This window comes from Rathayibacter sp. AY2B7 (assembly GCF_002931635.1).
GTDB lineage: Bacteria > Actinomycetota > Actinomycetes > Actinomycetales > Microbacteriaceae > Rathayibacter.
This window is the reverse complement of sequence record NZ_PSUC01000004.1, coordinates 1-55,921: the sequence shown is the minus strand read 5'-3', so window position 1 is coordinate 55,921 and position 55,921 is coordinate 1. Positions and strand designations below refer to the sequence as shown.

The following is a 55,921-nucleotide window of genomic DNA, read 5'->3' as shown; positions in this document are numbered from 1 at the left end:
GAAGGCGGGGGACCGTCTGGGGTCGCTCTCGCGCTGACCGTGCGGCCCCGCGGTCGCTGTCAAGCCGACGGCCCGGTCACACGGACGAAATCCACGGCGGATAATGTGAATCATGCCTTCCGTCCGTGCTCTTCCGTCACCGCTCCTGCGCCCGCGCCATTTCGACCGCGACGACGTCGTGGTCCATGCCGGCCTGTTCTCGCTGGTGAACTCGAGTACGACGCCCCGCGCGGCCTGGACCGAGGACCTGATCGCCATCGGCGACGTCCTCGACGCCGCCGAATTCCCCTACCGCCTCATCCGCGGCACCGACGGCTCGCCCTTCCTCGCGGTGGACCGCGTGCTCGGCGCCGAGCTGGCGACGCTGCTGGCGCGCGCCTTCGCGACCGAGCCCTTCTACGCCAAGACGGTCGACAAGCGGGGCACCCCGCCGCAGCTCCTGGCCGAGGGCGTGCTCGCGCCGTATCCGCGCGCCTCCGTCTTCAAGCTCTTCCGCCCGCGCGTCTCCTCCACGGGATCGCTGCGCTACGGCGCCCGCAGCGGCGTCCGCCTCGAGCTGTGGAAGGTGGGCGAGGAGGAGATCATCACTCCCGCCGAGAACGCGCTCATGCGCAACAGCCTCCCCGTCGCCGAAGCCATCGACGCCCACGTCGAGGCGTACGGCCGCACCTGGCCGACGTTCGAGGGCATGTTCGAGCCGCTCGTCAGCGACATCCGCTTCGCGGTCGACATCGTCTTCTCGTGGGTCGACGGCACCGACCTGGAGTTCCAGCGCGCCCGTGCGGCCCGCATGGCGAGCTACGTGGTGGGCGAGGGCGACGACGCTCCGGCGCGCTTCCGTCAGATCGACGAGCTCAAGTACGCCCTGCGCAGCGTCTACATGTACGCGCCGTGGATCCGGCACATCTACATCGTCACCGACTCCCCGCGCCCGCGCTGGCTGGACGAGCACCCGGACGTCACCCTCGTGCGCAGCGAGGACCACTTCCGCGACCTCTCGGTGCTGCCGACGCACAACTCCCACGCGGTCGAGAGCCAGCTGCACCGCATCCCGGGGCTGGCGGAGCACTTCCTCTACTCCAACGACGACATGTTCTTCGGGCGCCCGGTCGACCCGTCGATCTTCTTCTCGCCCGGGGGCATCACGAAGTTCATCGAGGCGACGACCCGCATCGGCATGGGCGACTCCAACGCCTCCCGCAGCGGCTTCGAGAACGCGGCTCGCGTCAACCGGCGCCTGCTCCGCGAGCGCTTCGGCGCGATGACGACCCGTCACCTCGAGCACGCCGCCACGCCGCTCCGCAAGACCGTGATGGCCGAGCTCGAGGCCGAGTTCGAGCCGGAGTTCACCGCGACCGCCGCGAGCCGCTTCCGCTCCGCGAGCGACGTCTCCGTCACCAACTCGCTCTACCACTACTACGCGCTGATGACCGGGCGCGCGGTCGTGCAGGAGAACGCCTCGGTGAAGTACGTCGACACGACGATGCATCAGGGGCTGAAGGACATGCGCAAGCTCCTCAAGAACCGCGGAGTCGACTTCTTCTGCCTCAACGACGGCAGCTTCCCCGAGATCTCGGCGGAGGCGCGCACCAAGGCCGTCATCGGATTCCTCGAGGAGTACTACCCGATCCCGGCTCCGTGGGAGCGCGAGGACTGACCGTGGGCTGGGCCGTCGGGGGAGCGGTGGCCGGGCTGCTGCTCGGCCTGGCGAGCTCGCTCGTGTTCCCGGGCATCGGAGTGGGAGCGGGCGTCGGCGTGGGCGTCGCGCTGGCCGCGGCGCTGGCGTTCGCCGGATGGCTGTTCGCACGGGACCGCGCCGGCGGGCGCTGACACCGCCGGCCGTGTCCGAGGACGCGGTCGACGCGGCGCCCGGAGGCGTGGGAGCGACCCCGACGCCCCGCCGCGCCGCTACGCGCTGACGCCCACCCGCTCCACGAGCGGCGGGTAGAGCTCCTCGTCCCGGGCGACGGGGGCCGCCGTCGCCGCGGCGATCTCGACGCCGTGGTCCGCGAGGATCCGCTGCGTCTCGTTCGCCGAGACGTAGGACACCTCGGTCGAGGCGCCGATCGGCACCACCGAGTGCAGCACCGTGCCGTCGTAGACGTGGATCAGGTTGAACGCCTGGGCGCCGTTGCGGGCGCGGGTCGCTCCCACCGGCACGTTGAGGTCCTGGGTGTAGCAGGTGGCCGACGCGACCGAGACCGGGATGCCGGCGAACATCGCCGTCGACGAGTAGTGCAGGTGGCCCGCGATGATGCTGCGGACGTCGGAGCCCTCGAGCACCTCCGCGAGGGCGGGCTGGTCGCGCAGCTCCACGAGGACCGACAGGTCGAGCACGCTCGGCACCGGCGGGTGGTGCAGCGCGAGGATCGTGCCGTGCGGGGCCGGGCTGGAGAGCTCCTCCGCCAGCCAGTCGAGCTGCGCGTCCGAGATCTCGCCGTAGTGGGCGCCGGGCACGGTGGAGTCCAGCGCGATGATCCGGAGCCCGTTGACGTCGTGCACGCGGTCGACCGGCTGCGTGGTCGGGAGCTGGTCGAGCAGCCCCGAGCGGAACGCGCCGCGGTCGTCGTGGTTGCCCATCACCCAGATCACCTCGGCGCCGAGGCGTGCGGCCGCGGGCTCGACGACGGCGCGCAGCTTCGCGTACGCCTCCGGCTCGCCCTTGTCGGCGAGATCACCCGTGATGACGACGGCCTCCGGACGTCCGCCGGACGCCTCCAGCTCGTCGAACAGGAGCCGCAGCTGGGCCTCGCTGTCGACGTCGGAGCCGTACAGGCCGCCGTCTCCGGCGATGAAGTGGGTGTCGCTCAGGTGAAGGATGAAGTGGTTGGGCCGGGGGTACTCGGCCTGGCGGAGGGACATGATCCTCGGGTTCCACGATCGGCGGGAGCCGGATCACGCGACCCGGCGTCGGCACTTGCGCACTGCTCCAGCGGAGGCGAGCCCGCTGCGATCAGTCCATCATCGCGGGGTGAACTCCGGGCCAACACCGGTCGGCGCGTCATCGAACGGTTCTCCCAGGTTGTCGGTCGCTGCGCGGTCCTTCCGGGCCCCTGAGGACCGCCGCGATCAGAGCCGGGCGAGCAGCCGCGCGTAGAACTCGATGGCGCGCTCGAACTGGTCGGCCTCGACCGACTCGTCGACCCCGTGGATCCCGAGCTGCTGCCGAGGGCTGATCTCGAACGGGATGAAGCGGTAGACGTGGTCGCTGATGGCGTGGAAGTGCCGGGCGTCGCTGCCGCCGGTCTGTACGTAGGGGGCGACGACCGCGTCCGGGAACGACTCCTGCACGACCGCGCGGAGCAGGTCGTACGGCCCGCCGTCGCCGGGCTCGCCGGTGGGGGAGACGGGGGAGGGCTCGTGGGCGACCTTCACCTCGACCTCGACCTCCGGGTCGTCGATGACGGCGCGGATGCGCTCGACCACGCCCGCCACGGTGCCGCCCGGGTTGATCCGCACGTTCGCGGTGGCGCTGGCGCTGGAGGCGAGGACGTTCGCTCCGGTGCTGCCGCGCAGCTCGGTGATCGCGACCGTCGTCCGCAGCATCGCGGCCGAGCGGTTGGAGTGGGCGGCGAGCGCGCCGACGACGGCGTCCGGGTGCTCGTGCGGTCGTGCGTACCAGACAGCGTGGGCCGCGTCCGCGTGGTCGGCCGCCGCGCGCACCAGCTGGGCGATCGGCTCCGGGAGGGTCGAGGGGAACGGGTTCTCGGTCAGGCGGTGGATCGCCCTCGCGAGCCGCTGGGTGGCGAGCAGCCCGGGCGGGGGCGGCGGAGCGGAGGCGTGGCCGCCGACGTCGCGGCAGGTCAGCTCGAGGTTCATGATCCCGCGCTCGGTGACGCCGATCACGGCGATCGGGGTGGTGACGCCGGGCAGGATGCCGCGCCGCACGTTCCCGCCCTCGTCGAGCACGAGGCGCGGGCGGACCCCGCGCGCGCCGAGCAGGGCGACGACCGAGGGGGCGCCGTCGCCCGCCGTCTCCTCGTTGTGCGTGGAGAGGAGGTACACGTCGTGCCGGGGCCGCTCGCCCCGCAGGACCGCCGCCTCGACCGCCTCGAGGAGGGCGACGAGCGAGCCCTTGTCGTCGAGTGCGCCGCGCGCCACGACGGAGGTGCGGCCGTCCGCGGCGACGACCGTCTCGGCCGCGAACGGGTCGTGCGACCACTCCGCCGCCGTCACGCTGACCACGTCGTAGTGGGCCATCAGCACGGCCGGCTCGCCCGGCTCCTCGCCGCGCCAGCGCCAGAGGAGGGAGTGGCCGGCGACGGTCTCGGACTCCAGCGCCGCGTGCAGCGCCGGGTAGAGCTCGGCGACGAGCTCCCGGAAGGCGTGGAAGCGGCTCCAGTCGGTCGCCGACTCGTCCGAGTGGGACACGGTGTCGACGCGCAGCAGGGCCTGGAAGCGCTCGAGCGCGGTCGTCGTCACCGGGCTAGCCTACGACGGCGGTGCCGGGCCCCCGGCCCGCCGGAGCGGAGGTGCGCGGTGGGGCTGCCCGAGGTCTGCGTCGTCTACGTCCTCCGCGACGGCCCGCGGGGTGCGGAGGTGCTCCTCGGCCGCAAGCGCAGGGGCCTCGGCGAGGGCCGCGTGGTCGCCCCCGGCGGCAAGCTCGAGCCCGGGGAGTCGCCCGTCGACGCGGCCGTCCGCGAGCTGCAGGAGGAGGCGGGGCTGGTCGCCCTTCCGGCCGACCTGGAGCCGCGCGGCGTGCTCGACTACTCCTTCCCCCACCGGCCGGCGTGGAGTCAGCGCTCGCACGTCTTCCTCTGCCGCCGGGTCGCCGGCGAGGTCACCGAGTCGAGCGAGCTCGCCGCCGCCTTCGTCCCGGTCGACGAGGTGCCGTTCGACCGCATGTGGGACGACGCTCGCCTGTGGCTGCCGGACGTGCTGCGCGGCGGCCCGCCCGTCCGCCTCCGCGTCGAGTTCGGCGCCGACCTCGCGAACGTGACCTCCTGGGGCCCGGGAGCAGGGCCCGCAGCGGGGTCGTGACCATCTGCACGAGCACCCGGCGGAGCGCACTCCGGCCGGGCCGCTCCCGCCGTGGGACGGGAGGTCCGCCGCGCCTGCCGCCGCGGGGCCATCCGCTAGGCTTCCGCTCGGCCGGGGCCCCGCCCATGGCGTCTCTGGACACCACGAAAGGGAAAGAATGACCAGCACGACGGTGATCGAATGGCGTGAGCAGGCTCCTGCCGAGGCAGTGGACGCGCTCGCCGCTCCCGGTGGACTGGTCGTCTGCGCGACCAAGGTCGGCTACATCCTCATGACGACCGACGGTGCGGGCCTCGAGCGCAAGTTCTCGGCCAAGCAGCGCAACCGCAACAAGCCCGGCGTCGTGCTCTGCTCCAGCATCGAGCAGCTCGTCGAGCTCGCGGAGCTCAACGACGAGGTCCTCGCCTTCTACCGGAAGCACTGGGACCAGGACGTCCTGCTCGGCTGCATCCTCCCGTGGAAGGCCGAGGCGGTCGAGCTCATCGACGAGGACGCCCGCGAGCTGGTCCGCGACGGACGAGGCACGAGCTGCTTCGTCATCCGCTTCGGCCGCCCCGCCGAGCAGCTGGTCGCCACCCTGTGGGAGCGCGACCGCACCCTCACCTTCGCCAGCTCGGCCAACCCCTCGGGCGTGGGCAACCGCGGCCGGGTCGCGAACATCGGCGAGCGGATCGAGAACGAGGCGGACGTCATCGTCTCGGCCGACTCGTACGTCTCCTCCATCCAGCCGGACAAGGACGAGGACTCCCGCCACGAGCAGGGCGTCATGGTCTCGATGGTGGACGCCTCGGGCGCCCTCATCCCCGTGCAGGGCAGCGAGCGCTCGATCACCCCGGGCCCCGTGCTGATCCGCCGCGGCCTCGACTACGAGCGCATCATGCTGAACCTCGCCGAGCAGTTCAACTCCTGGGACTACCGCCAGGGCGAGTACTACTGATCCGCTAGCGGATCGCCGCGACGGCCGGGCCGGGGCTCACCCCCGACCCGGCCGTCGTCGTCCCCGGCGTCAGAGCTCGAGCACGTCGCCGGGCTCGAGCGCGTGGTACTCCCCGCCGCCCTCGCGCACGGCCCAGCCGAGCCGGTCGTGGCCGAGCGCGCGTCCCGCCTCCGAGAGGACCTGCTCGTGGGTCGCGAAGGCGTGCCGCGGCGCGATCTCGAGCACGTAGTCCATCGCCTCGGCGATCTTCATCCACGGCGCGCCCGACGGGGCCGCGAGGACCTCGACGTCGACGCCCTCGGGGACGGTGAAGGAGTCGCCGGCGTAGTAGACGCGGCCGCTGACGAGGACGCCGACGTTGTCGATGACGGGGATGCTCCGGTGGATCACCGCGTGGCGGGCGCCGAAGAAGCGCAGCTCGAACGGGCCGACCGTCACCACGTCGCCGTCGGCGACCGTCTCGACGTCGAAGCCCTCGGCGGCGGCGGAGACCCCGGCCGGGCCGAGGATCCGCAGCGACGGGGCCGCGTCGCGCAGGCGCTGCAGCTGCTCCGGGGTCCAGTGGTCGGCGTGCTCGTGGGTGAGCACCACGGCGACGGTGTCGGCCGTCCCCTCGACGGGCCGGGTGAAGGACCCCGGATCGATCACCAGCCGGGCGCCGTCCTCCTCGATCAGGACGGCGGCGTGCTCGAGTTTCGTCAGTCTCATGACCCGAGCCAACCGCTTCGGCGAGCGGCGGGCAAGGCCCGGGCCGAGCGGAGACGGGGTGGGCCGGGCGCTCGATTTGCATCGATGCGGATCCGTGTGCAACACTCTTCGAGTTGCAAAAACGCGGCCCCATCGTTTAGCGGCCTAGGACGTCGCCCTCTCACGGCGGTAACGCGGGTTCAAATCCCGCTGGGGTCACCACGGCAACACGAGAAGAACCCCCGGTCTGACCGGGGGTTCTTCTCGTTTAACACCCGGGTGCTCGCCACGCGGCACCCGCTCGACGCATCGCGCCGATCGCCTCGTTCCCGCTCCGCCGCCCCGGAGCCGCATCCGGCCGGATCGGCGCTAGGATCGCATCCGCGAAGGGGAGTATCCCGCCTTTCCGCTCCCGTCAGTACGCACCGCCCCTGCGCGGCGCCGGGGGCGGGACGGGTGACGCGGACCGGCACGGCCGTCCGCTCCCCGGGGAGAGACTTTCGGCCCCCCACCCACTCGGAAGGCCCTCATGCTCGATCTGCCCGTCTGGTTCGTGATCGGCTCGTTCGTCGTCCTGAGCCTGATCCTCGCCGCCGACCTGCTGCTGGTCTACAAGCGCCCGCACGTGCCGAGCCTGAAGGAGTCCGGCCTCTGGGTCGGCTTCTACGTCACGCTCGCGCTGATCTTCGCGCTGGCGATGCTGATCCTCGGCGGCGGCGAGCTCGCGGGCCAGTTCGTCGCGGGCTGGCTGACCGAGTACAGCCTCTCGATCGACAACCTGTTCGTCTTCGTCATCATCATGGGCCGCTTCGCGGTGCCGGCGAAGCTGCAGCAGGAGGTGCTGATGGTGGGCATCATCATCGCGCTGGTCTTCCGCGGGATCTTCATCCTCCTCGGCGCGCAGCTCATCGAGAGCTTCAGCTGGATCTTCTACCTGTTCGGCGCGTTCCTGGTCTACACGGCGTGGAACCAGGCGTTTGGCAAGGAGGACGAGGACGAGGGCACGGACAACCTGCTCATCCGCCTCCTGCGCAAGCGCGTGAGGATCTCGGACGAGTTCGACGGCTCGAAGATCCGCACGGTCAAGAACGGCACGACGTTCTTCACCCCGATGCTGATCGTCTTCCTGGCGATCGGCTCGACCGACCTGCTCTTCGCGCTCGACTCGATCCCCGCGATCTTCGGCATCACGGAGAGCCCGTTCATCGTCTTCACCGCGAACATCTTCGCCCTGATGGGGCTCCGCCAGCTCTACTTCCTGCTCGGCGGCCTCATCGACAAGCTCGAGTACCTCAAGTACGGCATCGCGTTCATCCTCGCCTTCATCGGCGTGAAGCTCGTCCTGCACGCCCTGCACGAGAACGACCTGCCCTTCATCAACGGCGGCGAGCCCGTGCCGGTGTGGGACATCGACACGATCACCTCGCTGGTGGTCATCGTCCTGAGCATGACCGTCGCGACGCTCGCGAGCCTGGCGAAGATGCGCCGCGAGCACCGCCACATCGAAATGCACGACGGGCACCCCGAGGTCGTCTCGGACGACGCCCGCTCGGCCGCCGAGGAGAAGTGACCCCGCGATGACGACCACCACCGTCGACCTGCCCCAGGGGGCGCTGCGGCTCGCCGTCAGCAGCAGCACCGACGTCGGAGCCGTCCGCCGGGTCAACGAGGACTCCCTCCTCGCCGACGAGCTGCTGCTCGCGGTCGCCGACGGGATGGGCGGGCACGCCCGCGGCGACCTCGCGAGCGCCGCGGCGGTCGGGGCTCTGCACGAGAACCGGCCGACGGCCCTCGGACCGGTCGACGCGGTGTTCGACCTGGTCGAGGGCGCCAACACGGCGGTGCGCGCGCTGGACGTGGGCGGTGCGCTCTGCGGCACGACGCTCACGGGGCTGATGCTCGTCCTGCCCGAGCCCTCCGGGCCCGCCCGCTGGGCGCTCTTCAACGTCGGCGACTCCCGCGTCTACCGCTGGGACGGGACGGAGCTCGAGCAGCTGACCGTGGACCACTCGGCCGTGCAGGAGCTCGTCTCGGCGGGCCTGCTCACGCGGGAGTCCGCCGAGTCGCACCCGGACCGCAACATCGTCACCCGCGCCCTCGGCGCCGACGAGGAGGTCGAGACGGACGTCTGGACGCTGCCCGTCGTGCCGCGCGCCAGCTACCTGCTCTGCTCCGACGGGCTCACCAAGGAGCTCTCGGACGAGCGGATCGCGGCGCTGTTCGCGCGCCGCGACTCCGGCGACCCGGCCGACCTCGCCCAGGCGCTCGTGGGAGCGGCGGTCGACGCCGGCGGGCGGGACAACGTGACCGTGGTCGTCGTCGACGCGGTGCTCGACGCCCGCGCCTGAGCCCGTCGACCGTGCGCCGCCGGCTCCCGGGAGCGGGGGAGCGCGGTGCTATTCTCGGTCCATGCTGAGCGGCCCGCACCTCCTTCCGTGCCGCGACGAGACCTCGATCTGACGGCCTCCCTCGTCGCGGTGCCTCGCCCGGCCGAGCAGCGACTCCTGAAGGAGAAGGACCCGTCATGACCGAGAAGTCACCCGGCGCAGCCGCGCCCGCGTCGAGCGGAGCGGAACCCCGCTCGCTCGCGGACACGATCCGCACCCCGAGGCCCCGCACCCTCGCCGAGAAGGTCTGGGACGACCACGTCGTCGTCAAGGGCGAGAACGGCGCTCCGGACCTCGTCTACATCGACCTCCACCTCCTCCACGAGGTGACGAGCCCCCAGCCGTTCGACGGGCTGCGCGCGGCCGGGCGCCCCCTCCGCCGCCCCGACCTCACCATCGCGACCGAGGACCACAACACGCCGACCCTGCAGATCGGCCGGCCCATCGAGGACCCGACCAGCCGGGCCCAGATCGACGCTCTGCGCCGGAACGCCGGCGAGTTCGGCGTCCGCCTGCACTCCCTCGGCGACGTGGAGCAGGGCATCGTGCACGTCGTCGGCCCGCAGCTCGGCCTGACGATGCCGGGGATCACCGTCGTCTGCGGCGACTCGCACACCTCGACGCACGGCGCGTTCGGCGCGATCGCCTTCGGCATCGGCACGAGCGAGGTCGAGCACGTGATGGCCACGCAGACGCTGCCGCTGCAGCCCTTCAAGACGATGGCGATCACCGTCGAGGGGACGCTGAAGGAGGGGGTCACGGCTAAGGACGTCATCCTCGCGGTCATCGCCCGCATCGGCACCGGCGGCGGCCAGGGCTACATCCTCGAGTACCGCGGCTCCGCGATCCGGGCGCTCTCGATGGAGGGCCGGATGACGATCTGCAACATGTCGATCGAGGCGGGCGCGCGCGCCGGCATGGTCGCGCCCGACGAGACCACGTTCGCCTACCTGCAGGGCCGTCCGCACGCCCCCGCGGGCGAGGACTGGGACTCCGCCGTCGCCTACTGGCGGACGCTGCCGAGCGACGAGGGCGCGGTGTTCGACGCCGAGGTCGTGATCGACGCCGACGCGCTCGAGCCGTTCGTCACCTGGGGCACCAACCCCGGCCAGGGCGTGTCGCTCTCGCAGTCCGTCCCCGACCCCGAGGCCATCGACGACCTGAACGAGCGCACCAGCGCCCTGCGCGCGCTCGAGTACATGGCGCTCGAGCCCGGGACGCCGATGAAGGAGATCCCGGTCGACGTCGTCTTCATGGGCTCCTGCACCAACTCCCGGATCGAGGACCTGCGGGCCTTCGCCGCGATCGTCGAGGGGCGCACCAAGGCGCCGGGCGTCCGCGTGATGGTCGTCCCCGGCTCCGCCCGCGTGCGGCTCGAGGCGGAGGCCGAGGGCATCGACCGGATCGTCACGGCGTTCGGGGCGGAGTGGCGCTTCGCCGGCTGCTCGATGTGCCTCGGCATGAACACCGACCAGCTGCTCGAGGGGGAGCGCGTCGCCTCCACCTCCAATCGCAACTTCGAGGGCCGTCAGGGCAAGGGGGCGAAGACCCACCTCGTCTCGCCGCTCGTCGCTGCCGCCACGGCCGTGCGCGGCACGCTCTCGAGCCCCTCCGACCTGGAGCCGGCGCGCGAGAGAGCAGGAGTCTGACCGTGCAGAAGTTCGAGACCGTCACCGCGATCGCCGCGCCCCTGAAGCGCGCCAACGTCGACACCGACCAGATCCTCCCCGGCGTGTACCTCCGCCGCATCACGAAGACCGGATTCGAGGACGCCCTGTTCCACGGCTGGCGCCAGGAGGAGGACTTCGTCCTCAACCAGGAGCGGTACCGCGGGGCCGGCATCCTCGTGGCCGGACCGGACTTCGGCACGGGCTCCAGCCGCGAGCACGCCGTCTGGGCCCTGCGCGACTACGGCTTCCGGGTCGTGATCTCGCCCCGCTTCGGCGACATCTTCCGCGGCAACGCCGGCAAGCAGGGACTCCTGGCCGCCGTCGTGTCCGAGGCCGACGTCGAGCGCCTGTGGGAGATCATCGAGAGCACCCCGGGAATAGAACCGACGGTGGATCTGGTTGCGCGTACGGTCACCGCCGGTGACGAGGCCTTCGACTTCGAGATCGACGACTACACTCGATGGCGCCTGATCGAGGGCCTGGACGACATCGGCCTGACCCTGCGCGACGAAGCGCTCATTTCCGAATTCGAGACCCGCCGCGAGAGCTGGCGGCCCAAGACATTGCCGGTGAAATAGCGTGAACACACTTCTTCAGGACGCCAAGGCCCTCCAGGACGCCAAGGCCTCGGGAGCCCGCGTGGGGATGACGACGGAGCGGATCACCATCAAGGGCGGTCGGCCGCTGGTGGGGCGCATCGAGCTCAAGGGAGCGAAGAACCTCGTCACCAAGGCGATGGTCGCGGCGCTCCTCGGCGAGACCGCGTCCACCCTCCGCGACGTGCCCGACATCAGCGACGTCCGCGTCGTGAAGGGCCTCCTCGAGGTGCACGGCGTCAAGGTGAAGCAGGGCGCCGAGGTCGGCGAGCTGATCCTCGACCCCTCGAACGTCGAGTCCGCGCACTTCGCCGACATCGACGCGCACGCCGGCTCCAGCCGCATCCCGATCCTCTTCTGCGGCCCGCTCCTGCACCGCCTGGGCGAGGCGTTCATCCCCGACCTCGGCGGCTGCCGCATCGGCGACCGCCCGATCGACTACCACCTCGAGGTCCTCCGCAACTTCGGCGCGGTGATCGAGAAGCTTCCCTCCGGGATCCGGATGTCGGCCCCCGAGGGCCTGCACGGCGCCAAGGTGTCGCTGCCCTACCCGAGCGTCGGAGCGACCGAGCAGGTCCTCCTGACCGCGGTGCGCGCCTCCGGCATCACCGAGCTCTCGGGCGCGGCGATCGAGCCCGAGATCATGGACCTGATCAACATCCTGCAGAAGATGGGCGCCATCATCTCGGTCGACACCGACCGCGTGATCCGCATCGAGGGCGTGGACCGGCTCACCGGCTACTCCCACCGCGCGCTCTTCGACCGCAACGAGGCGGCCTCCTGGGCGGCCGCGGCCCTCGCGACCGACGGCGACATCTTCGTCGGCGGCGCCCGCCAGCAGGAGATGACCACCTTCCTCAACGTCTTCCGCAAGGTCGGCGGCGCGTTCGAGATCGCCGAGGACGGCATCCGCTTCTACCACCCGGGCGGCGAGCTCAAGCCGGTCATCATCGAGACCGACGTGCACCCCGGCTTCATGACCGACTGGCAGCAGCCGCTGGTCGTGGCGCTCACGAAGGCCAAGGGCGTCTCGATCGTGCACGAGACCGTCTACGAGCAGCGCTTCGGCTTCGTCGACGCGCTCGTCGAGATGGGCGCGACCATTCAGATCCACCGCGAGTGCCTCGGCGGGCAGGCCTGCCGCTTCGGGCAGCGCAACTTCATGCACTCGGCCGTGATCTCGGGACCCTCGAAGCTGCACGGCGCCGACATCGTCGTGCCGGATCTGCGCGGCGGCTTCTCGCACCTGATCGCGGCGCTCTCGGCCGAGGGCACCTCGACGGTCTCGAACGTCGGCATCATCAGCCGCGGCTACGAGAACTTCCTCACCAAGCTCGAGCTGCTGGGCGCCGACTTCTCGCTCGACGCGTAGCCGCCCACCGGGACCCCGGAGCCGCGGAGGACGACCGTCCTCATCGGCCCGGGGTCCTGTCGCGTCCGGGCGCGCCCCACGCGGGCGGTTCCGCGGCCTCCTCCAGGCGTCCCCGGATCCGCTTCTCGAGGAGCGCGAGCGTCGTGTCCGGCGCGGGCCGGAGGCCCAGCGGTCCGGGCGACTCGACCAGGACCAGCGTCAGGCGTCCGCGCCGCGTCCCGGCCAGGACGACCTCGAGGGCCTCGCGCGGACGCAGGCCCACCAGCACCCACCGCCGCTCCAGTCGCGCGATCCGCGCCCAGGGCACGACGACGCCCCAGTCGCCGAAGGAGACGGTCAGTCCCCGGCGGCGCGGCACGACGACCGCGTAGGGCCGCAGCGTCGGCAGCGGGAACCGCGGCTCGATGCGACGGAGGCCCGCTCCGAGCCGGCCGCGTCCGAGGACCGCGACGCCGCCGGTCGCCTCCGCCTCGACGTGGGCGAGCGGTGCCACCGCGACGCGCCAGAGGGCGTCGACCCCGCCGATCACGAGGGCGACTGACGCCGAGCCGCCGACGAGGACCGCGAGCGTCAGCAGGAGGCCGTCGCCGAGCGCGGCCGCATCGCGTCCGGACTGCGTGGCGAGCAGCACGACTCCCCACACGAGCAGGAGCACCAGGCCGGACAGCGCGATCGGCGAGTCGGCGAGGCGGCCGAGGGCCCTGCCGACGGCGTCCCACGGCGACGGGCGGCGACGCGGACGGGGCATGCCGGTACCGTACCCGGCGGCCGGGCCGCTCCTCCCACCGCGGGGCCCCGCTGCTCCCGGGCGTGGGGACGCGGCCCCTCCGACGCGGGATGCGAGGATGGGCGGGTGTCTGAGCGAAGCCGTCCGTCCATCTTCTGGTTCCTCGCGGCGGCGGTGATCCCCGTGATGACCGCCTCGGTCGACCTGCGGATCCGGAACGGCGACAGGATCCCGAGCACCGGGGCCTTCGTGTTCGCGCCGAACCACTACAGCGAGATCGACCCGATCATCACGGGCTGGACCCTGTGGCGCGCCGGCCGCGCACCGCGCTTCCTCGCCAAGGCCTCGCTGTTCTCGGTGCCCGTGCTCGGCTCGATCCTGCGCGGCTCCGGGCAGATCCCTGTCGAGCGCTCGGGCTCGGTCCGCGGCAGCGAGCCGCTGAAGACCGCCAAGGCTCTCGTGGACGAGGGCCGCTCGGTCATCATCTACCCCGAGGGCACCCTCACCCGCGACCCCGAGCTCTGGCCGATGCGCGGCAAGACGGGAGCGGTGCGGATGGCGCTGCAGTACGGGCTGCCCGTCGTCCCGGTCGCGCACTGGGGTGCGCAGCAGCTGATGGGCCGCTACTCCAAGCGGATCACCCTCTTCCGCCGCAAGCGCGTCGACGTGATCGTCGGCGACCCCGTCGACCTGTCCGCCTTCCGCGGACGCAGCCTCGACTCCGCCACACTCAACGAGGCCTCCGCGGTCGTGATGGCGGCGATCACCGCCCTGCTCGAGGAGCTGCGCGGCGAGGCGGCGCCCGAGAAGCGCTGGAACCCCTCCGAGCACAACCAGAAGGGCACGGGTCGCTTTGAGTCCGAGCAGTAGGAAGGCGCCCATCCCCGTGCCCCGCCGCGTCGCCGTCCTCGGCGCCGGCAGCTGGGGCACCACCTTCGCGAAGATCCTCGCCGACGGCGGCTCCGACGTCGTGATGTGGGCGCGCCGCGCCGAGCTGGCCCGCGAGATCACCGAGGCCAAGCGCAACAGCGACTACCTCCCCGGCATCAACCTCCCGCGCAACATCCGGGCCACGCCGCGCATCGAGGAGGCGCTGGAGGGCGCGGACCACGTCTACCTCTCCATCCCGTCGCAGTCGCTGCGGAGCAACCTCGAGGCGATCACGCCGTTCCTCACCGAGCGCACGGTGCTGGTGAGCCTGATGAAGGGCGTCGAGAAGGGCACCGGCCAGCGGATGAGCGAGGTGATCGCGCAGATGCTGCCGGTCTCTCCCGACCGGATCGCCGTCGCCTCCGGGCCCAACCTCGCCCTCGAGATCGCCAAGGAGCAGCCGACCGCGGCGGTCATCGCCTCCGAGAGCCTCGTCACCGCGCAGGAGGTGGCCCTCGCGGCGACCAACCGCTACTTCCGCTCCTACGTCAACACCGACGTGATCGGCACCGAGTTCGGCGGCGTGCTGAAGAACCTCATCGCCGTGGCGATCGGCATCGTCGACGGTGTCGGCTACGGCGAGAACACGAAGGCGTCGATCATCACGCGCGGTCTCGCCGAGATGACCGACTTCGCGGTCGCGTACGGCGGACGGGCCGAGACCATGGCCGGACTGGCGGGGCTCGGCGACCTCATCGCGACGTCGAGCTCGTCCCTCTCGCGCAACAACACGGCCGGGCGCCTGCTCGGCCAGGGCTACAGCTTCACCGACGTGGTGAAGTCGATGCAGCAGACGGCGGAGGGGCTCGCCTCCGTCGCGCCGGTCCTCGAGCTGGCGCGCGCGAGGGGAGTCGACATGCCCATCGTCGAGCAGGTGTCGCAGGTGCTCGCCGGTACGCTCGATCCGAAGGACATCGCGCCGCACCTGACCACGGATTCGGACGAGCCACAGGGTGAGAGGAACCTCGATGACCAGCAAGCTCCGCGTGGCCGTTCTGTTCGGGGGGCGCTCCAGCGAGCACTCGATCAGCTGCGCAACGGCGGCCGGGGTGCTGCGGGCGATCGACCGTGACCGCTTCGAGGTGATCCCCGTCGGGATCACCTCCGACGGCGCCTTCGTGCTCGAGGAGGACCGTCCCGAGAAGTTCGCTCTCGACGCCGCGTCTCTGCCCCGCGTCGAGGACGACGGCTCCCGCGTGCGCTGGCCGGAGTCGGCCCTCTCGCGTGAGCTCACCGTGACCCGCGAGGACGGCGCGACGCGCTCGCTCGGCGAGGTCGACGTGGTGCTGCCGATCCTGCACGGCCCGTGGGGCGAGGACGGCACCGTCCAGGGGATGCTCGAGCTCGTCGGGCTGCCCTACGTCGGCTCGGGCGTGCTCGCGTCGGCGCTCGGCATGGACAAGCACTTCACCAAGACGGTGCTGCAGGCCGCGGGCCTCGCGGTGGCGCCCTGGTACCTCGTGACGGAGGCGGAGTGGCGCGCCGACCCGGGCGACGCCTCCTCGGCCCTCGACGAGCTGGGCCTGCCCGCGTTCGTGAAGCCGGCGCGGGCCGGCTCGAGCGTGGGCGTCAGCCGGATCGACGAGCGCGAGCAGCTCGAGGCCGCGCTGGAGGAGGCGTTCGCGCACGACTCGCGGGTGCTGATCGAGTCGGGCATCGTCGGCCGCGAGGTCGAGATCGGCGTGCTCGGCGGCCGCCGCGGTGCTCCGGCCCGCGCCTCCGTCGCCGGCGAGGTGGTCGTCTCCGGCCGCGGCTTCTACGACTTCGAGGCGAAGTACCTCGGTGCGTCCGGCATCGAGCTGGTCTGCCCGGCCGACCTCACGGACGGCGAGCTCTCCGAGATGCGGTCCCTCGCGATCCGCGCCTTCGACGCGATCGGAGCCGAGGGCCTCGCCCGGGTCGACTTCTTCCTCACCGCCGACGGCTTCGTCGTCAACGAGATCAACACCATGCCCGGCTTCACGCCGGTCTCGATGTTCCCGCGCATGTGGGGCGCGAGCGGCGTGGACTACCCGGACCTGATCAGCGAGCTGCTCGACTCGGCGCTCGGCCGCGTCCCGGTCGCCGCCCGATGACGCCGGCGCTCGCGCTCCGCGTCGAGGCGGGCGCGGCCGCGGCGCCCTTCGAGCAGATCCGCGAGCAGATCACCACTCTGATCGCGGCGGGCGAGCTGCCGGTCGGCACGCGGCTGCCGCCGGTGCGCGCGCTGGCCGAGACGCTGGGCGTCGCCGCGGGGACGGTCGCCCGCTCCTACCGGGAGCTGGAGTCGGCGGGCCTGGTCGAGACGCGCGGCCGGGCGGGCACGGTCGTCGCGGGAGGCGTGGACGCGCTGGAGCGCGAGCTGCAGGCCGCGGCCGCCGTGTTCGCGTCCCGCGCGCGCGAGCTGGGGGCGACCTCCGATGGTGCGCTCACCGCAGCGAGTCGAGCCCTCGGCGTCTGACCGCTGAGACTCAGCCGGTGGGCGTGTCCGTCGGATCGAGGGTGTCGGCGTCCGAGACGTCGGTGCACTCGCGCGTCTGCGGGACGTAGGAGACGGCGTTCGCGAGGTCGAGCGCGGCGGAGGATCCGGACGCGCGGCTCTGGTCGACGGTGATCTCCACCGCGGGATCGCGCCCGTAGGTGGTCAGCGTGTAGATGTCCTCGTCCTTCTGCGTCTCGTCGATGATCCAGTCGACTCCGCTGACGTTCACGCAGAGGTCCGTCGTCGGGCCGGGCACCTCGACTCCGCAGTGGAGGATGACGGCGGCCGGGGTGCCCCAGGCGGCGGTGCCCTGAGCGTTCGTCTCGCGCTCGGGCTGCTCCGCGACCACATCGGGCAGGCGCACCGAGACCTCCGCGCAGCCGGTGCTCGTCGCATCGGCGGCGGGCTCGAGGGCGACGCTGGCCGAGCAGCCCGAGAGCAGCAGGACGGCGGCGGCGGCGAGGAGGGGGGAGCGGAGTCGGCGGGAGGACATCGCCGTCAACGCTAGCGTGTGAACCATGGCAGAGGATCGGAGTCCCACCCCGGCCGAGCTCAGCGAGGGCGAGGTGCTCGCGAGGGTGCTGGCCCGGCTCGGCGGCCCGGGCGCGGAGACCCTGGTCGGGCCCGGCGACGACTGCGCGGTGCTGCGCGCTCCCGACGGCCGCTTCGTGGTGACCACGGACATGATGGTGCACGGCCCCGACTTCCGGCTGGCCTGGTCGAGCCCGGCGGACCTGGGCTGGAAGGCGGCGGCCTCGAACCTCGCCGACGTCGCGGCGATGGGGGCCCGTCCCACCGGGCTCGTCGTCGCGCTCGCGGCGCCCCAGTCGCTCGGCGTCGACGTGCTGGAGGGGATCGCGGGCGGGCTCGCCGCCGGCTGCGCCGCGATGGCGCCGGGTTGCGGAGTCGTCGGGGGGGACCTGTCCGCCTCCGCGACGCTGACGCTCTCGATCACGGCGTTCGGCTCGCTCGACGGACGACCGCCGGTGCTCCGCAGCGGTGCGAGGCCGGGGCACGTGCTCGCCGTGGCCGGCCCGCTGGGACGAGCGGGGCTCGGGCTGCGCCTGCTGTTCGAGCAGGCGCGGCGGGACGGGGAGCCGTCGGCCGACCTCGCCGCCCGGCTCCGCGAGCGGCATCCGTCCCTCCTCGAGGCGCAGCTGCGCCCGACCGCGCCGATCTCCGCGGGCGAGGCCGCGGGCGGAACCGCCACCGCGATGATGGACGTCTCGGACGGCGTGGTGCTCGACGCCCGTCGGATGGCGCGTGCGAGCGGAGTGGCGATCGACCTCGATCCCGCGGCGGTCGACGTGCACGCGCGCGGGCTCACGGGAGTGGAGGGCGTGGACCTCGACCTGGCGAGGGCGCTGGTGCTGGGAGGCGGCGAGGACCACGCGATGCTCGCGTGCTTCCCGCCCGCCGCGGCGCTGCCGGAGGGCTTCGTCCCGCTCGGGGTCGTCCGCGAGGGGGACCCGGAGGTGCGCCTGGGCGGGGTCGCGCTCGAGGGGCGCGGGGGCTGGGACCCGTACCTCGGCTGGGACGGCGCGGCGGGCTGAGGCCGGTCAGCCGGCCGCGGAGGAAGCCGGCGACGCCCACCAGATCGTGGTCTCGCCGTAGTCCTTCCTCCTCTCCCGCTCCAGGCCTGCGGGCCAGCGCGGCTCCGGGCTGCGGGAGCTCCGCTCCACGACGACCACCGCGTCCTCGCGCAGCAGTGGCAGCACGCCGGCGAGGTCGGCGGCCAGATCGTCCTCGCCGAGGTCGTAGGGCGGGTCGAGGAACACCGTGTCCGTGTTGAGGGCCGGGGAGCCGTCGAGGAAGGAGCGGACCGAGCCGGTCACCACCTCGATCCGCGGGGCGGGCCGCTTGTTCTTGGCAGCCGCGGTCGCGATCGCCCGTGCGTTCTCGCCCGCGGTCCGCGCGGCCTTCGGGTCGCGCTCGACCAGGACGACCGCGCTCGCTCCGCGGCTGGCCGACTCGAGCCCGAGGGCGCCGGAGCCCGCGTAGAGGTCGACCACCGTCGCGCCGTCGAGGGCGTCCCGGGCCTCGAGGGCCGAGAAGACGGCCTCGCGCACGCGGTCGCTGGTGGGGCGGGTGCCCGCGCGCGGGACCCGGAGGGTGAGCGAGCCGGCGAATCCGGCGATGATCCTGGTCACCGGACCGAGCATAGGGCGGCACCCCTGCCCGCGGCGTCCGGCGGCCGCTGCGCGCTCCCGCCTGGCGGCACACTGCGAACTCGCGGAACCTGGACCCTTTTCCCGTCAGGACTGCGAGAATCCGTAGCTATGACGTCGCTCGAAGACACCCGCTCCGCTGTCGGCCGCCGAGCGGCACCCGAGACGCCGCTGACCCGCGAGGAGTTCACGGCGCACTGCGGCGCCGTCCTCGGGAACCTCACCAGCGTGATCGACGGCAAATCGGCCGAGGTCTCGATGGCGCTGACGGTGTTCCTCGCCGGTGGGCACCTCCTGATGGAGGACGTCCCCGGCACCGGCAAGACGGTCCTGGCGAAGTCGCTGGCGGCCTCGGTTGGCGGCAGCGTCGCGCGCATCCAGTTCACGCCCGACCTGCTCCCCTCCGACGTCACGGGGGTCTCGGTCTACAACCAGGCGACCCGCGACTTCGAGTTCAAGCCGGGCCCGGTCTTCGCGAACATCCTGATCGGCGACGAGATCAACCGGGCCTCGCCCAAGACGCAGTCGGCGCTGCTGGAGTGCATGGAGGAGCGCCAGGTCTCGGTCGACGGCACCACCCACCTCCTCCCGCGCCCCTTCGCCGTGATCGCGACGCAGAACCCGGTCGAGATGGAGGGCACCTACTCGCTGCCCGAGGCCCAGCGCGACCGCTTCATGGCCCGCCTCTCGCTCGGCTACCCCGATGAGCGCGCCGAGCTCGAGATGATCCGCACCCGCGACTCGGCCAGCCCGCTCGAGGAGCTGCGGCCCGTCGTGGGCCTCGCCGAGCTCGAGCGGATGATGGCCTACGTGCGCTCCGTGTACGTGGCACCGCCCGTGCAGGAGTACGTGGTGGCGATCATGCAGGCCACGCGGGTGGACCCCGAGCTGCGGCTCGGGGGGAGCCCGCGAGCCACGCTCCAGCTGATCGCCGCCGCGAAGGCGCTCGCCGCCCTCAGCGACCGCGACTTCGTGGTGCCGGACGACGTGGACGCGCTCGCCGTCCCGGTGCTCGGCCACCGCCTCCTGCCCGCCACGCGCCTCCCCGGCCGCTCCGGCGCCGGATCCTCGCACTCGGTCACCGAGATCGTGCAGCGCATCGTCGCGGCCACCCCCGTCCCCTTCGGCAACCGTGGCGACTGAGGCCCGCCCGGCCGAGACGCCGTCGTCCCGTCTCGGCGGTCTGCCCGCGCTCCGCGGGGTCGCGCTGACGCTGCGCGGCTGGGCGCTCGTTCTGCTGGGCGTCGCGGGAGTGGTGATCGCGCCGCTGTCGGAGTTCCGCGAGCTGCTGTTCGTCGGCCTGGTGCTGCTGGGCCTGCCCCTGGGCGCGCTCGTCTCCCTGCTCCTGGCGCCGGCGTCGTTCCGGGTGCAGCGCCGCTTCGCTCCTCAGACCGTCGCGGCCGGCGACGTGGTGGAGGTCGACGTGCTGCTCGAGAACCGCGGCCGCGCCGTCCGCAGCGGGGCCCGCGCCCACGACCGGCTCGAGCGCGTGGAGCGCGGGGTCGTCGTCGGCCGGCCGGTCGCCGAGGGCGTCTTCGGGCTGCCGGGCGTCCCGTCGGGCGGCCGCGTGCGCGCCCGCTACCGTCTGCCCGCCGAGCGGCGCGGGATCCACCGCATCGGCCCGCTGCGCCTGGTGCGCGGCGACGGCCTCGGGCTCGCGCTCCGCGAGAGCGTCGTGGGGGCTGCGCAGCCGTTCGTCGTGACTCCGCGGGTCGTGCCCCTCCAGAGCGACGTCCTGGACGCGCACGGAGCAGGCGGATCGAGCCCGGTCGCGCACGCGACGGCCGGCGCCGGCACGGACGACGTGATCCCGCGCGACTACCGCCCGGGGGACGCCATGCGCCGGGTGCACTGGCGGGCGAGCGCCCGCTCCGGTGAGCTCATGGTCCGCCAGGACGAGCAGAACACCGATCCGCACGCGTGGATCCTCCTCGAGACCCGGGCCGAGCGCGTGCTCGAGCGGCGCGGCGACGATCGGCTCGACTGGGCGGTGTCGATGACGGCCTCCCTCGCCGTGCACCTGCTCGACCGCGGCTTCGAGACCCACCTCGTCGAGACGGGTGCGGACGGCGAGCCGGAGCACTCGGAGGACGAGCGCGAGGTGGCGCACGACGTGCTGCTGCGCCTCGCCGAGCTGGCGCCCTCGCGCGACTCGGTCGACGCGGTGACCCGGATCTCGGCCGACATGCGCGACACCGGGGGAGTGCGACCGGTCTTCGCCGTGCTCACGCGACTCCTCGAGTCGGACCTCGACGCCCTCGGCTCCCTGGCCGCGCAGTCGCGCCCCGCGATCGCCTTCGTCGTCGCCGGCACCGCTGAGGAGGAGGCGGCTCTCGCCTCGCTCGGCTGGTACGCGGTGTCCGTCGACCCGAGCGCCTCCGTCGAGGAGGCGTGGGCGCAGGCCCTCGCCCTGCGGGTGGTGGCGTGAGCCGCCGCGTCGAGAGCGATCCGCGCGCCGGGTCGGCTCCTCTGAGCGGTCTGCTCTTCCTCGCGATCACCGCCGCCGCCGCCGGGATCGGGCGGCTCCTCGTCGGCGTCGACTGGCTGGTGCTCCTCGCGAGCGCGGTCGCCGTGGTGCTCGGCGTCCCGGCCGCCGCCCGGGCTCTGCGCGTGCACCCCGTCGTCCCGCCGATCCTCGGCACGCTGACGATGGTCGGCGTGCTGACCGCGATGTTCGTGCCCGGTCGGGCCCTGCTGTTCGTGGTCCCCACACCCGGCGCCGTCGCGCAGGCGGAGGCGCTCGCGCAGGGCGGCTTCCAGTCCATCGCGCAGCAGGGGCTTCCGGCGGTCGCCGACGACGGCATCTCGTTCCTCCTGATCGGCGGGGTGGTCGTGCTCGCCTGGGCGGCCGACCTGTTCGCCTTCTCCGTCCGCCTCCCCGCCCTGGCCGGTCTGTTCCCCGCGGCGCTGCTCGCGGTGCCGGCGATCGTGGACCCCTCCGAGGTGTCCTGGGCGAGCCTCGTCGTCACCGCGCTCGCCTACGCGGGCGTGCTCGCCGCCACGGCCGCCCCCCGCCGCCCGAGCGGCCCGAGCGCGGCCTCGGCCGTGCTGCCCGCCTTCGCGGCCGTGACCGTCGTCGTCCTGGGCGCGGGAGTCGTCGCCGGCTCGGCGGCAGGCTACGCGCGCACTACCGCCCCCTCGGGCGTCTCCGGCAGCCTCTTCAACGGCGCGATCGACCCGGTGGTCGCTCTCGGCGCGGACCTGCGCCGCCCGAACCCCGTGACCGTGCTGCGCTACGCCACCGACTCCGACCTGCCCGTCTACCTCCGCGTGCTGACCGTCTCGGACTTCGACGGCGACGACTGGGCGCCGAGCGAGACGGAGCAGACCGCTCCGATCGACGCGCCGATCGCGCCCGAGGGGCTCTCCGAGAGCGTGCCGCGCGAGGCGGAGGAGGTCGACGTCTCGGTGGAGACGCTGCGGAGCCAGTGGCTCCCCGTGCCGTATCCGGTCTCGTCGCTGACGGGCGTCGGCGACGGCTGGCTCCAGGACGTGCAGGACGGCTCGATCCGCGGCGACGCGACGACCCGCTCCGGAGACGACTACCAGGTGCAGGCGCTGCGGCTCGAGCCCGACCCGCAGCAGCTGCTCGCCGCTCCCGCGCCGTCCGGCGTCGACCGGTACCTCTCGCTCCCCGACGACGTGCCCGAGATCGTCGGCACCACCGCCGAGGAGGTCACGGCCGAGGCTCCGACCGCCTACGACCGGGCGCGCGCGCTGCAGACGTACTTCCGCTCGTCCGAGTTCCGCTACTCCGAGGACACCCCCGCGGAGGAGGGCTACGACGGCGACGGAGTCGGCGTGCTCTCGGCGTTCCTGACGACGAAGGAGGGCTACTGCGTCCACTTCGCCTCGGCGATGGCGGTGATGGCGCGCGAGCTCGGGATCCCGTCGCGGCTCGCCATCGGCTACCAGCCCGGCTCCGTCGTGCCCTCCGGCGGCAGCGACCTGACCACCTACCGCGTCCTCTCCTCCGACCTGCACGCCTGGCCGGAGCTGTACTTCGAGGGGGTCGGCTGGCTGCCCTTCGAGCCGACGCCCAGCCGCGGCGCTCCGGCCTCGTACACCCTGCCGAGCGCGACGGCGTCCTCGGGCCCCACCGCCCCGGGCTCGACCGCGACCACCGCGCCCGGTGCGACCAGCGCTCCCGCCGCGACGCCCACTCCGACGGCCGCGTCGGCGACGCCGACCCCCGGTGCCGTCGGCGCCTCGAGCACCACGGCGGCTCCCGCGGCGACGCTCTGGGTGCTGCTCCTGCTGCTCGTGCTCGTCCCCTGGCTGATGCGCGCCGTCCAGCGCGTGCTGCGGCGCCGGTCCGCGCGCTCCGGCTCCGTCGAGGCCGCGTGGGCCGAGCTGCTGGCGACCGCCCGCGACCTGGGCGTCCCCGTGGAGGACACGGAGTCGCCGCGCGCGCAGGAGGCCCGCATGGCTCCCGCCCTCGACCCCGGAGCGGCGGCACGTCTGCAGGGGCTCCGGGAGCGCGTCGAGCGCCGGCGCTACTCGCCGTCCGGGAGCGAGTCGGAGGCGTGGGACGACGCGACCGCCGTGGCCGCCGCGCTCCGCGGCTCCGCGGGTGCCGGTCGTCGGGTGCTCGCGTCGGTCGTGCCCCGCTCGGCGCTGGACCCGGTCGCCCGGCTCGCGCGTCCGAGGTCCGACCTATGATCGCTAGGTGATCCCGGACCCCCTCGACGCCTCGCTCGCGCCGCTGATCGGGCCGCGCACGGCGAGTGCGGTCGAGAAGGCCTTCGGGTACCGCACGGTCGGCGAGCTCCTGGGCCACTACCCGCGCCGCTACGCGAAGCGGGGCGAGCTGACGGCGCTCTCGCGCCTCCCCGTGGGAGAGAGCGTGACGATCGTGGCGGAGGTGCGCGAGGTGCGCGAGCGGCCGATGCGCAACCGGCGCGGCACCCTGCTCGAGGTCGTCATCTCGGACGGCTCGGGCACGCTCTCGCTGACGTTCTTCGGACAGCCCTGGCGCGCGGCGAAGCTCCACCGCGGCGTGCGCGGGATCTTCGCGGGCACGGTCTCGATGTTCCGCGACACCCCGCAGCTCACGCATCCCGACTACCGCCTGTTCGACGACGAGGAGGCCGCCGCGACGGAGACGGGAGGCGGTGAGCTCGCGAAGGACTGGGCCGAGCGGCCGATCCCGATCTACCCGGCGACCAGCGCGATCTCGAGCTGGCAGCTCCAGGCCGCGATCGGCGTGCTGCTGGACGGCCTGCGCGACGTGCCCGACCCGATGCCCGAGCAGGTGCGCGCCGGCCGCTCGCTGCTGGGCCTCGGCGAGGCGCTGGAGCTGATCCACCGCCCGCAGCGGGAGGGCGAGGAGGCGCAGGCGCGCGAGACGCTGCGCTTCCACGAGGCGTTCCTCCTGCAGCTCGCCCTGCTCGAGCGCCGGGCCTCGGCGCGCAGCAGCCCCGCGACCGCCCGCGTGCCCGGCCCCGGCGGGCTGCTCGAGCGCTTCGACGCCGCGCTGCCCTTCGCCCTCACCGGCGACCAGACCGCGGTGGGGCACGAGATCGCCGCCGATCTGGCCGCCGAGAGCCCGATGACCCGGCTGGTGCAGGGCGAGGTCGGCTCCGGCAAGACCCTCGTCGCGCTCCGGGCGATGCTCGCCACGGCCGAGAGCGGCGGGCAGGCGGCTCTGCTCGCTCCCACAGAGGTGCTCGCGGGGCAGCACCTCCGCTCGATCGCGAGGACCCTCGGCCCGGAGCTCGCGGCCGAGCTGGTGCCGACCCTCCTCACCGGCGGGCTGGGGGCGGCGCAGCGCCGTGCGGCCCTCCTCCGGATCGTCTCGGGCACGGCGAAGATCGTCGTCGGCACGCACGCCCTCCTCGGCGACGCGGTCTCCTTCTACGACCTGGGCCTCGTCGTGATCGACGAGCAGCACCGCTTCGGCGTGGACCAGCGGGACGCCCTGCGCCGGAAGGGCGCCACCCCGCCGCACGTGCTGGTGCTGACGGCCACGCCCATCCCGCGGACCGTCGCCATGACGGTCTTCGGCGATCTCGACACCTCGACCATCCGCGAGCTGCCCGCCGGGCGCCCCGGCATCACGAGCCACGTGGTCCCGCTCGCCGACCACCCCGCGTGGATCGCGCGGGCCTGGGAGCGCGCCGAGGAGGAGATCCGCTCGGGGCACCAGGTCTACCTCGTCTGCCCGGCGATCGAGCCGGGGGAGCCCGCCGAGGGCGCGCAGCCGCCCGAGGAGGACGCCGCCGCGCCGCTCACGACCGTCGCGGCGACGCTGGAGGGCGTGCGCGCGCATCCGCTGCTCGGGAAGCGGCGGTCGGCCGCGCTGCACGGGCGGATGACGACGGAGGAGAAGGACGCCGTGATGCGCTCCTTCGCCGCGGGGGAGATCGACGTCCTGGTGTCGACGACGGTCATCGAGGTCGGCGTGGACGTGCCGAACGCCTCGATGATGGTCGTGCTCGACGCGGAGCGGTTCGGGGTCTCCCAGCTGCACCAGCTCCGCGGGCGCATCGGGCGCGGCGGCGTCGCGGGGGTGTGCCTGTTCGTGACGGCGGCGGAGGCGGGGACGGTCGCGCGCGAGCGTGTGGAGGCGGTCGCCGCGACGCTCGACGGCTTCGCGCTGGCCGAGGTCGACCTGGAGCTGCGCCGCGAGGGCGACGTGCTGGGCGACTCGCAGTCCGGCGGGCGCTCGTCGCTCCGCCTGCTGCGGGTGGTGCAGGACGCGGACGTGATCGTGGAGGCGCGGGCGCTGGCCGAGCGGCTCCTCGCGGAGGATCCGTCGCTCGCCGCGCACGACCGGCTCCGTGCCGCGCTCGAGCGCCGCGTGCAGGACCGCGACCGGGAGTTCCTCGCCAAGAGCTAGGCGGTGCCCGCCCGCTACTCTGTCGGCATGGCCCGCATCGCCGTCGTCCCCGGCTCCTTCGACCCCGTGACCCTCGGTCATCTCGACGTGATCGAGCGGGCCGCGCGCCTGGTCGACGAGCTGCACGTCGTGGTGGTGCACAACCCCGCCAAGACGGCGCTGCTGCCGATCGCCCAGCGCGTCTCGCTCATCGAGCAGTCGATCGCGGAGGCGGGGGTCGAGGGGCGGATCGTCGTCGCCTCGTGGAGCATGGGCCTGCTCGTCGACTACTGCACCGACGTCGGCGCGAGCATCCTGGTGAAGGGCATCCGCTCGCAGGTCGACGTGGCCTACGAGACCCCCATGGCGATCGTGAACCGCAACCTCGCGCACGTCGAGACGGTGTTCCTCCTGCCCGATCCCGCGCACGCCCATGTGTCGAGCTCGCTGGTGCGGCAGGTCTCCTCCCTCGGCGGCGACGTCGCCCCCTACGTGCCGCCCGCGGTCGCCGCGTACCTCGCCGCCGGCTGAGGCGCCGCCGATCGTCCACTCGGGTGATCTCGGGCCGTGGACCCGTGCGCCCGCGGCAGCCGGGAGAATGGACCGGTGAGCGAGACGCGCGTGCAGGCCTGGGCCCTCGACGGCATCCCGGAGGTGACTCCCGGTGACGACCTGCTCGAGCTGATCCTCGCGGCCGTCGCCGCCGCCGCCGAGGAGGACCGGCCCGCGGACGGCGACATCCTCGTGGTCACGAGCAAGATCATCTCGAAGGCGGAGGGGCGCGTCGTCGCCGCGACCGACCGCGAGGACGCGATCACGGCCGAGACCGTCCGCGTCGTCGCCACCCGGGCGCACGGCTCCGGCGTCACCCGCATCGTGGAGAACCGCCTCGGGATCGTGCAGGCGGCGGCCGGAGTCGACGCCAGCAACGTCGCGGAGGGGACGGTCCTCCTCCTCCCCGTCGACCCGGACGCCTCGGCGCGGGCCCTCTGCGCGGGCCTCCGGGAGCGGCTCGGCGTGGAGGTGGGCGTGCTCGTCAGCGACACCCTGGGCCGCGCCTGGCGCGTCGGGCAGACCGACGCGGCCATCGGGGCTGCCGGCGTCCTCGTGATCGACGACCTCCGCGGCGGGGTCGACGCCCTGGGGCGCACGCTGGGAGTGACCATGCCGGCCGTGGCGGACGAGATCGCCGCACTCGGCGACCTGGTGAAGGGCAAGGCGAGCGGCCGTCCCGTCGCCGTCGTCCGCGGGCTCGCCCGCCTGGTGACGGGGGTCGAGAGCCCGGGCGCCCGCACGCTGACCCGCACGGGCCCCGACGACATGTTCCGCCTCGGCGCCGACGAGGCCTTCGCCGAGGGCTTCGCGGCCGGAGCCGCCTCGCGCGAGGAGCGCGGGTGACCGGCTGGAGCGCGGTCGTCGTGTTCAAGGGCCGCGGTGGCTCGAAGACGCGCCTCGACGTGCCGGGCCGCGCGGCGCTGGCCGAGGCGTTCCTCCTGGACACGCTCGCCGCCGTGGCCGCTGCGGAGCCGGTGGCGAGCCTTCTCCTGGTCACCTCCGACGCCGGTGCGGCCGACCGCGCACGGGCGGAGCATCCGCAGCTGGTGGTGGTGCCCGACCCGGGGACCCTCGACGCCGCCGTGTCCGGGGGAGCCGAGGCCGCCCTGCACCGCCGGCCGGGCGCCCCGGTGATCGTGCTGACCGGGGACCTGCCCGCCCTGCTGCCGTCGGACCTCTCCGAGGCGCTCGCGACGCGGTCGCTCCCGGCCGTCGTCCCGGACCGCGAGGGGAGCGGCACCACGGCGCTCCTGCTGGCGGCCGGAGCCCTCGTCGCTCCGGCGTTCGGCCCGGGCTCTCTGGCCCGGCACCGCGCCGCGGGCTGCGCCGTCGTCGTGCTGCCCGGCTCGTCGACGCTGAGGCTGGACGTCGACACGCTCGCCGATCTCGGCGACGCGGAGGAGGCCGGCGTCGGCCCGCACACGTCCCGCGCGCTGGCCGAAGCGGCCTGAGGCGCAGGGAGTCCGAGCCGCGGACGCGGTCAGCCGGCGAGCAGCCCCGCCTCGAACGCCACCGTCAGGCCGGCGTCGATCGCGAGCGGTGCGCCGTCGACCGAGCGGACGGGGATCGCCCGCCGGGTGCTCGACACCAGCCACGCCGCATCGGCACCGGTGAGCGCCGAGACCGGCAGCTCGCGGCGCGACGACGCGAGCCCGCGGCGCTCGCCCAGCGCGAGGACCCGCTCGACCGTCGTGCCGGCGAGCACGCTGCCCGAGAGCGGCGTCGCGAGCACCCCGTCGCCGAGGAGCACCAGGCTCGACGTCGCTCCCTCGAGGAGCAGCCCGTCGCTCGTGCGCCAGACCACGTCGTCCGCGCCCCGGGATGCCGCCTCGCGCAGCGCCGCCCGGGTGACGGCGCCTGAGGTGGTCTTGACGCCCGGGAGCAGCCACGGCGCGAGCGGACCGCTCGCGTACCCGCGGTCCAGCACGACGACGGCCGCGCCCTTCTCCCGGAGCGCCCTCGAGTCAGGAGTCGGAGCCGCGCGCACGGTGCACCGGGCGGAGTCGCCCGACCCGTGGGCGGCGATGAATCGGACCGTCAGGTCGTCGACTCGGTCGTGCTCCGCCACGGCGAGGTCGACCGCTCGGGACCAGAGGGGCGCCTCCGGGATCGTCAGCCCGACGGCCCGGGCCGATCCGGCCAGCCGCTCGAGGTGCTCGCCGAGCGCGCGGGGACGTCCGTCGAGGACCGCGACGGTCTCGAAGACCCCGTCGCCGCGGAGGTAGCCCGCCTCGTCGACGCGGACGAGCGGACCCTCCGGGTCGCGGAGGACGACGGCGCCGGAGGTGATCTCGACCAGGACGGGGGTGCTCATCCGCCCATCCTGCCCCCGGCGGAGCCTCAGCGGGGGAGGAGGCCGCTCGCCACGTCGGACGGCTCGACGATCTCGCGCCACGGCTCCGGCCGGAGTCCTGCCGAGCCGAGCACGTCGGCCCCGGCGAGGAGGTCCACGTCGAGGCCTGTCAGCTCGCCGATCGCGGCGACCGGCAGCTGGAACGTCCTGAAGCCGCCGAGCGGCACCAGGCCCTCGCGCACCCGCTCCACGAGCTCGCTCTGGTCGAGCAGGTACGCGCTCGTCGCGAGCGTCGATCCGTCCGGGCTCCAGGCCGCGATCTTCCAGAAGCGGCGGGGGATGCCCGTACCGCGGTAGACCGGGTCGTCGTCCGCGAGCACGGGCCCGGTGAAGACGCTCAGGCGCGTGCGCCAGGTCTGCGCGTACTCGAGCACCAGCGTCTCGAGCCCGAGCCACAGCTCCTGCGACTGGTTGAAGCCGCTCGCCTGGGGCGCGGCGTTCGTGTAGCAGAAGCTGTCGCGGTTGGCCGCGGCGGCCTCGTCCCGGTCGCCCCAGACGGGGTCGCGGCGGCGGACGAGGTGCCCGCGGTCGAGGTCGTTGCGGGCGTACACGTCCGGCCCGGTCTGCTCGGAGGCGGGGATGCGGTCGTCGAGGTGCCAGTCGTCGCCGCGGCCGAGCTCGACCAGGCGCGCGCCGTCGATGTTCACGGCCGTCGAGACGGCCAGGCGCCGCTCCGGATCCAGCAGCACCTCGAAGTGCGTGTACGGCAGGAGCCGCACCGGGCGCTCGACCCTCAGGCGCGGCGCCGCCGCGGGGACGCCGAGGAAGTCCGCGTCGAAGCTCACTCCTCGACCTCCGCCGTCGGAGTCGCCGTGGCTGTCGCTGTCGGGGTCGCCGTGGGCGTCGCCGGGGGAGCCTCGGACGCGGGGACTCCCGTGCCGGTCGGAGCCGGAGCCGGAGCCTGGGTGGCGGGAGCCGGGACCTGCGAGCCGTTGCTGATCAGCAGGGCGATGTCGGAGTAGCGCGCGACGGTCGTGCCGGCGGCCGGGTCGGTGCCCGCCACCACGCCGGCGGGGAGCGACGAGTCGATGGTCGCCCCCTCCTCGACGTCGAATCCGAGGTCCTCCAGCGCCTCCGTGGCGTCGTCGACCGAGCGGCCGGAGACGGTCGGCACGGCGATCTGACGGCCGTTCAGCAGGGCGCTGCTGGGCTCCTCGAAGTCGTCTCCGCCGTACTTCTGGTCGGCGCGGGTCATCACCGAGTTCCAGATGTAGTGGCGGATGTTGGAGGCGTACGGGCGGCTCTCGAGCTCCGAGTTCGGGAAGCGGACCTCGCGCATCGAGGTGTGGCCGTCGATGTTGCCCACCCAGACCACGGTCGCGACGCGCGAGCTCGCCCCGTCCATCCAGGTCGACTCCGCGTTGTCGGTGGTGCCCGTCTTGCCGATGTGCTCGATGCCGTCGTCCGGGTCGGACTGGGCGGCCGTGCCGCCGGTGACGACGCGCTGCAGGGCGTAGTTCGCGACCGCCGTCAGCTCGGGGCTGAGGGCCTGGTTGCAGGTGGAGGTCGGCGGCTGGACGGCGGCGCCGGTCGCGTCGGTGATCGAGTCGATGGCGATCGCGGAGCAGGCGGTGCCGTTGTTGGCGAAGCCGGCGAAGGCGGTGACCATCGAGAGGGGGGAGATGAGCGTGTCCGAGCCGAGGATGGCGGACGGCTTGTAGTCGACCTCGCCGCCGTCGGCCGCCTTCACGCCGAAGCCGACCGCGCGGTCGCGGATCGCGCAGAGGTCGAGCTGCTGCGCCATCGAGACGTAGACGGTGTTGATCGACTGCATCGTGCCGGTCAGCACGCTGTAGCTCCCGTTCTCGCTGTCGTCGTTGTTGACCTCGTACGAGGTGTCGAGCTCGCCGCCCGGGGCGCAGCTGGCGGGGAAGCCCGAGAAGGTGCGCTCGCGGCCGTTGATCGTCTCGTTCAGGGTGCGTCCGCTCGCGAGCCACTGCGCGAGCGTGAACACCTTGTAGGTCGATCCGACCTGGAACCCGGCGGAGCCGCCGTAGGCCGTGTCGGTGTTGAAGTTGACGGCGGAGAAGTTCGCGCCGTTGACGGCGCCGGCCGCGTCGTAGTCCTTGTTCTGCACCATCGCCAGGATCCGGCCGGTGCCGACCTCCATCGAGACGGTCGCGCTGCCGATGTTGGTGTCGAGGGTGGGGACCTTGGGGACGGCGTTGTTCGTCGCGTTGGCCGCGGTGTCCTGCAGGTCGCGGTCGAGCGTCGTGTAGATCTTGTAGCCGCCGCGCTGGAAGTTCGCGAGGCGGGTGTCCGCGTCGTCGCCGAACGCCGGGTCGTTCTGGACGACACGGGTGATGTAGTCGCAGAAGAAGGCCGCGTTGCCGGCGGTCTGGCAGCCGGTGGGCGTCTGCGTGATCGCGGGGACGACCTCCTCGGCGACGGCGGCGTCGTGGTCGGCCTGTGAGATCTTTCCCTCCTTGAGCATCTGGTCGAGGACGTAGTCGCGGCGGATCTTGTTGTCCGGGATGTTCTCGGGCTGGTCGATCCTGAGGCCGTTGGGGTTGTTGACCGTGGCGATCAGGCTCGCGGCCTGCGCGAGGCTCAGGTCGGCCGCGCTGGTCGAGAAGTAGTATTCGGCCGCCGCCTGGATGCCGTAGACCTGGCCGCCGAAGCCGGCGATGTTGAGGTAGCCGAGGAGGATGTCGTCCTTGCTGTACTTCTTCTCGAGGTCGACGGCGAGCTTCATCTCCTTGAGCTTGCGGCTCGGAGTGGTCGCGGTCGCCTCCTCGTAGGCGGCCTCGGAGGCCGCCTCGTCGGTCGCGCTCAGCGACTCCGCCTTCTGCACGAGGACGTTCTTGACGTACTGCTGAGTGATGGAGGATCCGCCCTGGAGGTCCCCGCCGACGATGTTGCTGAGCACCGCGCGGATCGTGCCCTGCAGGTCGACGCCGCCGTGATCGTAGAAGCGCGGATCCTCGGTCGAGACCGCCGCGTCCTTCACGGACTGGCTGACCTGGTCGAAGGCCACCTCCTCGCGGTTCTGCGCGTAGAAGGAGGCGAGTAGCTCGTCCGAGCCGTCGGTGCGCTTGGCGTAGATCTCGGTCTTCTGGGCCAGCTGGCCGAGCTCGAGGTACTCCGGCACCGTCTCGAACAGCCCGATCGGGTTGTTCTCGGCGAGACCGGTGACGGCGAGGGCGGGAGTGACCCCGACCGTGATCAGCAGGCCCCCGGCGAGGCTGGCTCCGACGATCCCGAGGACCCGGGCGAGCACGCCGCCGCGGGCGGTTCCTTGCGCAGACATGGCTACGAGAGTAGGCGACGAGTCTGGATCCGTCGTGCGGCCGCGCTCGGGGGCCCGGATGCCCGCCCTCCCGGCCCCGGGAGCGGCGGCCGCCGGTACGGTGAGCGGGTGACCAGAGCCCGAGCATGACCGCCTCCGCCGACCCCGCCGAGACGCGCCGCCGCGCGGTGCTCGTGGTGGCCGTCCTCGCCTCCTTCGTCGCCTTCCTCGACGGCACCGTCGTCAACGTCGCCCTGCCCGCCATCACCCGCGAGCTCGGCGGCGGGCTCGCGGTGCAGCAGTGGGTGGTCGACGGGTACCTGATCACGCTCGGCGCGCTGATCCTCGTGGCCGGCTCGCTCGCCGACCGCATCGGCCGGGCCCGCAGCATGACCATCGGCCTGATCGGCTTCGGCGTCACCTCGCTGCTGTGCGCGCTGGCCCCCACCGCCGAGGTCCTCATCGTGGCGCGGATGCTCCAGGGCGCCGCCGGCGCGATCCTCGTGCCCAGCTCGCTCGCCCTCATCATCGCGACCGTCCGCGGCGCCGCGCAGGCCCGGACCATCGGCGCGTGGACGGCCTGGACCGGCACGGCGACGATCGCCGGCCCCGTGCTCGGCGGCCTGCTGGTGGACGCGGGCTCGTGGCGGTACGTCTTCGCGCTCAACCTGCTGCCGATCGCGGTGACCCTGGTCCTGCTGCGCAGGCTCGGCGCGGTCGACTCGGGGACCCGGGTGCCGATCGACGGCGTCGGCGCGGTGCTCGGGGTGATCGGCCTGGGAGGGCCGGTGTTCGCGCTGATCGAGCAGGAGCGGCTCGGGATCCAGCATCCGCTCGTGCTGACCGCCCTGATCGGGGGAGTCGCCGCCCTCGTCGCGTTCGTCGTGTGGGAGCGGCGCGCGGCGCATCCGATGCTGCCGCTGTCGCTCTTCGCGTCGCGGAACTTCACCGTCGGCAACGTCTCGACGGCGTTCGTCTACGGCGCGCTCTCCTTCGGCTTCTTCGCGCTGGGCCTGTTCCTGCAGCAGACCCTGGGCTTCTCGGCGACCCTGGCCGGGCTCGCGACGCTCCCGCCGACGATCCTGCTGCTCCTGCTCTCGCAGGTCTCCGGGTCGTTGTCGGCGCGGTTCGGCCCGCGGCTCTTCATGGGCGTCGGACCGCTGATCGCCGCGGCCGGGTTCCTCCTGCTCTCCTTCGTCGACGAGGGCGCCGACTACGCCACGCAGCTGCTCCCGGGGATCCTCCTCTTCGGCTTCGGCCTCGCGGTGACGGTCGCCCCGCTGACCTCGACGATCCTCGGCGCGGTCGAGGACGGGCACAGCGGAGTCGGCTCCGCCGTGAACAACGCCGTCTCGCGCATCGCCGGGCTGGTCGCCATCGCCGCGACCTCGCTCGTGGTCGGCGACTCGCTCGACGTCGAGGGCTTCTCCCGTGCCGCCGTCGCGACCTCCGCCCTCCTGGTCGCCGGCGGCGTCGTCTCCCTCCTCGGCATCCGCAATCCGGCTCCCGCCGACCGCTGACGACTGCTCGGGGAGCGTCTCCGACCCCCGTCCGGGGTGCGGCGCTCCGTGTTCACGCGGTGTCCGCCGATCCTTCGACGGAACGTGGATGAAATAGTTGTCGCTACATGGAATACTGGTCGACGTCGATGCGCTTGCATACATCGGACGGGGACGCTCTCCCCGCGACGACCGTCACACTCGAGGAGAAACCATGACCGACACCGTCACCATCCCCGGCTACAAGGCCGGCACCTGGGTCATCGACCCCACCCACAGCGAGGTCGCGTTCAGCGTCCGCCACCTGATGATCAGCAAGGTCAAGGGCAAGTTCGAGCGCTTCACCGCCACGTTCACCACCGGCGAGAACCCGCTCGACTCCAAGGTCGAGGCCACCGCCGAGGTCGCCTCCGTCAACACCAACGAGCCCAACCGCGACGGCCACCTCCGCACCGGCGACTTCTTCGAGGCCGAGCAGTACCCGGAGATCCACTTCGTTTCGACCGCCGTCCGCCCGAACGGCGACGACTTCCTCGTCGACGGCGAGCTCACCATCAAGGGCACCACCAAGCCCGTCACCTTCGAGGTGGAGTTCGGCGGCTTCGGCACCGACCCCTACGGCAACTACAAGGCCGGCCTCACCGCCAAGGCCACCATCGACCGCACCGACTTCGGTCTGACCTACAACGCGGCCCTCGAGACCGGTGGCGTGCTCATCGGCGAGAAGGTCACCATCACCCTCGACCTGCAGGCCGCCCACCAGGCGTAGTCCGAGCCGATCGACCGGAGCCGTCCCTCCCCCCGGGGAGCGGACGGCTCCGTCGTTCCCGGAGCCGGTGCGGGATCAGAGGATGCCGAGCTCCGTCAGCTGCTCGGAGATGCCCGCGCCGTCGGGCGCGAAGACCCAGGTCGTGCCGCTGGTCAGGGAGCGGTCCTCGGCCTTGGAGCGGCCTCCCGCGAGCACCGCCTCGCCGGTGGAGAGCTGGCGGATCGCGATCGCCGCGACCTTGTCGGGGTGCTCGTCCGCGAAGTCGGAGTAGATCTCCTCGTCGTGCTGCCCGTCGTCGCCGACCAGCAGCCAGCGCACGTCCGGGAACTCGGCCGCGAGTCGGCGGAGGTTCATCTCCTTGTGCTGCTTGCCGCTGCGGAACCAGCGGTCGTGCGTCGGGCCCCAGTCGGTCAGGAGGAGCGCTCCGGCCGGGTACAGGTGCCGCGAGAGGAATCGGGTGAGCGCCGGGGCGACGTTCCACGCGCCGGTGGAGAGGTAGATGACCGGGGAGCCCTCGTACTGCCGGGCGAAGCGGTCGAGGAAGACCGCCATGCCGGGCGTGGGCATCCGGGCGTGCTCGTCGAGCACGAAGGTGTTCCAGGCGGCGACGAAGGGGCGGGGGAGCGCGGTGACCATCACCGTGTCGTCCACGTCCGACACGACGCCCAGCCGCGCCTCCGGACGCACGATGAACACGGGCGCCTCGACGGGCTTCGAGCCCGCGGTCGAGAAGGTGATGGTGTGCCAGCCGGGCTCGAGCGTGATCGGGAGATCCGCGTCGACGACTCCGCCGCGATCGGCCGTCACCCGGTGGGTCTGCCCGTCGGCCTCGACGGTCACGACGGCCCCGCTCACGAAGACGCTGGTGAAGCTCCGCCAGCCGCGCACGCCCTCGACGGGGCGGACCTCCTCGACTCCGGGAGGGGTCGGCCGCGTGTAGAGGACGCGGGCCAGGACGCGCAGCTGCGTCGTCGAGCCGTAGCCGGTGTAGGGGATGACCCTCGGGACGTAGCCCTTGCGCTTCACGCGCCTCATCCGGAAGGAGTGGAGTCGGTCCTCGAGGCGGGCGGCGCGGTGCATGACCTCCGCCTTGCCCGCGCTCAGGGGCTTGCTCTCAGGCGTCAGCGGCATCCGCCCAGTCTGTCAGACCGGATGCCGGACCGCGGATCGCGCTCTCACGCGATCGTCAGGCTCCGGTCGGCTCGATCAGCTCGGGGCCGTTCGCCGAGACGGAGCCCACGGCCGCACCGACGCCGTGCACCTCGAGCTCCTCGGCCAGCTCGGCCGCGCCCTCGGCGGCCGCGCGCAGCAGCTCGCCGTCCCCGGGGGAGGCCGGGTCCAGCCAGTCCTCGATCAGCTCCGGCTGCAGCAGCACGGGCATCCGCTCGTGCACCTCGGCGAGCGGCCCGACGGAGGGGCGGGTGAGGACCGTCGCCGAGAGCAGCCACGGAGAGCCCGGCTGGGCCGAGCGCCACCACTCGTAGAGACCGGCGAAGAGGAGGAGCGAGCCCTCGCCCGGCGAGACGTAGACGGGGGCCTTCGCCCCGTCCGCGCCGACCCGCCACTCGTACCAGCCCGAGGCGGGCACGATCGCGCGCCGGGAGGCGTAGGACTCGCGGAACGACGGCTTCTCGGCGACGGACTCGATCCGCGCGTTGAACAGCGGCGGCCCCGCGGACGGGTCGGCGGCGGAGCGGGGCACCAGGCCCCAGCGGGCTCCGGCGAGCCGGCGCCGCGGCGGGCTGCCCTCCTCGACCCCCTTCATCGACTCCGCGACGACGGCGATCCGCTGGGTCGGCGCGATGTTCCAGGACGGCTCCGGCAGGTCGGCGCCCGGCTCGTCGATGTCGAAGAGCGCCACCAGGTCGGCGGTGGTCTGCGAGAGGACGAAGCGTCCGCACATGGTTTCTCCCGGGTGGATCGGACCCGCGGAGCCGTCGCCCTTCCGGGGGCGCGAAACACGAGGGACTTTCGATGAGACGACCCCGACCGGCGGTCGCCGTGCGTACGATTGTAGGAACCACGACCGAAGGAGCCCGCCGTGCCTCTTGGAAACCTCGTCGATCGACCGTTCGGTGAATCGTCCCAGGTCCGCAACGAGCCGGTGCAGGTGCGCAGCGCCGCCCGTCTCGCCTCGCTGCTCGACGCGGCGGCCGCCGTCGTCGACGAGGTCGGCTTCGACCGCCTGACCACGGCGATGGTCGCCGAGCGCGCGGGAGCCGCGATCGGCACGGTCTACCGCTACTTCCCGGACCGCATCGCCGTCCTCCAGGCGCTGCGCGAGCGGGCCCTCGAGCGCTTCCGCCGCCGCGTCATCACCGAGATCCGCGACACCCACCCGGGCAACTGGTGGGGCGCGGTCGACTGCGCCATCGACGCCTTCTGCGAGATGCACCGCAACGAGCCGGGCTTCCGCTCCATCCGCTTCGTCGACACGATCCACGCCCCCGAGGTCGCGGGCGAGGCGTTCGAGGCCGGCTTCTTCGCCCGCCGCTTCGCCGAGATCCTCGCGTCCGAGTACGGCCTCCCGGGCGGCGCGCAGCTGTCCTTCCGCCTCGAGGTGACCATCGAGGTCGCGGACGCGCTGCTCACGCGCGCGTTCCTCATCGACCCCAACGGCGACCAGCGCTTCATCGACGAGAGCCGCTCGCTGCTGCGCCACTACATGACCTCGCACTACGGAGCCGTCGAGGAGTCCTGACCCGCCCGGGCTGTCAAGGCCCTAGTCGCTCCCGGAACATCCCGCAACACTTCGCGGTCCGGGTTGGCAGGCGGCTGCTATTGGTGTTTTCCTTGCCGCCTGGCCCCGTTCGGGGCCGCGGGCCGTGCAACGGCCGGACGCGCGGAGCGAGAGCGGGCACAGTCGTGGACCAGGGACAGATCGGCGCGCACACCGCCGGACGGCGGGCGGCCTCGTGATCGAGTTCCGCAACGTCAGCAAGCAGTACCCGGACGGCACGCGGGCGGTCGACGACTTCTCGCTCGTGCTGCCCTCCCGGCAGACGACCGTCTTCGTCGGCTCCTCGGGCTGCGGGAAGACCACGATCCTCCGCATGATCAACCGGATGATCGAGCCGACCTCCGGCACCATCGAGATCGACGGCGAGGACATCTCCTCCCTGCCCGCCGTCGCGCTCCGCCGCCGCATCGGCTACGTGATGCAGAACTCCGGCCTGCTGCCGCACCGCAAGGTCATCGACAACATCGCGACCGTGCCGCGGCTGAACGGGGTCGCCAAGAAGCAGGCGCACGCCCGCGCGCTCGAGCTGATGGACACGGTCGGACTGGACCGTGCGCTCGCCGCCCGGTACCCCAGCCAGCTCTCCGGCGGCCAGCAGCAGCGCGTCGGCGTGGCGCGCGGCCTCGCGGTCGACCCGAACATCCTGCTGATGGACGAGCCGTTCGGCGCGGTCGACCCTCTCGTGCGCGCCGACCTGCAGCGCGAGACCCTGCGGCTCCAGGACGAGCTCGACAAGACCGTGGTCTTCGTCACCCACGACATCGACGAGGCGTTCCTCCTCGGCGACCAGGTCGTCATCCTCGAGAAGGGCGGCCGGATCGCGCAGAAGGGCTCGCCCGCCGAGATCCTGGCGAACCCCGCGAGCGAGTTCGTCGCCGGCTTCGTCGGTGCCGACCGCGGCAAGCGCTCGCTCCGGATCGAGGAGCGCGACGGCGCCCGCATCGTGGTCGACGGCGACGGGCGCCCGACCGGAGTGCTGCGCGCGCAGGACGGCCCCGCCGCGTGAACTGGGTCGTCAACAACACGGACGCGATCGTCGCGAACCTGCTGGCGCACCTGGCCCTGTCGGTCCCGCCGATCCTGCTCAGCTTCCTCGTCTCGCTGCCGTTCGGCTGGTTCGCGAACCGCTACCGCTGGAGCCGCGGCACCCTGCTGACAGGGCTCGGCGTGCTCTACGCCATCCCCTCGCTGGCCATGTTCATCCTGCTGCCGGTCCTGCTGGGCATCCCGCTCCGCTCGACCGCCAACGTGATCACGGGCCTCACCCTCTACGGCGTCGCGCTGATGGTCCGCACCACCTCGGACGCACTGGGCGCGGTGTCGGACGACGTCCGCCAGTCGGCGACCGCGATGGGCTACTCCGGCTGGGCGCGCTTCTGGCGGGTCGAGTTCCCGCTGGCCGGTCCGGTCCTGCTCTCGGGCCTGCGCGTGGTCACGGTGAGCACGGTCAGCCTGGTGACGGTCGGCGCGGTGCTCGGGATCCAGAGCCTCGGCCTGCTCTTCACCGACGGCTTCCAGCGCGGCATCACCGGTGAGATCGTCACGGGCATCGTCCTCACGATCGTCCTCGCGCTGGTGCTCGACGGACTGCTGGTGCTGATCGGCCGTCTCCTCATGCCCTGGACGGCTCTGGACCGCGCGCGCCGCTCGCGCAGACCGGGCGCGGTCGAGAGGGCGGTGACGTCGTGAACCTCATCGCCGAGGCCTTCGCCTGGATCGCCGACCCCGCGCACTGGACCGGGGTCTACGCGATCCCGACCCGCGTCGCCCAGCACGTCGGCATCAGCCTGCTGGTGCTCGTGATCGCGGCCGCGATCGCGATCCCGATCGGCTACCTGATCGGGCACACCGGGCGCGGCAAGGGCATCGCCGTGCCGGTCGCAGGCGGCCTGCGCGCCCTGCCGACGCTGGGCGTGCTCGTCCTCGCGGCGATGAGCCTGGGGCTCGGCCTCGGCGCTCCGGTGATCGCCCTCGTCGTGCTCGCGATCCCGTCGGTGCTCGCCGGAGCGTACTCCGGGCTCGAGGCGGTCGACCGCCGCACGGTCGACGCGGCGCGCTCGATGGGCATGACCGAGTGGCAGATCCTGACGAAGGTCGAGATCCCGCTGGGGCTGCCGCTGCTGATCGGCGGGCTCCGCTCGGCGGCGCTGCAGATCATCGCGACCGCCACGCTCGCCGACTACATCGGCGCCGGCGGCCTCGGGCAGTACATCTTCCGCGGAGTGAAGTCGGGGGACTACCCGCAGATGCTCGCCGGCTCGATCCTGGTGATCGTGCTGACGCTCCTCAGCGAGGTCCTCTTCGCCCTCCTCCAGCGGCTCGCCGTGCCGCGCGGAGTCGTGCTCGGCCTGGCCGGCACCGCCGGCCGCACAGGTTCCCGCGCTTCGTCGCCCCGACGACGCGCGGTGATGGGAATCCCCATCGAAGAAGGGAAATAGCAATGTTCACAGCACATTTCACGAAGGGCCGTGTCGCGCTCAGCGCACTCGCGGTCGGTGCCGTCGTGGCACTGGCAGGGTGTTCCTCGAGCGATCCGCTCGATGAGGGATCGGGTGCGACTGCGGGCAGCGAGACCATCGTGGTCGGCTCGCAGGACTACTACTCGAACGAGATCCTCGCCGAGATCTACGCGCAGGCGCTGGAGAACGACGGCTTCACCGTCGACCGCCAGCTGCGCATCGGCCAGCGCGAGATCTACCTGCCCGAGATCGAGAGCGGATCCATCGACGTCTTCCCGGAGTACGACGGCAGCCTCCTGCAGGCGCTCGAGCCCGACGCGACGGCCACCACCGCCGACGACGTGTACTCCGCGCTCGGCGACGCGCTGCCCGACGGCCTCCGCGCCCTCGACGCCGCCGAGGCCAGCGACCAGAACTCGTACACCGTCACCCAGGCCTTCGCCGACAAGTGGGACCTGACCGACATCGCGTCGCTCAAGAACGTCACCGACCCGATCGTGGTCGGCGGCAACTCCGAGCTGCAGACGCGCCCCTACGGGCCCGACACCCTGCAGTCGAAGTACGGCATCACGACCACCTTCCAGGCGATCGAGGACAGCGGCGGATCGACCACCGTCGACGCGCTCACCAGCGACCAGATCCAGCTGGCGAATGTCTACACGGCCGACCCGAACATCCAGAAGAACGACCTCGTCGCTCTCGAGGACCCGGACGGACTGTTCGTGGCCGACAACGTCGTGCCGATCGTCTCGAGCAAGATCACGGACGACGCGGCCGAGGTGCTGAACGCGGTCAGCGCGAAGCTCACGGCGGACGACCTCGTCGCCCTCAACTCCGAGAGCGTCAACGAGCAGAAGTCCGCGTCCGCGATCGCGGGCGAGTGGCTGAAGTCGGCGGGTCTCGTCGACTGATCCTCCCCGGATCCACGCCCGGAGGCGCGTCACTCGTCGAGGTGACGCGCCTCCGCTCTGTTCAGGAGCTTCTTCCCGAGGAGCACGAGCAGGGCGAAGACGACGATGACGCCCACGAAGACGTAGCCGGCGCCGTGCAGGCTCTCCGAGAGCTCCCGGTAGCTGCCGGCCGCGGCCGCGCCGACGCCGACGTAGGCGGACGACCAGAGCACGCACGCCGGGATCGTCCAGGCCATGAAGGTCCGGTAGCGCATCCCGCTCATCCCCACCGTCAGCGGGATCAGCGAGTGCAGCACCGGCAGGAATCGCGAGAGGAACACGGCGAACCCGCCGCGCCGCGCGAGGTAGCGCTCGGCCTTCAGCCAGTTCTTCTCGCCGAGCCGGCGTCCCAGACGCGACGCGCGGATCCGCGGCCCGAACCAGCGGCCGAGGTAGAAGCCGACGGACTCGCCGCAGAGGGCGCCGATGACGACCGTGACGGCCAGCGCCACGAACTGCAGCGGGCTGGTCACGCCGGTCGCGCTGACGATCACGATCGTGTCGCCGGGGACGACGAGGCCCGCCAGGATCGTGGTCTCGAAGAAGATCGCGAGTCCGGCGAGGAGCGTCCGCCAGACCGGGGGGACGCTGACGACGAAGTCCAGGATCCCGGTGAGGGTGTCGTTCACCGGGCGCCCCCGCCCGCCGCGGACTCGATCGGGGGCTGGGGCCGACGGCGGCTCCGGATGCTCGGCATGGCTCGATCGTAGGGGCGCACGGCTGGGCGGCGGCAGGGCTGCGCCCCGGAGGCCGGTGGACGCCGAGCGGTCAGGGGACGGCGACGAGCGCGGAGGCCGCCGGGCCGGTGCCGTTCGCCGTGACCGCCTGCACCGAGAGGGTGTAGCTGCGGCCCGGGACCAGCTTCGTGAAGGTCTGCGAGCGCTTGGTCGCGGCGACCACGGCGCTCCAGGCTCCGGCTCCGCTCGTGTCGGACCCGTCGCGCGACACCCGGTACCCGGTGACCGCCGAGCCACCGGTCCCCGCGGGGGGCGACCACGCGAGCGTCGCCGTGCCGTCCGAGCCCGCCGTGGCGGTGACCGCGGTCGGCGCGCCGGGGAGCCCGGCGGCGACGAGGGTCGCCGTCAGCGTGGTGCTGCTCCCGGGAGTGACGACGCTGTGCGAGGCGGCGCCGCCGTCCGACCAGGACGAGAACCGGTAGGCCGTGCCCGACGCGTCGGTCTGGTCCGGGACCTCCAGCTGGAGGGCCGAGCCCGCCCACGACACGACGGTCGTGCCTCCGGCGACCTCGGTGCCGTTGACGACGACCGTCCGGCCGGCGGGAGCGGTGGCCAGGGTGACGGAGACCTTCTGCGGGGAGAGCGTCCGCGTCGCCGTCGTCGACACTCCGCTCGAGTCCGTCGCCGTGACGCTGATCAGGAGGTCGCTGTCCGCGGCGGCGGCGAGGTCCTCCGGGCCGGGGGCGACGAAGGAGAGGTCGTTCCCCGTCAGCGGCCCGAGGAAGGGATGCGTGTGCTGAGCGTGGCGGCGCTGGACGGTCCAGGTGAGCGCTGAGGCGGGCAGGACGCCGTCCTCGGCGTCGGTCGCCGTGGCGCGGAGGCCGTAGCTCCGGCCCGTGACGAACATCCCTCCGTCGGCGGGTGCGGTGATGCTCACCGTCGGGGCACTGTCGCCCGAGGTGATCCTCGTCGTCGCGGGGGCGGAGACGGCTCCCTTCGGATCGCGGACGCGGAGGGACGCGGTCCAGCTGCCGGCGGCGTAGCTGTGGGTGAAGGTCGGGCCGGTCGTGATGCGGTCGGGGGTGCCGTCGCCGAACGACCATAGGTAGGTCAGGGCACCGCCCTCCGGGTCGCTGCTGCCCGAGCCGTTCAGCCGCGCGGCGAGAGGAGCCGCGCCGGAGGAGGGGGCGGCGGTGAGGGCCGCGGTCGGAGCGCGGTTCGCCGCGGCGGTGTAGGCGAGGCGCCGGACCTCGCCGCCGTTCGCGTAGCTGGTGTAGAAGAGGTCCTGGGTCCCGCGCGAGGGACCGAAGGCCATGGCGACGGCGCTGCTGCCGCCGAGGCCGGTCACGAGGTCGCCGGCCGCGCCGGTGCGGCCGAGGGTCCGGATCTTCCCGCACACGTAGTCGCCGAAGAGGTACGCGCCGTCGTAGGCGGCCGGCCAGACGCCGCGGGGGACGTAGGCGCCGCCCGTGATCGAGGCGCAGCCGCTGCTGTGCGCGTAGTCGTGGACCGGGTCGGTGAGCCCGGCGGGCGCCGCGGCTCCGCAGTTCGAGGCCGAGCCGGTCTTCGCGCAGTGGCCCTCACGGGTGTTCCAGCCGTAGTCGGCGCCGGCGACGCCCTGGTCGATCTCCTCCCAGGCGTCCTGGCCCACGTCGTTGATGCGGAAGACGGTGCCGGTCGCGTTCGGGTCGAAGGCCATCCGGAACGGATTGCGCAGGCCACTCGCGAAGGTCTCGCGGCAGCGCAGGCCCTCGGCGGCCGGGGCGAGCCGGCAGGAGGCGGTCCCGGTGCCCAGGTAGGGGTTGCCGGCCGGGACGCCGCCGGTGAGGGTGATCCGGAGGATCTTGCCGTTCAGGATGTTCGGGTCGCGGGCGGCGTCGTTCCGGCCGCCGCAGCCGCTGCCGCCCGGCGAGCCGACCCCGCCGCGGTAGTCGCAGCCGCCGTCGCCGACGCTGACGTAGAGCAGGCCGTCCTTGCCGATGGCGAGGTCGCCGCCGTTGTGGTTGCTCGCGGGGGAGTAGATGCCGTCGAGGAGGACGCGCTCGGAGGCCGGGTCGATGCGGTCGTCGGTGCCGAGCTGGAACGAGGAGACGCGGTTGCGCGGGGCTCCCGCGGGGTTCACCGTGCCGCCGGCGTTGGTCGGGCAGGAGGAGTCGGAGCCCTTCGCGGTGTAGTAGACGACGACGGTGCGCGAGCCCGGTGCCGGGTCGACCGCGAGGCCGAGCACACCGCGCTCGCCGTTGGCGCAGACCTTCGAGCGCAGGTCGAGGGCCGGGGTGGCGATAAGGCTGCCTCCGCGGATCACCCGGATCGCTCCGGTCTGCGAGGAGACGAGGGTGCGCCCGTCGGTCGTGAAGGCGAGGGCGGTCGGCGCGGGGACGGCCGCCACCCGCGAGTCGGTGAAGCCGGCGGGCACGACGGGAGCGGCGGACGCCGGACCCGCGGGCCCGGCGACGAGCGCGGCGGCCGTGATCGCCAGGACGGTGAGCAGGGCGAGACCGCGGGGGCGGATCCTCGAGCGGGGCATCGGTGACTCCGAGACGGTCGGCGCTGCTGAGCGAGCGGCGGTCTGCGGCGGTGCAGAGGGCGCTGTCGGCGATGACGCGGGGCCAGGATAGGCGCGCGCGGCGGAGGGGCCGTGTCCCCCTTCAGGGTCAACACTGGGGGCTCCGGGCGCGGTGTCCCCGGGCCGCTCACGTCGAGCGGGCCGCAGTGCGCCGGCCCGCCGGCTCACTCCAGAGCGGGCAGGACCACCGCGCGGACCGCCTCCGAGAACCGGGCGTAGCCGGCCTCGTCGAAGTGCAGGCCGTCGTCGACGAAGAGGGAGGGGTCGACAGAGCCGTCGGAGGTGACGAGCGCGTCGGCGGTGGGGACGAAGGTGACGCGGTCGTCCGTCTCGGCGTAGGCGCTGACCGCGGTGTTGGCGGCGCGGACCTCGGCACCGACGGAGGCGCGGGCGGGCGTCTCCGCGATCTCGACGTAGAACAGCTCGGCGTCGGGGGCGACCTCCTCCACACGCTGGAGGTACTCGACGACGGCGCCGGCGGTCTGGGCGCCCGTGCGCGAGCCCTCCTCGCCGCTGATGTCGTTCGCCCCCACGTACACGATCACGGCGCGCGGATCGAAGGGGGCGACCATGCGGTCCAGCCACGCGAGGTGATCGGCGACGGTCGTGCCGCCGATCCCGATGTTGTAGGTCTCGAGCGGGCGCAGGTCCTCCTTGGAGGTCGTCCAGCGGCCGATCGTGGAGCTGCCCGTGAGGACGATGCTGTGCTGCGGGAACCCGGCGGCGAAGCGCTTCTCGAGACCGGCGACGCGCTCGGCCATGTCGACGGAGGAGGTCGGGCCGGGGTCGGGGGAGCTCGCGGCCGGAGCGCCCGCGCCTCCGCTCCGCGAGGCGAGCGAGAGGGCGATGCCCGCGCCGGCGAGGACCAGCGCGAGCACCAGCAGCGCGACCAGGAGGCGGAGTCGGATGCGGCGGGCGCCGGGGGCGGAGCCGGGGGGCGTCGCTCGAGTCATGGCTCGATCTTCGGGCATCGGCGGGGGCGCGTCGTCCACGAGGAGGCCGTCCGAGGACCCGCGCACCTGTTGGCCGTCTCTCCGTCACCGGATCGCCGTGATCGGATCCGTGCAGAACATCACAGAGGATGCACAGCCGTGCGACACTTGCACATCGCCATCGTCATCGTCGCCGCCGGCCGACTTCCGATGGACGATCACGACGAGGACTCATGGCACGCGCACGCATCACCTGGGTGGACACGGCGAAGGGCATCGCGATCATCCTGGTCGCCCTGGCCCACTCCGTGCAGTGGACCACGACGGCCGGGATCGCCCCCGACTCGTGGAACGAGATCAACCTCCTCCTCATCACCTTCCGGATGCCGCTGTTCTTCCTCGCCTCGGGGCTGTTCGCCGGCTCCGTGCTCACCCGGTCGTGGCCGGAGCTCTGGCGTTCGCGGCTGAGCCTGCTGGTCTGGGCCTTCCTGCTCTGGTCCGTGGTGCGGTTCCTCTTCTTCCTGGTGGTGCCCAACCCGGGCGGCACCGACGAGTCCGACCCTCTCGCGCTGCTCCTCCAGCCGGTGATGCCGCACAACGGGCTCTGGTTCCTCTACGCGCTCACGATCTTCTTCGTGGCCGCCAAGCTCGCGCAGGGCCGGATCGACTGGCGGGTGCAGATCGGCATCGCGACCGCGATCGCCGTGGTCTGGTACGCCGTCCGCTCCAGCACCTCCGAGGGCACCGGGAACATCGCCTGGGACGGCATGGCCCGCTACCTGATGTTCTTCCTGCTCGGCCTCTACCTGCGGAACGCGGTGATCGCGTTCGTGGAGCGCCGCGGGATCGTCAGCGGAGTCGGCTTCGGCGTGCTGTTCCTCGTGCTCGCCGGCGTGATCCTCGCCGTCCGCGCCCGCTTCCCGCTGCTGACGATCGGGCTGGTCCTGGTGAGCGTGCTGGCGGTCCTCGCCGGGCTCGTGGTCGCCCGCTTCCTCTCGAACCGGCGCGGCGCGGGCTGGATCACCTTCATCGGCCGCAACACGCTCCCGGTGTACGTGGTGCACGTCCTCTTCGTCTCGCTCGCCACGAGCGCCCTGCTGCTCTTCGACGGAGAGCGCTGGCTCGACGTCATCGGGCCGGTCGTGCCGCTCCTGGTCTGCGCGATCGGTGTCGCGGCGGCGCTGGGCTACTGGCGCCTCACCCGCGACCTGCCCGTGCTGAAGTACGGCTTCCAGGCGCCCGCCTGGTTCTCCGGCTCCCGCTCGCGCGTCGACGCCGGCTGACCGCGGAGCGCCCGCCGACGGCGCCTCGGCATCGGCCCCGGGATTCTCTTCACCGGGCGAGTCCGTCGATGCGTCGCGCGGTGAACGGATTCCCACGGCCGACCTCGCGGATGTGCGCCTGGCAATCAGCTGAAGGCCCGTGAGAGGAAGTCTCCGCGCTCCGTGGCCCGCCTGATCGCTCGGCGTCGAGAGGCCGGCGGCGGCGCGTCCGACGGAGGCGAGCCCCGCTCGGCAGTCGTCGCGCGGTGGACTCCCTCGACGTCGAGAGGGACTGTCTCGACGTCGAGCGACCGGTCGGCGGGAGTGCTCGGAGGGGCGTCCGGGGCCACCCCGGAAAGGGTGCCGCCCAGAGCTCGCGTAAGGCCGCACATCCGCCCCAGTACTGGGATCGGGGGCCGTCGGACCCCTCCCGCCCACCTACTCTCGGAGCTGTGAACGAACTCCTGGACCCGCTCCTGCTGTCGAGATGGCAGTTCGGTCTGACGACGATCTACCACTTCCTGTTCGTGCCGCTCACGATCGGCATGGCGCTCACCGTCGCGATCTTCCAGACCTGCTGGGTGCGCACCGGGAAGGTGCACTACCTGCAGCTGACGAAGTTCTTCGGGAAGCTCTTCCTGATCAACTTCGCGATGGGCGTCGTGACCGGGATCGTCCAGGAGTTCCAGTTCGGGATGAACTGGAGCGACTACTCCCGCTTCGTCGGCGACGTCTTCGGGGCACCGCTGGCGTTCGAGGGCCTGCTCGCCTTCTTCCTCGAGGCGACCTTCATCGGCCTCTGGATCTTCGGCTGGGACAAGCTGCCCGAGAAGCTGCACCTGGCCACCATCTGGCTGACCACGCTGGGCACCACGCTCTCGGCCTACTTCATCATCGCCGCGAACGCGTTCATGCAGAACCCGGTCGGCTTCCGCATCAACGAGACCAAGGGCCGCGCGGAGCTCACCGACATCTGGGCACTCCTGACCAACAAGGTCGCGCTCGCCGCCTTCCCGCACACGATCTTCGCCTGCTTCATGGTCTCGGCCGCCGTCATCATCAGCGTCGCGGCCTACCACCTCTCGCGGAACCAGCACCTCGAGACCATGCGCCCCGCACTGAAGTTCGGCGCCTGGATGATGCTCGTCAGCGGCGGCCTGACCCTGTTCACCGGCGACTCGCTCGGCCTCGCGATGGTCGACACGCAGCCGATGAAGATGGCGGCCGCGGAGGCGCTCTACAGGACCTCCACGGGCGTCGACGCCTCCTTCTCCGTCTTCACCTGGGGCACGCCGGACGGCTCGAGCGAGCTGTTCTCGATCCGCATCCCCTACCTGCTCTCCTTCCTCTCGACGCACACCTTCACCGGCACGGTCGAGGGCATCAACGACCTCCAGGCGCAGTACACCCAGGTCTACGGACCCGGCGACTACACGCCGATCATCTGGGTCACCTACTGGTCGTTCCGCTGGATGATGGCCCTCGGCGTCCTGGCCATCGGCGTCGCCGCGGCCGGCCTCTGGTTCACCCGGAAGGGCCGCGAGCCGAAGCAGTGGATGTGGAAGGTCGCGATCTGGGCCGCCCCGCTGCCGCTGATGGCGATGATCGTGGGCTGGGTCTTCACCGAGATGGGCCGCCAGCCGTGGCTCGTGTTCGGACTGCTGAAGACCGCCGACGGAGTCTCGCCCGGAGTGAGCGGCCTCGAGGTCCTGATCTCGCTGCTCGCCTTCACCGCGATCTACGGCACGCTCGCCGTGGTCGAGTTCCGCCTGATCAAGCGGGCCGCGCAGGCCGGCCCCGACGACGCTCCCGAGGTCGACGAGGAGAGCGGTCGCCCGCAGCTCGTCGGCACCGTCTACTAGGAGGCACCCCTCATGGATCTCGCCGTTCTCTGGTTCTGGATCGTCGCGTTCTTCTTCATCGGCTACTTCGTCCTCGACGGGTTCGACTTCGGTGTCGGCATGTCGCTCCCGTTCCTCGGGCGCGACGACACCGACCGCCGCGTGCTGATCAACACGATCGGCCCGGTGTGGGACCTGAACGAGACGTGGGTGATCGTCGCCGGCGCCGCCCTGTTCGCCGCGTTCCCGGAGTGGTACGCCACGCTCTTCAGCGGGTTCTACCTGCCGCTTCTGCTCATCCTGCTCGCGCTGATCGCCCGCGGCGTCTCGTTCGAGTACCGGCACCAGCGTCCGGAGGCGCAGTGGAAGCGTCGCTTCGACACGATGATCGTCGTCGGCTCCGCGGTGCCCGCCTTCCTCTGGGGCGTGGCCTTCGCGAACATCGTGCAGGGCGTCCCGATGGACGCCGACCACAACTACATCGGCACCGTCCTGGACCTGCTGAACCCCTACGCCCTGCTGGGTGGAGCGACGACCCTCCTGCTCTTCTTCACGCACGGAGTCGTCTTCGTCGCCCTGAAGACGGAGGGGGAGATCCGCGAGCGTGCGCGCCGCCTGGCGACCCGCGCGGGGCTGCTCACCGTGGTCGTCGCCGCGGTCTTCCTGGCCTGGACCAACCTCGGCCAGGGGAGCACCGCCTCCTGGGCGCTCTCGGCGGGCGCGGCCGCGACCCTCGTCGGCGGCTGGCTTGCGATCACGCGGGGCCGGGAGGGACGCGCCTTCGCGCTGCTGGCCGGCACCATCACGCTCGCCGTGCTCGCCCTCTTCGCGACGCTGTTCCCCGCGGTGATGCCGGCCTCGAACGTCCCCGCCTACGGGCTGACGATCGAGAACGCCTCCAGCACGCCCTATACGCTGACGGTCATGAGTTGGACCGCCCTGGTGTTCGTGCCGCTCATCGTCGGCTACCAGGCCTGGACCTACTGGATCTTCCGCAAGCGCATCAGCCGCGCGCACATCCCGGTCGACGCCCACTGACGTGAAGCCCCTCGATCCGCGCCTGCTCCGCTACGCCCGGGCGGCCCGCGTGTTCCTCCTGCTCGGCGGGGCGCTCGCGCTGGCCAGGACCCTGGCGATCGTCGCCTTCGCGTGGCTGGTGGCGCAGCTGGTGGCCGGTGCGGTCGACGGGAGGAGCGCCGACGACCTCGCGCCGCTGCTGGCCGCCCTGCTCGCGGTCGTCGCGGCGCGGGCGGCTCTCGCCTGGGCGACCGAGGTGAACGCGGTGCGCGGAGGAGCAGGAGCGAAGGCGCAGCTGCGGCAGGCGGTCCTCGCCGCACTGGTCGAGCTCGGCCCGGCGGGCCGCTCCGAAGGGGGCTCGGGCGGGGTCGTCGCGCTGCTGGGCGGCGGACTGGACTCCCTCGACGGCTACTTCGCCCGCTACCTCCCGCAGCTGATCGCCACCGCGGTGGCGACGCCGCTCCTGACGCTCGTGGTCTTCCTCGCCGATCCGCTCAGCGCGGTGTTCCTGGTGGTGACCCTGCCGCTCATCCCGGTGTTCATGGTGCTGATCGGCTGGGCGACCCAGGCCGTGCAGGCGCGGCAGTGGGAGCGGCTGCAGGCGCTCGCTTCCGGCTTCGTCGACACCGTCGGCGGCCTCGCGACGCTCAAGATCTTCGGGCGGGCCGAGCGGCAGGCGACGCGGATCCGCGCGCTGACCGAGGACTACCGCGTGCACACGATGAAGGTGCTGCGGGTGACCTTCGTCAGCGGCTTCGTGCTGGAGCTCGCCGGCTCGCTCTCGGTCGCGCTGGTCGCCGTCTCGATCGGGCTGCGGCTCGTCGACGGCTCGCTGGGGCTGGCCGTCGGGCTGTTCGTCCTGGTGCTGGCGCCGGACGTGTTCCTGCCGGTGCGCCAGGTCGGTGCCGAGTTCCACGCGGCGGCCGACGGGGTGCAGGCGGCGGACCGCGCCTTCGCCGTCCTCGAGCGCGCGGCCTCGCTGCCCCCTCGCGGGACGGCTCCGGCGGCGACGGGGGCGCTCGAGCTGCGGGGTCTCGCGGTCGACGACGGACGCGGGCGGACGCTCGCTCCTGTCGACGCGGTGCTCCCCGTCGGGTCGATCACCGTGGTGACCGGGCCCAGCGGATCCGGGAAGTCGACGCTGCTCGCCGCGCTCGCGGGCTTCGTGCCCTTCTCGGGCACGCTGCTGCTCGGCGGGTCGCCGGTCGCGGATCTGCGGTCGACGCTCGCCTGGGCGGGCCAGCGGCCCGACCTGCTCCCGGGGAGCGTCGCCTCCGCCGTCGGGCTCGGAGCGCTCTCGCCGGACCCCGAGCGCGTGCGGCGGGCCCTGGCGATCGCCGCGGTCGACGTGGACCCCGAGCGCCGGCTCGACGCCGAGGGGACGGGCCTCTCGGGCGGGCAGAGCGCCCGCGTCGCCGTCGCCCGCGCCGTGCACCGCCTGCTCGAGCGCGGGTGCGCGGTGCTGGCCCTGGACGAGCCGACCGCCGCCCTCGACGAGGAGTCCGAGCGGGCGCTGCTCGCCGGACTCAGGACGCTGGCGGAGAGCGGGACGATCGTCGTCGTCGCGAGCCACCGGCCCGCGACCGTCGCGGCGGCCGACGCCGTGATCGCCCTGGCGCCGGCGGGGCGGTCGTGAGGTGAACCGCTCCGACGTCCTCCGCGCCGCGATGCCCGGGCCGCGCCGCTTCCTGCCGGGTCTGTCCTTCGGGCTGCTCTCCTCCTCCGCCGTCGTGGCGCTGCTGGCCTGCTCGGCCTGGCTGATCGTCCGCGCGGCCGAGCAGCCGCCGATCCTGTTCCTCTCCATGGCCGTCGTAGGCGTGCGGGCGTTCGCGCTGGCGCGGGCCTTCTTCCGCTACCTCGAGCGGCTGACCGGCCACGACGCCGCCTTCCGCGCGCTCGCGGAGCTCCGGGCGGGCGTCTACGAGCGCCTGGTGCCGGTCGCACCGGACGGGCTGGGCCGCGTGCGCCGCGGCGACCTGGTCTCCCGGGTGGTGGCGGACGTCGACGCCCAGCAGGACGTGCCGCTGCGCGTCGTGCAGCCGCTGGTCGTCGCGGCGCTGGTCGCTGCGGTCTCCGTGGTCGGCGTCTGGCTGCTGCTGCCGGCGATGGGCGCCGTGCTGCTGGCGCTGCTCGTCCTCGCCTTCGCCGGCGGGGCTCTGGGCGCCGGCCGGCTCTCCGCGCAGGCGGATCGCGAGCTGGCGCCGCTGCGCGGGGAGCTCGCCGAGCGCCTCAACCTGCTGGTCACCCGCCTCGACGTGCTCATCGCCTTCGATGCGGCGGGTGACGCTCTGGCGGACGTGGCACGCGCGGAGGAGTCGCTCGCCCGGGCGGCGCGTCGGCGGGCGGCCTCCGCCGGACTGGCCGCGGCCGTCCTCGCCCTCTGCTCGGGCGGTGCGGTCTGGGCGGGCCTCGCGCTCGGGATCCCGGCGATCGGCGACCTCGGCGGTCCGGCGCTGGGAGTCGTCGCGCTCGTGCCGCTCGCGGTCTTCGAGGTCGCCGCCGCCGCGCCGCTCGCCGTGCAGGCGGCGCGCACCGCGCTCTCGAGCGCTCAGCGCCTGGCCGATCTGGACGCCGAGGCGGCATCGCCGGCGCTCGCGACCGACGCGGACGTGGACCCGGACGCCTCGGAACCCCGGGGCGCCGGCATCGTCCTGCGCGACCTGTCGGTGAGCTGGCCCGGCGCGCACACGCCCGCGCTGCGGGGCGTCTCGCTCGACCTGCGGGAGGGTGCGCGCGTCCTCGTCACCGGCGGCAGCGGGTCCGGGAAGACCACGCTCGCGCACGCTCTGGTGCGCTTCCTCGACCACTCCGGCAGCTACCTCCTGGGCGGAGTCGAGGCGCGCACGCTGCCGCAGGCGGAGGTGCGGAAGCGGGTCGGGCTCGTGGAGCAGCAGCCGTACCTCTTCGACGACACGATCCGGCAGAACCTCCTCTTCGCGCGGCCCGAGGCCGATGGCGCCGTGCTCGAGGCGGTGCTCGAGCGGGTCGGGCTCGGGCCCTGGGTCGCTGCACGCGGCGGGCTCGACGCGCGGGTGGGGGAGCGGGGCTCGCTCGTCTCGGGCGGCCAGGCTCAGCGGATCGCCCTCGCACGCGCACTCCTGGCCGACTTCCGGGTGCTGGTGCTGGACGAGCCGACGGCGTCGGTGGACGCTCCCGTGGCCGACGCCCTGCTCGGGGATCTGCTCCGCGCCGCCGAGGGGCGGACGGTGGTCCTGATCGCGCACCGGGTCGATCCCGGCCTGGAGTTCGACACGCGGATCCGGGTGGCGGACGGCACGGCGGCTCAGGAGCACCGGGCCGCCTGAGCAGGCGCCCGGCTCCGCGGGGCGGTCGGTCCGAGCGGCCGGTCAGCCGTGCTCCGTCGGGACCGAGGCCCGCGCCAGGGCGGCCGCGCGCGCCAGGCGCCCGCCCTCCGCCCCCCAGCGGTCGAGGACCGCGTCCGCCCGGGTCCGCGCCGCACCGCGCAGCCCTGCCAGGAGCGGAGCGACGACGTCGCGGGCCAGCGGGTCGCTCAGCTCGTCCACGCGGGAGTCGCGGACGAAGCCCTCGAGCCGGGTGAGGTCGGAGCCGCGCAGCCACTCGGCTCGGGACTGCAGCAGCACGACGGCCGCCAGCCGCGGCTCGAACACCGCCGGCTCCCACAGCTCGGAGGAGAGGGCGGTCACGTCGTCGTGCTCGAGCGAGCGGAACTTCCTCAGCGCGTCGCGGACGGTGCCGCGGACCGCCCCGACCGAGGCGCCTGTCGAGTCGAGCCCTGATCCCAGGCGCTCGCGCACGTCCTGCGCGCGCCAGACGTCGCCCTCGTACTCCAGGGCCGAGCGGATGAAGTCGCCAGGGTCGCTCACCCCTCCATCATGCGTCGCGCGTCAGCCCCGGCTGGCCCAGACGGCCCGTCCGATGCCGTCGTACTCGACGAGGCGGCCGTCGTTCTGCAGTACGAGGCGGTAGGGCGCGACGACGCCGCTCTGGCCGATGCCGAAGGAGATCCTCGGGAACCGCAGCCAGAGGATCCGGGAGTCGGCCACGTCGAGCCGGCCCTCGGAGCTCATCGAGAAGGCGGCACCGGAGGCGGAGGAGGTGTTCGTCGCCCAGTCCGCACCGCTCGGCCCGTAGACGACGAAGTTGCCGTCGCGCTGCATCTCCGCCCGCCACTGCCCGCTCGCCGAGGTCAGCCGCGTGCCCGCGACGACGAGGCCGCTCGGGGAGAGCGAGTCGCGCACGACGAGCGCGGCACTGCTCCAGAGGACGCCGGAGTCGTCCGCGATCCGGAGATCGCCCTCGCGGAGGACCATCGTGGCGCCCGGCTCGCCGGAGGTGTCCGAGGCCCACAGGGGCGCGCCGTCCGCGGTGTAGACCACGGCGTTCCCGTCGTCCTGCATCCGGAGGACGTTGCCCCGGCCGCGGGTGCCGCTCGCCCAGAGAGCCCCGCCCTGCCCGTAGACGACGAGGTTGCCGTCCGCCTGCATCACCGCCGTGGTGCCTCCCGGGGTGGCGAGCCGGTTCCCCGCGTAGAGGGTGCTGCCGCGACGCAGGGTGTCGGTGCGCGGTTCGTCGATCCGGCCGCCGATGCTGCTGGCCCAGGCGGCCGAGCCGCTGCGGCGGTAGATCACGAGATTGCCGTCGTCCTGCATCCGCAGTTCGCCGCCCGGGTCGGCCACCGTGCCGGTCGCCCAGACCGGGCGCCCGTCCGTGGCGTACACGACGAGGTTGCCGTCGTCCTGCATCCGCAGGCTGTCGCCGCGCCCCTGCGTGCCCGAGGCCCAGGTGGGACGGCCGCCGGCGGCGTAGACCACGGCGTTGCCGTCGGTCTGCATCACGAGGGAGGAGGCGCCGTCGGGGGACACCAGGCGCTCGCCGCGCGCGAGCTGCTCGCCGGCACGGAGGACCGCGGCGGAGGCGACGGCGGAGGACGCCGAGGGCCGGGCCTCGACCGCGGCGGCGGGCAGCGAGCCCAGCAGGAGCGCGCTCGTGGCGGCGAGCGCCGCGAGGGAGGCGGTCAGGGAGCGGCCGGAGGGGAGGTGCGTCATCGCAGGGGTCCTGTCGGGGAAAGCGGCGGGGTCGGGGGAATCGTCCCACGGCGGGGGAGACGACGACGCCCCCCGGTCCGGGGACCAGGGGGCGTCGTGGCGGAGGGGCGTCAGCCGCGGCTGGCCCAGACCGCGCGGCGGCTGTCGTACTCGACGAGGTTGCCGTCGTCCTGCATGACGAGCTTGTAGGGGCCGACCGACGCGGCGGGCGGGACGACCGACCATCCGCTCGTCGTCTCGGTGCCCACGGCGATCTGGCCGCTGGTGTCGAGGGCGAAGAAGCCGCCTGCGCGGGTGGTCTTCGACGCCCAGATCGGGCCGTTCTTGCCGTAGACGACGAAGTTGCCGTCCGCCTGCATCACCGCTCGGTAGACGCCGTTCGCGGAGCGGAGGAAGCTGCCCGCCTCGAGCGAGTTCGCCGCGTAGAGCGTGGTCGAGGGGAAGGCGGCCTGGCTGGTCCAGATCACGTCGTCGGACGGGTTCACGATGATGAGCGAGCCGGCGTTGTTGATGCCCAGGCGGAGGTCCTTTCCGCGCGTGCCCGAGAACCACTTGACGGAGCCGTCGGAGCCGTAGATGACGGCGTTGCCGTCCTTCTGCATGGTGATGCGGTTGCCGGAGCCGCCGGTGCCGGTGCCCCAGACGGCGCCCTGGGGGCCGTAGCCGACGAAGTTGCCGTCGTTCTGCATGACGGCGCTGAAGCGGCCGTCGGCGGAGGTGAGCTGGTGGACGGGGCGGAGGGTCTGCTCCGTGAACAGCGTGTCGGTCACCGGCTCGGCGATGACGCGGCGGACGCTGCTCGCCCAGGCGGGCGAGCCGTTCTCGCGGTAGACGACGAGGTTGCCGTCGGGCTGCATGATCACCGAGGCGCCCGCCTCGTTGATCGTGTTCGTGCTCCATACGGGGCCGCCCTTGGCGGAGTAGACGACCATGTTGCCGTCGGTCTGCATGACCAGGTGGTCGCCGCGGCCCTGGGTGTTCGTGGCGAAGGTGGGGCGGCCCTGCGGGTCGTAGACCACGGCGTTGCCGTCGGTCTGCATCCGGAACGAGTAGCCGTTCGTGCCCGAGACGATCCGCTGTCCGGCGGCCAGCTCCTCGCCGCCGACGAGGGCGTTGTAGTAGCTGACGGCCGCGCGGGCGGTCTGCTGGGCGGCCTCGGGCGACTCGCTCGCGGGAGCGAGGCCGGTCGGCGCCTCCTCGGAGGAGGACAGGGGCTTCTGCGGGTTCTCCGCGGCGAGGGCCGGGGTCGCGCCGAAGAGCAGGGCACCGGTCGCGACGAGCGCGATCAGCCCGGAGGCGAGGGGGCGTGGTGCGCGAGCTCCGGATCGACCCAGGGCAGCTCGATCGAGCGGACGTGCCGATCCTCCGAGACCACTGGGCTAGCGTAGGCGGTCGTGGACGGCGAGCAGGTTCGGGAGTGGGACGGGCGGGCCCTGACGAGCGTTCCCGAGCCGCCCGGCACCTCCCTGGACGCGGCCGACTCCTGGCTGGTGGACGAGGGACGCGTCCGCGGGCTCGACCTGCACCGCGAGCGGTTCGCCGCCTCCGTCGCTTCGGCGGGCGGGCACCCGGACGTCGAGCCGTTCCTCCACGCCGCGATCGCCGCCCTGCCCCGCGAGGGCCGCTCCTTCCCCCGCGTCGAGCTCTCGGGAGGCGCCCTGCGGCTCCGGCTGCGATCCGCCCCGCCGACGACCCGCTCCGTGGTGCTGTGGACGAGCCCCGTGGATCCGCGCCGGACACCGTCCTGGAAGGGGCCGGACATCGCACGTCTTGCCCTCCTGCGGACGCGCGCGCACGCCGCGGGAGCGGACGAGGCCGTGCTGCTCGACGCCGAGGGCGCCGTCATCGACGGAGCGAGCAGCGCGATCCTGTGGTGGCTGGGCGACGCGCTGGTCGTCCCTCCGGCGACGAGCACCCGCGTGCGCAGCGTGACGGCCCGCACGGTCTCTGTGCTCGCCGGCGCGCTCGGTGTGGACGTGATCGAGGCCCCGGCCGAGCCGGCGTCGCTGGAAGGCCGTGAGGTCTGGACGGCCAACGCCCTGCACGGTCTCCGGCTGGCGACCGCCTGGGTGGACGGACCGGCGCTCGCCGCGGAGCCGGGCCGCCTGGACGCCTGGCGGAAGCGGCTGGACGCTCTCAGGCGGCCCCTCCCGGCGCTCTGACCCGCGGAGGACCTCAGCTCCCGCGCGTCCCCCAGACGGAGGGCCCCCGTTCCGGTCGCACTCGTGCGTCCGCCGTGCGAGCATCGAGTACCCCCTCTCCCGGCCCCCGCCGGCCACTCGAGAAAGTCCTGCGATGACGCGTTCCCCC

At 73.0% G+C, this 55,921-nt stretch carries 52 protein-coding genes and 1 tRNA gene (1 of these 53 cut by a window edge); 36 read left to right on the top strand and 17 right to left on the bottom strand.

Annotated features, from left to right (window positions below; genetic code table 11):
- The 3 genes from C5C27_RS01610 to C5C27_RS17805 form a co-directional block, all read left to right on the top strand.
- Positions 1-37, top strand: the end of a protein-coding gene (locus tag C5C27_RS01610) for a CYTH and CHAD domain-containing protein (RefSeq protein WP_104313350.1). 1,484 nt of this gene lie to the left of the window's left edge; the window shows 37 of its 1,521 coding nt (coding positions 1,485-1,521); its start codon lies off the left edge, out of view; its stop codon occupies positions 35-37.
- A gap of 75 nt (positions 38-112) precedes the next feature.
- Positions 113-1,657, top strand: coding sequence for a stealth family protein (locus C5C27_RS01605; RefSeq protein WP_104313347.1), 1,545 nt, complete (start codon positions 113-115; stop codon positions 1,655-1,657).
- Between the two features lie 2 nt (positions 1,658-1,659).
- Complete coding sequence (locus C5C27_RS17805) at positions 1,660-1,830, top strand: hypothetical protein (protein ID WP_159939285.1); 171 nt, start codon at positions 1,660-1,662, stop codon at positions 1,828-1,830.
- A gap of 78 nt (positions 1,831-1,908) precedes the next feature.
- Here C5C27_RS17805 and C5C27_RS01600 read toward each other — a convergent pair whose 3' ends face one another.
- Positions 1,909-2,862, bottom strand: a complete 954-nt coding sequence (locus C5C27_RS01600) for a phosphodiesterase (RefSeq protein ID WP_104237890.1) — start codon at positions 2,860-2,862, stop codon at positions 1,909-1,911.
- Between the two features lie 207 nt (positions 2,863-3,069).
- Entirely contained in the window at positions 3,070-4,422 is a 1,353-nt protein-coding gene (locus C5C27_RS01595; RefSeq protein WP_104295021.1) for a M20/M25/M40 family metallo-hydrolase, read from the bottom strand.
- A 57-nt stretch (positions 4,423-4,479) separates the two neighbouring features.
- Between C5C27_RS01595 and C5C27_RS01590 the strand changes: the two genes are divergently transcribed.
- Positions 4,480-4,980 (top strand): 8-oxo-dGTP diphosphatase, encoded by a 501-nt coding sequence (locus C5C27_RS01590; protein WP_181133415.1) that lies wholly within the window; start codon positions 4,480-4,482, stop codon positions 4,978-4,980.
- A gap of 157 nt (positions 4,981-5,137) precedes the next feature.
- Positions 5,138-5,917, top strand: a complete 780-nt coding sequence (locus tag C5C27_RS01585) for an L-threonylcarbamoyladenylate synthase (protein ID WP_104283457.1) — start codon at positions 5,138-5,140, stop codon at positions 5,915-5,917.
- 69 nt (positions 5,918-5,986) lie between these two features.
- On the opposite strand, the gene C5C27_RS01580 is transcribed toward C5C27_RS01585, so the two are convergent.
- Complete coding sequence (locus tag C5C27_RS01580; RefSeq protein WP_104313346.1) at positions 5,987-6,625, bottom strand: MBL fold metallo-hydrolase; 639 nt, start codon at positions 6,623-6,625, stop codon at positions 5,987-5,989.
- A gap of 125 nt (positions 6,626-6,750) precedes the next feature.
- Here C5C27_RS01580 and C5C27_RS01575 point away from each other — a divergent pair.
- The 6 genes from C5C27_RS01575 (at position 6,751) to murA (ending at position 12,629) form a co-directional block, all read left to right on the top strand.
- Positions 6,751-6,826: transfer RNA gene (locus tag C5C27_RS01575), tRNA-Glu, on the top strand.
- A gap of 307 nt (positions 6,827-7,133) precedes the next feature.
- On the top strand, positions 7,134-8,174 hold the full coding sequence (locus C5C27_RS01570; RefSeq protein WP_104237895.1) for a TerC family protein: 1,041 nt from the start codon (positions 7,134-7,136) through the stop codon (positions 8,172-8,174).
- 7 nt (positions 8,175-8,181) lie between these two features.
- Positions 8,182-8,952 (top strand): PP2C family serine/threonine-protein phosphatase, encoded by a 771-nt coding sequence (locus tag C5C27_RS01565; RefSeq protein WP_104313344.1) that lies wholly within the window; start codon positions 8,182-8,184, stop codon positions 8,950-8,952.
- Between the two features lie 176 nt (positions 8,953-9,128).
- On the top strand, positions 9,129-10,640 hold the full coding sequence (leuC, locus tag C5C27_RS01560) for a 3-isopropylmalate dehydratase large subunit (protein ID WP_104313342.1): 1,512 nt from the start codon (positions 9,129-9,131) through the stop codon (positions 10,638-10,640).
- Between the two features lie 2 nt (positions 10,641-10,642).
- Positions 10,643-11,239: a 3-isopropylmalate dehydratase small subunit gene (gene leuD / locus C5C27_RS01555; RefSeq protein WP_104237898.1), complete on the top strand. Its 597-nt coding sequence runs from the start codon at positions 10,643-10,645 to the stop codon at positions 11,237-11,239.
- A 67-nt stretch (positions 11,240-11,306) separates the two neighbouring features.
- A complete protein-coding gene (murA, locus tag C5C27_RS01550) occupies positions 11,307-12,629 on the top strand; it encodes a UDP-N-acetylglucosamine 1-carboxyvinyltransferase (RefSeq protein ID WP_167299052.1) in 1,323 nt (440 codons plus the stop codon).
- A 40-nt stretch (positions 12,630-12,669) separates the two neighbouring features.
- Here the strand turns inward: murA and C5C27_RS01545 are convergent, their stop codons facing one another.
- Positions 12,670-13,377, bottom strand: coding sequence for a hypothetical protein (locus C5C27_RS01545; RefSeq protein WP_104313339.1), 708 nt, complete (start codon positions 13,375-13,377; stop codon positions 12,670-12,672).
- 165 nt (positions 13,378-13,542) lie between these two features.
- Here C5C27_RS01545 and C5C27_RS01540 point away from each other — a divergent pair, with 165 nt between their 5' ends.
- Genes C5C27_RS01540 through C5C27_RS01525 form a run of 4 tightly spaced genes read left to right on the top strand, consistent with a single transcriptional unit; the run spans position 13,543 to position 16,726 of the window.
- Complete coding sequence (locus C5C27_RS01540) at positions 13,543-14,226, top strand: 1-acyl-sn-glycerol-3-phosphate acyltransferase (RefSeq protein WP_104237925.1); 684 nt, start codon at positions 13,543-13,545, stop codon at positions 14,224-14,226.
- A 16-nt stretch (positions 14,227-14,242) separates the two neighbouring features.
- Entirely contained in the window at positions 14,243-15,358 is a 1,116-nt protein-coding gene (locus tag C5C27_RS01535) for an NAD(P)H-dependent glycerol-3-phosphate dehydrogenase (protein ID WP_181067828.1), read from the top strand.
- On the top strand, positions 15,255-16,361 hold the full coding sequence (locus C5C27_RS01530; RefSeq protein ID WP_104313336.1) for a D-alanine--D-alanine ligase family protein: 1,107 nt from the start codon (positions 15,255-15,257) through the stop codon (positions 16,359-16,361). The genes C5C27_RS01535 and C5C27_RS01530 overlap by 104 nt, the downstream gene beginning before the upstream one ends.
- Positions 16,358-16,726: a GntR family transcriptional regulator gene (locus C5C27_RS01525; RefSeq protein WP_104313335.1), complete on the top strand. Its 369-nt coding sequence runs from the start codon at positions 16,358-16,360 to the stop codon at positions 16,724-16,726. The genes C5C27_RS01530 and C5C27_RS01525 overlap by 4 nt, the downstream gene beginning before the upstream one ends.
- A 10-nt stretch (positions 16,727-16,736) precedes the next feature.
- Here C5C27_RS01525 and C5C27_RS01520 read toward each other — a convergent pair whose 3' ends face one another.
- Positions 16,737-17,240, bottom strand: coding sequence for a DUF3515 domain-containing protein (locus tag C5C27_RS01520; RefSeq protein WP_104313333.1), 504 nt, complete (start codon positions 17,238-17,240; stop codon positions 16,737-16,739).
- 25 nt (positions 17,241-17,265) lie between these two features.
- Here C5C27_RS01520 and thiL point away from each other — a divergent pair, with 25 nt between their 5' ends.
- Entirely contained in the window at positions 17,266-18,300 is a 1,035-nt protein-coding gene (thiL, locus tag C5C27_RS01515) for a thiamine-phosphate kinase (RefSeq protein WP_104313331.1), read from the top strand.
- Between the two features lie 6 nt (positions 18,301-18,306).
- Here the strand turns inward: thiL and C5C27_RS01510 are convergent, their stop codons facing one another.
- Positions 18,307-18,897: an RsmD family RNA methyltransferase gene (locus C5C27_RS01510; RefSeq protein ID WP_104313379.1), complete on the bottom strand. Its 591-nt coding sequence runs from the start codon at positions 18,895-18,897 to the stop codon at positions 18,307-18,309.
- A 129-nt stretch (positions 18,898-19,026) separates the two neighbouring features.
- Between C5C27_RS01510 and C5C27_RS01505 the strand changes: the two genes are divergently transcribed.
- The 7 genes from C5C27_RS01505 to cofC all read left to right on the top strand — a co-directional run bounded on the left by C5C27_RS01505 (position 19,027) and on the right by cofC (position 27,741).
- Positions 19,027-20,058 (top strand): MoxR family ATPase, encoded by a 1,032-nt coding sequence (locus C5C27_RS01505; protein WP_104237904.1) that lies wholly within the window; start codon positions 19,027-19,029, stop codon positions 20,056-20,058.
- Positions 20,048-21,343: a DUF58 domain-containing protein gene (locus C5C27_RS01500; protein ID WP_104313329.1), complete on the top strand. Its 1,296-nt coding sequence runs from the start codon at positions 20,048-20,050 to the stop codon at positions 21,341-21,343. Before C5C27_RS01505 ends, C5C27_RS01500 begins: the two co-directional genes overlap by 11 nt.
- A complete protein-coding gene (locus C5C27_RS01495; RefSeq protein WP_104313327.1) occupies positions 21,340-23,577 on the top strand; it encodes a DUF3488 and transglutaminase-like domain-containing protein in 2,238 nt (745 codons plus the stop codon). Before C5C27_RS01500 ends, C5C27_RS01495 begins: the two co-directional genes overlap by 4 nt.
- A gap of 7 nt (positions 23,578-23,584) precedes the next feature.
- Entirely contained in the window at positions 23,585-25,756 is a 2,172-nt protein-coding gene (locus C5C27_RS01490; RefSeq protein WP_374952905.1) for an ATP-dependent DNA helicase RecG, read from the top strand.
- Between the two features lie 27 nt (positions 25,757-25,783).
- Complete coding sequence (coaD, locus tag C5C27_RS01485; protein WP_104223138.1) at positions 25,784-26,266, top strand: pantetheine-phosphate adenylyltransferase; 483 nt, start codon at positions 25,784-25,786, stop codon at positions 26,264-26,266.
- A gap of 75 nt (positions 26,267-26,341) precedes the next feature.
- Complete coding sequence (locus C5C27_RS01480) at positions 26,342-27,133, top strand: coenzyme F420-0:L-glutamate ligase (protein WP_258066470.1); 792 nt, start codon at positions 26,342-26,344, stop codon at positions 27,131-27,133.
- On the top strand, positions 27,130-27,741 hold the full coding sequence (cofC, locus tag C5C27_RS01475; RefSeq protein WP_104313325.1) for a 2-phospho-L-lactate guanylyltransferase: 612 nt from the start codon (positions 27,130-27,132) through the stop codon (positions 27,739-27,741). The genes C5C27_RS01480 and cofC overlap by 4 nt, the downstream gene beginning before the upstream one ends.
- 29 nt (positions 27,742-27,770) lie before the next feature.
- Here cofC and C5C27_RS01470 read toward each other — a convergent pair whose 3' ends face one another.
- From C5C27_RS01470 to C5C27_RS01460, 3 genes are read right to left on the bottom strand one after another with little or no spacing between them, the layout of a single operon-like run.
- Positions 27,771-28,604: an aminotransferase class IV gene (locus C5C27_RS01470; protein WP_104313323.1), complete on the bottom strand. Its 834-nt coding sequence runs from the start codon at positions 28,602-28,604 to the stop codon at positions 27,771-27,773.
- A 26-nt stretch (positions 28,605-28,630) separates the two neighbouring features.
- Positions 28,631-29,428, bottom strand: coding sequence for a DNA/RNA non-specific endonuclease (locus tag C5C27_RS01465; RefSeq protein WP_258066469.1), 798 nt, complete (start codon positions 29,426-29,428; stop codon positions 28,631-28,633).
- Positions 29,425-31,893, bottom strand: coding sequence for a transglycosylase domain-containing protein (locus tag C5C27_RS01460; RefSeq protein WP_104313321.1), 2,469 nt, complete (start codon positions 31,891-31,893; stop codon positions 29,425-29,427). Before C5C27_RS01460 ends, C5C27_RS01465 begins: the two co-directional genes overlap by 4 nt.
- A 125-nt stretch (positions 31,894-32,018) precedes the next feature.
- Here C5C27_RS01460 and C5C27_RS01455 point away from each other — a divergent pair, with 125 nt between their 5' ends.
- Positions 32,019-33,392 (top strand): DHA2 family efflux MFS transporter permease subunit, encoded by a 1,374-nt coding sequence (locus C5C27_RS01455; protein WP_104313319.1) that lies wholly within the window; start codon positions 32,019-32,021, stop codon positions 33,390-33,392.
- A gap of 193 nt (positions 33,393-33,585) precedes the next feature.
- Complete coding sequence (locus tag C5C27_RS01450; protein WP_104237910.1) at positions 33,586-34,140, top strand: YceI family protein; 555 nt, start codon at positions 33,586-33,588, stop codon at positions 34,138-34,140.
- A 75-nt stretch (positions 34,141-34,215) separates the two neighbouring features.
- Here the strand turns inward: C5C27_RS01450 and C5C27_RS01445 are convergent, their stop codons facing one another.
- On the bottom strand, positions 34,216-35,271 hold the full coding sequence (locus tag C5C27_RS01445; protein WP_244229442.1) for an App1 family protein: 1,056 nt from the start codon (positions 35,269-35,271) through the stop codon (positions 34,216-34,218).
- 55 nt (positions 35,272-35,326) lie between these two features.
- On the bottom strand, positions 35,327-36,043 hold the full coding sequence (locus C5C27_RS01440) for an SOS response-associated peptidase (protein ID WP_104237911.1): 717 nt from the start codon (positions 36,041-36,043) through the stop codon (positions 35,327-35,329).
- Between the two features lie 138 nt (positions 36,044-36,181).
- On the opposite strand from C5C27_RS01440, the gene C5C27_RS01435 reads away from it, so the two are divergent.
- The 5 genes from C5C27_RS01435 (at position 36,182) to C5C27_RS01415 (ending at position 40,250) form a co-directional block, all read left to right on the top strand.
- Complete coding sequence (locus tag C5C27_RS01435; protein WP_104223107.1) at positions 36,182-36,841, top strand: TetR/AcrR family transcriptional regulator; 660 nt, start codon at positions 36,182-36,184, stop codon at positions 36,839-36,841.
- A 214-nt stretch (positions 36,842-37,055) separates the two neighbouring features.
- Positions 37,056-37,886, top strand: a complete 831-nt coding sequence (locus C5C27_RS01430) for an ABC transporter ATP-binding protein (protein WP_104225631.1) — start codon at positions 37,056-37,058, stop codon at positions 37,884-37,886.
- Positions 37,883-38,569, top strand: a complete 687-nt coding sequence (locus C5C27_RS01425; RefSeq protein ID WP_104313317.1) for an ABC transporter permease — start codon at positions 37,883-37,885, stop codon at positions 38,567-38,569. The genes C5C27_RS01430 and C5C27_RS01425 overlap by 4 nt, the downstream gene beginning before the upstream one ends.
- Entirely contained in the window at positions 38,566-39,318 is a 753-nt protein-coding gene (locus C5C27_RS01420; RefSeq protein ID WP_104225632.1) for an ABC transporter permease, read from the top strand. Before C5C27_RS01425 ends, C5C27_RS01420 begins: the two co-directional genes overlap by 4 nt.
- A gap of 2 nt (positions 39,319-39,320) precedes the next feature.
- A complete protein-coding gene (locus C5C27_RS01415; protein WP_104223111.1) occupies positions 39,321-40,250 on the top strand; it encodes an ABC transporter substrate-binding protein in 930 nt (309 codons plus the stop codon).
- Positions 40,251-40,279: 29 nt separating this feature from the next.
- Here the strand turns inward: C5C27_RS01415 and C5C27_RS01410 are convergent, their stop codons facing one another.
- From C5C27_RS01410 to C5C27_RS01400, 3 genes are all read right to left on the bottom strand, one after another.
- Positions 40,280-40,918 (bottom strand): DedA family protein, encoded by a 639-nt coding sequence (locus tag C5C27_RS01410; protein WP_104313315.1) that lies wholly within the window; start codon positions 40,916-40,918, stop codon positions 40,280-40,282.
- A 139-nt stretch (positions 40,919-41,057) separates the two neighbouring features.
- Entirely contained in the window at positions 41,058-43,493 is a 2,436-nt protein-coding gene (locus C5C27_RS01405) for a PQQ-dependent sugar dehydrogenase (protein ID WP_181133414.1), read from the bottom strand.
- 203 nt (positions 43,494-43,696) lie between these two features.
- A complete protein-coding gene (locus C5C27_RS01400) occupies positions 43,697-44,485 on the bottom strand; it encodes a GDSL-type esterase/lipase family protein (protein WP_181133413.1) in 789 nt (262 codons plus the stop codon).
- 212 nt (positions 44,486-44,697) lie between these two features.
- Between C5C27_RS01400 and C5C27_RS01395 the strand changes: the two genes are divergently transcribed.
- The 5 genes from C5C27_RS01395 to cydC all read left to right on the top strand — a co-directional run bounded on the left by C5C27_RS01395 (position 44,698) and on the right by cydC (position 51,889).
- Positions 44,698-45,747, top strand: coding sequence for an acyltransferase family protein (locus C5C27_RS01395; protein ID WP_181133412.1), 1,050 nt, complete (start codon positions 44,698-44,700; stop codon positions 45,745-45,747).
- Positions 45,748-46,178: 431 nt separating this feature from the next.
- A complete protein-coding gene (locus C5C27_RS01390; protein WP_104237916.1) occupies positions 46,179-47,588 on the top strand; it encodes a cytochrome ubiquinol oxidase subunit I in 1,410 nt (469 codons plus the stop codon).
- A gap of 12 nt (positions 47,589-47,600) precedes the next feature.
- Positions 47,601-48,605: a cytochrome d ubiquinol oxidase subunit II gene (cydB, locus tag C5C27_RS01385; protein WP_104313309.1), complete on the top strand. Its 1,005-nt coding sequence runs from the start codon at positions 47,601-47,603 to the stop codon at positions 48,603-48,605.
- 1 nt (position 48,606) lies between these two features.
- Positions 48,607-50,220 (top strand): thiol reductant ABC exporter subunit CydD, encoded by a 1,614-nt coding sequence (cydD, locus tag C5C27_RS01380; protein ID WP_104313307.1) that lies wholly within the window; start codon positions 48,607-48,609, stop codon positions 50,218-50,220.
- A 1-nt stretch (position 50,221) separates the two neighbouring features.
- On the top strand, positions 50,222-51,889 hold the full coding sequence (gene cydC / locus C5C27_RS01375; protein ID WP_104313305.1) for a thiol reductant ABC exporter subunit CydC: 1,668 nt from the start codon (positions 50,222-50,224) through the stop codon (positions 51,887-51,889).
- A gap of 42 nt (positions 51,890-51,931) precedes the next feature.
- Here the strand turns inward: cydC and C5C27_RS01370 are convergent, their stop codons facing one another.
- The 3 genes from C5C27_RS01370 to C5C27_RS01360 all read right to left on the bottom strand — a co-directional run bounded on the left by C5C27_RS01370 (position 51,932) and on the right by C5C27_RS01360 (position 54,651).
- On the bottom strand, positions 51,932-52,429 hold the full coding sequence (locus tag C5C27_RS01370) for a DNA alkylation repair protein (RefSeq protein WP_104313303.1): 498 nt from the start codon (positions 52,427-52,429) through the stop codon (positions 51,932-51,934).
- A gap of 21 nt (positions 52,430-52,450) precedes the next feature.
- Positions 52,451-53,611, bottom strand: coding sequence for a hypothetical protein (locus C5C27_RS01365; RefSeq protein ID WP_181133411.1), 1,161 nt, complete (start codon positions 53,609-53,611; stop codon positions 52,451-52,453).
- Between the two features lie 110 nt (positions 53,612-53,721).
- Positions 53,722-54,651, bottom strand: a complete 930-nt coding sequence (locus C5C27_RS01360) for a hypothetical protein (RefSeq protein WP_104313299.1) — start codon at positions 54,649-54,651, stop codon at positions 53,722-53,724.
- 354 nt (positions 54,652-55,005) lie between these two features.
- Between C5C27_RS01360 and C5C27_RS01355 the strand changes: the two genes are divergently transcribed.
- Positions 55,006-55,773, top strand: coding sequence for an aminotransferase class IV (locus tag C5C27_RS01355; RefSeq protein ID WP_258066468.1), 768 nt, complete (start codon positions 55,006-55,008; stop codon positions 55,771-55,773).
- Positions 55,774-55,921: the final 148 nt, after the last annotated feature.

Excerpts from the sequence above, each read along its gene's own strand:
- C5C27_RS01605 (WP_104313347.1), top strand. The coding sequence starts at position 113 with ATGCCTTCCGTCCGTGCTCTTCCGTCACCGCTCCTGCGCCCGCGCCAT.
- C5C27_RS01600 (WP_104237890.1), bottom strand. The coding sequence starts at position 2,862 with ATGTCCCTCCGCCAGGCCGAGTACCCCCGGCCCAACCACTTCATCCTT.
- C5C27_RS01585 (WP_104283457.1), top strand. The coding sequence starts at position 5,138 with ATGACCAGCACGACGGTGATCGAATGGCGTGAGCAGGCTCCTGCCGAG.
- C5C27_RS01580 (WP_104313346.1), bottom strand. The coding sequence starts at position 6,625 with ATGAGACTGACGAAACTCGAGCACGCCGCCGTCCTGATCGAGGAGGAC.
- C5C27_RS01570 (WP_104237895.1), top strand. The coding sequence starts at position 7,134 with ATGCTCGATCTGCCCGTCTGGTTCGTGATCGGCTCGTTCGTCGTCCTG.
- C5C27_RS01565 (WP_104313344.1), top strand. The coding sequence starts at position 8,182 with ATGACGACCACCACCGTCGACCTGCCCCAGGGGGCGCTGCGGCTCGCC.
- leuC (WP_104313342.1), top strand. The coding sequence starts at position 9,129 with ATGACCGAGAAGTCACCCGGCGCAGCCGCGCCCGCGTCGAGCGGAGCG.
- murA (WP_167299052.1), top strand. The coding sequence starts at position 11,307 with ATGACGACGGAGCGGATCACCATCAAGGGCGGTCGGCCGCTGGTGGGG.
- C5C27_RS01545 (WP_104313339.1), bottom strand. The coding sequence starts at position 13,377 with ATGCCCCGTCCGCGTCGCCGCCCGTCGCCGTGGGACGCCGTCGGCAGG.
- C5C27_RS01540 (WP_104237925.1), top strand. The coding sequence starts at position 13,543 with ATGACCGCCTCGGTCGACCTGCGGATCCGGAACGGCGACAGGATCCCG.
- C5C27_RS01530 (WP_104313336.1), top strand. The coding sequence starts at position 15,255 with ATGACCAGCAAGCTCCGCGTGGCCGTTCTGTTCGGGGGGCGCTCCAGC.
- C5C27_RS01525 (WP_104313335.1), top strand. The coding sequence starts at position 16,358 with ATGACGCCGGCGCTCGCGCTCCGCGTCGAGGCGGGCGCGGCCGCGGCG.
- C5C27_RS01520 (WP_104313333.1), bottom strand. The coding sequence starts at position 17,240 with ATGTCCTCCCGCCGACTCCGCTCCCCCCTCCTCGCCGCCGCCGCCGTC.
- thiL (WP_104313331.1), top strand. The coding sequence starts at position 17,266 with ATGGCAGAGGATCGGAGTCCCACCCCGGCCGAGCTCAGCGAGGGCGAG.
- C5C27_RS01505 (WP_104237904.1), top strand. The coding sequence starts at position 19,027 with ATGACGTCGCTCGAAGACACCCGCTCCGCTGTCGGCCGCCGAGCGGCA.
- coaD (WP_104223138.1), top strand. The coding sequence starts at position 25,784 with ATGGCCCGCATCGCCGTCGTCCCCGGCTCCTTCGACCCCGTGACCCTC.
- C5C27_RS01470 (WP_104313323.1), bottom strand. The coding sequence starts at position 28,604 with ATGAGCACCCCCGTCCTGGTCGAGATCACCTCCGGCGCCGTCGTCCTC.
- C5C27_RS01460 (WP_104313321.1), bottom strand. The coding sequence starts at position 31,893 with ATGTCTGCGCAAGGAACCGCCCGCGGCGGCGTGCTCGCCCGGGTCCTC.
- C5C27_RS01455 (WP_104313319.1), top strand. The coding sequence starts at position 32,019 with ATGACCGCCTCCGCCGACCCCGCCGAGACGCGCCGCCGCGCGGTGCTC.
- C5C27_RS01450 (WP_104237910.1), top strand. The coding sequence starts at position 33,586 with ATGACCGACACCGTCACCATCCCCGGCTACAAGGCCGGCACCTGGGTC.
- C5C27_RS01445 (WP_244229442.1), bottom strand. The coding sequence starts at position 35,271 with ATGCCGCTGACGCCTGAGAGCAAGCCCCTGAGCGCGGGCAAGGCGGAG.
- C5C27_RS01440 (WP_104237911.1), bottom strand. The coding sequence starts at position 36,043 with ATGTGCGGACGCTTCGTCCTCTCGCAGACCACCGCCGACCTGGTGGCG.
- C5C27_RS01415 (WP_104223111.1), top strand. The coding sequence starts at position 39,321 with ATGTTCACAGCACATTTCACGAAGGGCCGTGTCGCGCTCAGCGCACTC.
- C5C27_RS01405 (WP_181133414.1), bottom strand. The coding sequence starts at position 43,493 with ATGCCCCGCTCGAGGATCCGCCCCCGCGGTCTCGCCCTGCTCACCGTC.
- C5C27_RS01400 (WP_181133413.1), bottom strand. The coding sequence starts at position 44,485 with ATGACTCGAGCGACGCCCCCCGGCTCCGCCCCCGGCGCCCGCCGCATC.
- C5C27_RS01395 (WP_181133412.1), top strand. The coding sequence starts at position 44,698 with ATGGCACGCGCACGCATCACCTGGGTGGACACGGCGAAGGGCATCGCG.
- cydB (WP_104313309.1), top strand. The coding sequence starts at position 47,601 with ATGGATCTCGCCGTTCTCTGGTTCTGGATCGTCGCGTTCTTCTTCATC.
- C5C27_RS01365 (WP_181133411.1), bottom strand. The coding sequence starts at position 53,611 with ATGACGCACCTCCCCTCCGGCCGCTCCCTGACCGCCTCCCTCGCGGCG.
- C5C27_RS01360 (WP_104313299.1), bottom strand. The coding sequence starts at position 54,651 with ATGCAGACCGACGGCAACGCCGTGGTCTACGACCCGCAGGGCCGCCCC.